The organism is Pseudactinotalea sp. HY160, assembly GCF_009372055.1.
Taxonomy (GTDB): domain Bacteria; phylum Actinomycetota; class Actinomycetes; order Actinomycetales; family Beutenbergiaceae; genus HY158.
In genome coordinates, this window is sequence record NZ_WHMT01000006.1 from 55,740 (window position 1) to 111,561 (window position 55,822).

The 55,822-nt window shown below is 71.7% G+C and carries 57 protein-coding genes and 1 tRNA gene (2 of these 58 only partly in view); 33 read left to right on the plus strand and 25 right to left on the minus strand.

Annotation, left to right across the window (positions count from 1 at the left end; all coding sequences use genetic code 11):
- The 3 genes in view from GCG21_RS07595 to GCG21_RS07605 are tightly spaced (at most 42 nt apart) and all read left to right on the plus strand, a layout consistent with a single transcriptional unit that may run on beyond the window.
- Positions 1-1,111, plus strand: partial view of a DHA2 family efflux MFS transporter permease subunit gene (locus GCG21_RS07595; RefSeq protein WP_228760139.1) — the 3' portion only. The gene continues 356 nt to the left of window position 1, outside the view; the window shows 1,111 of its 1,467 coding nt (coding positions 357-1,467); its start codon lies off the left edge, out of view; the stop codon is at positions 1,109-1,111.
- A gap of 42 nt (positions 1,112-1,153) precedes the next feature.
- Positions 1,154-1,441 carry a type II toxin-antitoxin system Phd/YefM family antitoxin gene (locus tag GCG21_RS07600; RefSeq protein ID WP_152818771.1) on the plus strand — a complete coding sequence of 96 codons (288 nt, stop codon included), beginning with the start codon at positions 1,154-1,156 and terminating at the stop codon, positions 1,439-1,441.
- Positions 1,438-1,860 (plus strand): PIN domain-containing protein, encoded by a 423-nt coding sequence (locus tag GCG21_RS07605; protein ID WP_152818773.1) that lies wholly within the window; start codon positions 1,438-1,440, stop codon positions 1,858-1,860. The genes GCG21_RS07600 and GCG21_RS07605 overlap by 4 nt, the downstream gene beginning before the upstream one ends.
- A 126-nt stretch (positions 1,861-1,986) precedes the next feature.
- On the opposite strand, the gene GCG21_RS07610 is transcribed toward GCG21_RS07605, so the two are convergent.
- On the minus strand, positions 1,987-2,880 hold the full coding sequence (locus tag GCG21_RS07610; protein ID WP_152818775.1) for an NAD(P)-dependent oxidoreductase: 894 nt from the start codon (positions 2,878-2,880) through the stop codon (positions 1,987-1,989).
- 144 nt (positions 2,881-3,024) lie between these two features.
- On the minus strand, positions 3,025-3,321 hold the full coding sequence (locus tag GCG21_RS07615; protein WP_152818777.1) for a hypothetical protein: 297 nt from the start codon (positions 3,319-3,321) through the stop codon (positions 3,025-3,027).
- 287 nt (positions 3,322-3,608) lie between these two features.
- On the opposite strand from GCG21_RS07615, the gene dnaE reads away from it, so the two are divergent.
- Positions 3,609-6,896: a DNA polymerase III subunit alpha gene (gene dnaE / locus GCG21_RS07620; protein ID WP_152818778.1), complete on the plus strand. Its 3,288-nt coding sequence runs from the start codon at positions 3,609-3,611 to the stop codon at positions 6,894-6,896.
- A 24-nt stretch (positions 6,897-6,920) separates the two neighbouring features.
- Here dnaE and GCG21_RS07625 read toward each other — a convergent pair whose 3' ends face one another.
- Both GCG21_RS07625 and GCG21_RS07630 read right to left on the minus strand, forming a co-directional pair.
- The gene (locus GCG21_RS07625; protein WP_152818779.1) at positions 6,921-8,255 is read right to left on the minus strand and encodes an AI-2E family transporter; all 1,335 of its coding nucleotides are present in this window, start codon (positions 8,253-8,255) and stop codon (positions 6,921-6,923) included.
- A 115-nt stretch (positions 8,256-8,370) separates the two neighbouring features.
- Positions 8,371-8,877, minus strand: a complete 507-nt coding sequence (locus GCG21_RS07630; protein WP_153877766.1) for a tRNA (cytidine(34)-2'-O)-methyltransferase — start codon at positions 8,875-8,877, stop codon at positions 8,371-8,373.
- Between the two features lie 103 nt (positions 8,878-8,980).
- On the opposite strand from GCG21_RS07630, the gene GCG21_RS07635 reads away from it, so the two are divergent.
- The 5 genes from GCG21_RS07635 (at position 8,981) to GCG21_RS07655 (ending at position 13,527) form a co-directional block, all read left to right on the plus strand.
- Complete coding sequence (locus GCG21_RS07635; protein ID WP_152818780.1) at positions 8,981-10,003, plus strand: magnesium and cobalt transport protein CorA; 1,023 nt, start codon at positions 8,981-8,983, stop codon at positions 10,001-10,003.
- Between the two features lie 93 nt (positions 10,004-10,096).
- Positions 10,097-10,891, plus strand: a complete 795-nt coding sequence (locus GCG21_RS07640) for an amino acid ABC transporter ATP-binding protein (RefSeq protein WP_152818781.1) — start codon at positions 10,097-10,099, stop codon at positions 10,889-10,891.
- A 69-nt stretch (positions 10,892-10,960) separates the two neighbouring features.
- A complete protein-coding gene (locus tag GCG21_RS07645) occupies positions 10,961-11,845 on the plus strand; it encodes a glutamate ABC transporter substrate-binding protein (RefSeq protein WP_152818782.1) in 885 nt (294 codons plus the stop codon).
- 96 nt (positions 11,846-11,941) lie between these two features.
- Complete coding sequence (locus GCG21_RS07650; RefSeq protein ID WP_153877768.1) at positions 11,942-12,616, plus strand: amino acid ABC transporter permease; 675 nt, start codon at positions 11,942-11,944, stop codon at positions 12,614-12,616.
- A complete protein-coding gene (locus GCG21_RS07655) occupies positions 12,613-13,527 on the plus strand; it encodes an amino acid ABC transporter permease (RefSeq protein WP_152818783.1) in 915 nt (304 codons plus the stop codon). The genes GCG21_RS07650 and GCG21_RS07655 overlap by 4 nt, the downstream gene beginning before the upstream one ends.
- 296 nt (positions 13,528-13,823) lie before the next feature.
- Here GCG21_RS07655 and GCG21_RS07660 read toward each other — a convergent pair whose 3' ends face one another.
- The 5 genes from GCG21_RS07660 to GCG21_RS07680 form a co-directional block, all read right to left on the minus strand.
- Entirely contained in the window at positions 13,824-14,273 is a 450-nt protein-coding gene (locus GCG21_RS07660) for a hypothetical protein (protein ID WP_152818784.1), read from the minus strand.
- Positions 14,270-14,752 (minus strand): pilus assembly protein, encoded by a 483-nt coding sequence (locus tag GCG21_RS07665; protein WP_152818785.1) that lies wholly within the window; start codon positions 14,750-14,752, stop codon positions 14,270-14,272. The genes GCG21_RS07660 and GCG21_RS07665 overlap by 4 nt, the downstream gene beginning before the upstream one ends.
- Entirely contained in the window at positions 14,749-15,159 is a 411-nt protein-coding gene (locus GCG21_RS07670) for a TadE/TadG family type IV pilus assembly protein (RefSeq protein ID WP_152818786.1), read from the minus strand. Before GCG21_RS07670 ends, GCG21_RS07665 begins: the two co-directional genes overlap by 4 nt.
- Positions 15,156-15,374 carry a hypothetical protein gene (locus GCG21_RS07675; RefSeq protein ID WP_152818787.1) on the minus strand — a complete coding sequence of 73 codons (219 nt, stop codon included), beginning with the start codon at positions 15,372-15,374 and terminating at the stop codon, positions 15,156-15,158. Before GCG21_RS07675 ends, GCG21_RS07670 begins: the two co-directional genes overlap by 4 nt.
- A 121-nt stretch (positions 15,375-15,495) precedes the next feature.
- Complete coding sequence (locus GCG21_RS07680) at positions 15,496-16,593, minus strand: YihY/virulence factor BrkB family protein (RefSeq protein WP_194164992.1); 1,098 nt, start codon at positions 16,591-16,593, stop codon at positions 15,496-15,498.
- Positions 16,594-16,720: 127 nt separating this feature from the next.
- On the opposite strand from GCG21_RS07680, the gene GCG21_RS07685 reads away from it, so the two are divergent.
- Positions 16,721-16,930, plus strand: a complete 210-nt coding sequence (locus GCG21_RS07685) for a hypothetical protein (protein ID WP_152818789.1) — start codon at positions 16,721-16,723, stop codon at positions 16,928-16,930.
- Positions 16,931-16,967: 37 nt separating this feature from the next.
- On the opposite strand, the gene GCG21_RS07690 is transcribed toward GCG21_RS07685, so the two are convergent.
- From GCG21_RS07690 to GCG21_RS07715, 6 genes are all read right to left on the minus strand, one after another.
- A complete protein-coding gene (locus GCG21_RS07690) occupies positions 16,968-17,897 on the minus strand; it encodes a type II secretion system F family protein (protein WP_152818790.1) in 930 nt (309 codons plus the stop codon).
- Positions 17,894-18,754 (minus strand): type II secretion system F family protein, encoded by an 861-nt coding sequence (locus tag GCG21_RS07695; RefSeq protein WP_152818791.1) that lies wholly within the window; start codon positions 18,752-18,754, stop codon positions 17,894-17,896. Before GCG21_RS07695 ends, GCG21_RS07690 begins: the two co-directional genes overlap by 4 nt.
- Complete coding sequence (locus tag GCG21_RS07700; RefSeq protein ID WP_152818793.1) at positions 18,742-19,989, minus strand: CpaF family protein; 1,248 nt, start codon at positions 19,987-19,989, stop codon at positions 18,742-18,744. Before GCG21_RS07700 ends, GCG21_RS07695 begins: the two co-directional genes overlap by 13 nt.
- Positions 19,990-20,067: 78 nt before the next feature.
- Positions 20,068-21,216 (minus strand): MalY/PatB family protein, encoded by a 1,149-nt coding sequence (locus GCG21_RS07705; RefSeq protein WP_152818795.1) that lies wholly within the window; start codon positions 21,214-21,216, stop codon positions 20,068-20,070.
- 231 nt (positions 21,217-21,447) lie between these two features.
- The gene (locus tag GCG21_RS07710; protein WP_194164993.1) at positions 21,448-22,707 is read right to left on the minus strand and encodes a M23 family metallopeptidase; all 1,260 of its coding nucleotides are present in this window, start codon (positions 22,705-22,707) and stop codon (positions 21,448-21,450) included.
- A 245-nt stretch (positions 22,708-22,952) separates the two neighbouring features.
- Positions 22,953-23,040 (minus strand) — tRNA-Leu (locus GCG21_RS07715).
- Between the two features lie 173 nt (positions 23,041-23,213).
- Here GCG21_RS07715 and GCG21_RS07720 point away from each other — a divergent pair.
- Positions 23,214-24,551 carry a M20/M25/M40 family metallo-hydrolase gene (locus tag GCG21_RS07720; protein WP_152818797.1) on the plus strand — a complete coding sequence of 446 codons (1,338 nt, stop codon included), beginning with the start codon at positions 23,214-23,216 and terminating at the stop codon, positions 24,549-24,551.
- 9 nt (positions 24,552-24,560) lie between these two features.
- On the opposite strand, the gene GCG21_RS07725 is transcribed toward GCG21_RS07720, so the two are convergent.
- Entirely contained in the window at positions 24,561-24,791 is a 231-nt protein-coding gene (locus tag GCG21_RS07725) for a DUF5703 family protein (RefSeq protein ID WP_152818798.1), read from the minus strand.
- A 55-nt stretch (positions 24,792-24,846) separates the two neighbouring features.
- On the opposite strand from GCG21_RS07725, the gene GCG21_RS07730 reads away from it, so the two are divergent.
- Complete coding sequence (locus GCG21_RS07730) at positions 24,847-25,182, plus strand: primosomal protein (protein WP_152818799.1); 336 nt, start codon at positions 24,847-24,849, stop codon at positions 25,180-25,182.
- Here GCG21_RS07730 and GCG21_RS07735 read toward each other — a convergent pair whose 3' ends face one another.
- A complete protein-coding gene (locus tag GCG21_RS07735; protein WP_152818800.1) occupies positions 25,183-26,103 on the minus strand; it encodes an aldo/keto reductase in 921 nt (306 codons plus the stop codon).
- 60 nt (positions 26,104-26,163) lie between these two features.
- Between GCG21_RS07735 and mshC the strand changes: the two genes are divergently transcribed.
- Positions 26,164-27,396, plus strand: a complete 1,233-nt coding sequence (gene mshC / locus GCG21_RS07740; protein ID WP_370517387.1) for a cysteine--1-D-myo-inosityl 2-amino-2-deoxy-alpha-D-glucopyranoside ligase — start codon at positions 26,164-26,166, stop codon at positions 27,394-27,396.
- 64 nt (positions 27,397-27,460) lie between these two features.
- On the opposite strand, the gene GCG21_RS07745 is transcribed toward mshC, so the two are convergent.
- The 3 genes from GCG21_RS07745 to GCG21_RS07755 form a co-directional block, all read right to left on the minus strand.
- Positions 27,461-28,282, minus strand: a complete 822-nt coding sequence (locus tag GCG21_RS07745) for a PAC2 family protein (protein ID WP_152818959.1) — start codon at positions 28,280-28,282, stop codon at positions 27,461-27,463.
- A gap of 273 nt (positions 28,283-28,555) precedes the next feature.
- Positions 28,556-31,534, minus strand: a complete 2,979-nt coding sequence (locus GCG21_RS07750) for a hypothetical protein (protein WP_152818801.1) — start codon at positions 31,532-31,534, stop codon at positions 28,556-28,558.
- A gap of 562 nt (positions 31,535-32,096) precedes the next feature.
- On the minus strand, positions 32,097-34,448 hold the full coding sequence (locus GCG21_RS07755) for a phosphoketolase (protein ID WP_152818802.1): 2,352 nt from the start codon (positions 34,446-34,448) through the stop codon (positions 32,097-32,099).
- A gap of 124 nt (positions 34,449-34,572) precedes the next feature.
- Here GCG21_RS07755 and GCG21_RS07760 point away from each other — a divergent pair, with 124 nt between their 5' ends.
- From GCG21_RS07760 to hisF, 11 genes are all read left to right on the plus strand, one after another.
- A complete protein-coding gene (locus GCG21_RS07760) occupies positions 34,573-35,289 on the plus strand; it encodes an HAD family phosphatase (protein ID WP_227993515.1) in 717 nt (238 codons plus the stop codon).
- On the plus strand, positions 35,286-36,428 hold the full coding sequence (locus GCG21_RS07765; RefSeq protein WP_152818803.1) for a site-2 protease family protein: 1,143 nt from the start codon (positions 35,286-35,288) through the stop codon (positions 36,426-36,428). Before GCG21_RS07760 ends, GCG21_RS07765 begins: the two co-directional genes overlap by 4 nt.
- A gap of 91 nt (positions 36,429-36,519) precedes the next feature.
- Positions 36,520-37,596: a tRNA (adenine-N1)-methyltransferase gene (locus GCG21_RS07770; protein ID WP_370517388.1), complete on the plus strand. Its 1,077-nt coding sequence runs from the start codon at positions 36,520-36,522 to the stop codon at positions 37,594-37,596.
- Positions 37,589-39,286, plus strand: coding sequence for a proteasome ATPase (gene arc, locus GCG21_RS07775; RefSeq protein ID WP_152818806.1), 1,698 nt, complete (start codon positions 37,589-37,591; stop codon positions 39,284-39,286). The genes GCG21_RS07770 and arc overlap by 8 nt, the downstream gene beginning before the upstream one ends.
- Positions 39,283-40,914: a depupylase/deamidase Dop gene (gene dop, locus GCG21_RS07780; protein ID WP_370517389.1), complete on the plus strand. Its 1,632-nt coding sequence runs from the start codon at positions 39,283-39,285 to the stop codon at positions 40,912-40,914. Before arc ends, dop begins: the two co-directional genes overlap by 4 nt.
- 35 nt (positions 40,915-40,949) lie before the next feature.
- Positions 40,950-41,129, plus strand: coding sequence for a ubiquitin-like protein Pup (locus GCG21_RS07785; RefSeq protein ID WP_370517390.1), 180 nt, complete (start codon positions 40,950-40,952; stop codon positions 41,127-41,129).
- Positions 41,126-41,953, plus strand: a complete 828-nt coding sequence (gene prcB / locus GCG21_RS07790; RefSeq protein ID WP_370517391.1) for a proteasome subunit beta — start codon at positions 41,126-41,128, stop codon at positions 41,951-41,953. The genes GCG21_RS07785 and prcB overlap by 4 nt, the downstream gene beginning before the upstream one ends.
- Complete coding sequence (prcA, locus tag GCG21_RS07795) at positions 41,950-42,669, plus strand: proteasome subunit alpha (RefSeq protein WP_152818808.1); 720 nt, start codon at positions 41,950-41,952, stop codon at positions 42,667-42,669. Before prcB ends, prcA begins: the two co-directional genes overlap by 4 nt.
- Positions 42,666-44,045, plus strand: coding sequence for a Pup--protein ligase (gene pafA, locus GCG21_RS07800; protein WP_152818810.1), 1,380 nt, complete (start codon positions 42,666-42,668; stop codon positions 44,043-44,045). Before prcA ends, pafA begins: the two co-directional genes overlap by 4 nt.
- The gene (locus tag GCG21_RS07805; protein ID WP_152818812.1) at positions 44,042-44,923 is read left to right on the plus strand and encodes an FKBP-type peptidyl-prolyl cis-trans isomerase; all 882 of its coding nucleotides are present in this window, start codon (positions 44,042-44,044) and stop codon (positions 44,921-44,923) included. Before pafA ends, GCG21_RS07805 begins: the two co-directional genes overlap by 4 nt.
- A gap of 1 nt (position 44,924) precedes the next feature.
- Positions 44,925-45,695 (plus strand): imidazole glycerol phosphate synthase subunit HisF, encoded by a 771-nt coding sequence (hisF, locus tag GCG21_RS07810; protein WP_152818814.1) that lies wholly within the window; start codon positions 44,925-44,927, stop codon positions 45,693-45,695.
- A gap of 11 nt (positions 45,696-45,706) precedes the next feature.
- Here the strand turns inward: hisF and GCG21_RS07815 are convergent, their stop codons facing one another.
- The 4 genes from GCG21_RS07815 to GCG21_RS07830 form a co-directional block, all read right to left on the minus strand.
- Positions 45,707-46,744: a hypothetical protein gene (locus GCG21_RS07815; protein ID WP_152818816.1), complete on the minus strand. Its 1,038-nt coding sequence runs from the start codon at positions 46,742-46,744 to the stop codon at positions 45,707-45,709.
- Complete coding sequence (locus tag GCG21_RS07820; protein WP_152818818.1) at positions 46,734-47,387, minus strand: ABC transporter ATP-binding protein; 654 nt, start codon at positions 47,385-47,387, stop codon at positions 46,734-46,736. The genes GCG21_RS07815 and GCG21_RS07820 overlap by 11 nt, the downstream gene beginning before the upstream one ends.
- Positions 47,378-48,475 carry a peptidoglycan-binding domain-containing protein gene (locus tag GCG21_RS07825; protein ID WP_194164994.1) on the minus strand — a complete coding sequence of 366 codons (1,098 nt, stop codon included), beginning with the start codon at positions 48,473-48,475 and terminating at the stop codon, positions 47,378-47,380. Before GCG21_RS07825 ends, GCG21_RS07820 begins: the two co-directional genes overlap by 10 nt.
- Before the next feature lie 78 nt (positions 48,476-48,553).
- Positions 48,554-49,066 (minus strand): hypothetical protein, encoded by a 513-nt coding sequence (locus GCG21_RS07830; RefSeq protein WP_152818822.1) that lies wholly within the window; start codon positions 49,064-49,066, stop codon positions 48,554-48,556.
- A gap of 275 nt (positions 49,067-49,341) precedes the next feature.
- On the opposite strand from GCG21_RS07830, the gene GCG21_RS07835 reads away from it, so the two are divergent.
- Positions 49,342-49,566 carry a hypothetical protein gene (locus tag GCG21_RS07835; RefSeq protein WP_152818824.1) on the plus strand — a complete coding sequence of 75 codons (225 nt, stop codon included), beginning with the start codon at positions 49,342-49,344 and terminating at the stop codon, positions 49,564-49,566.
- Between the two features lie 39 nt (positions 49,567-49,605).
- Here GCG21_RS07835 and GCG21_RS07840 read toward each other — a convergent pair whose 3' ends face one another.
- Complete coding sequence (locus GCG21_RS07840; RefSeq protein WP_194164995.1) at positions 49,606-50,211, minus strand: maleylpyruvate isomerase family mycothiol-dependent enzyme; 606 nt, start codon at positions 50,209-50,211, stop codon at positions 49,606-49,608.
- A 130-nt stretch (positions 50,212-50,341) separates the two neighbouring features.
- Here GCG21_RS07840 and hisI point away from each other — a divergent pair, with 130 nt between their 5' ends.
- From hisI to trpB, 8 genes are all read left to right on the plus strand, one after another.
- Complete coding sequence (gene hisI, locus GCG21_RS07845; RefSeq protein WP_370517392.1) at positions 50,342-50,695, plus strand: phosphoribosyl-AMP cyclohydrolase; 354 nt, start codon at positions 50,342-50,344, stop codon at positions 50,693-50,695.
- The gene (locus GCG21_RS07850; protein ID WP_152818828.1) at positions 50,692-52,224 is read left to right on the plus strand and encodes an anthranilate synthase component I; all 1,533 of its coding nucleotides are present in this window, start codon (positions 50,692-50,694) and stop codon (positions 52,222-52,224) included. Before hisI ends, GCG21_RS07850 begins: the two co-directional genes overlap by 4 nt.
- Positions 52,221-52,859, plus strand: coding sequence for a Trp biosynthesis-associated membrane protein (locus tag GCG21_RS07855; RefSeq protein WP_152818830.1), 639 nt, complete (start codon positions 52,221-52,223; stop codon positions 52,857-52,859). Before GCG21_RS07850 ends, GCG21_RS07855 begins: the two co-directional genes overlap by 4 nt.
- Positions 52,860-52,967: 108 nt before the next feature.
- Positions 52,968-53,282 carry an HGxxPAAW family protein gene (locus GCG21_RS07860; RefSeq protein ID WP_152818832.1) on the plus strand — a complete coding sequence of 105 codons (315 nt, stop codon included), beginning with the start codon at positions 52,968-52,970 and terminating at the stop codon, positions 53,280-53,282.
- 488 nt (positions 53,283-53,770) lie between these two features.
- A complete protein-coding gene (locus GCG21_RS07865; protein ID WP_152818834.1) occupies positions 53,771-53,983 on the plus strand; it encodes a hypothetical protein in 213 nt (70 codons plus the stop codon).
- Positions 53,970-54,380: a DUF2752 domain-containing protein gene (locus tag GCG21_RS07870; protein ID WP_152818836.1), complete on the plus strand. Its 411-nt coding sequence runs from the start codon at positions 53,970-53,972 to the stop codon at positions 54,378-54,380. The genes GCG21_RS07865 and GCG21_RS07870 overlap by 14 nt, the downstream gene beginning before the upstream one ends.
- Before the next feature lie 129 nt (positions 54,381-54,509).
- Entirely contained in the window at positions 54,510-55,322 is an 813-nt protein-coding gene (gene trpC, locus GCG21_RS07875; RefSeq protein WP_370517393.1) for an indole-3-glycerol phosphate synthase TrpC, read from the plus strand.
- A 13-nt stretch (positions 55,323-55,335) separates the two neighbouring features.
- Positions 55,336-55,822 carry the start of a tryptophan synthase subunit beta gene (trpB, locus tag GCG21_RS07880; protein WP_152818838.1) on the plus strand. 743 nt of this gene lie beyond the right edge of the window, so only the first 487 of its 1,230 coding nucleotides appear in the window; the start codon lies at positions 55,336-55,338; the stop codon falls past the right edge of the window.

Genomic DNA, 55,822 nt, shown 5'->3' on the forward strand with positions numbered 1-55,822 from the left:
GATGGTGCAGGCGTGCGGCACGGCAGTCATGATCCCGCTGGTCATGACGACGGTCATGCGCCTCGTGCCCCCCTCGCGGCGCGGCGCCACGATGGGCACGATCTCCATCGTCATCGGCGTGGCGCCCGCGATCGGCCCCACGGTCGGCGGGGCGATCCTCGCCGCCTTCGGGTGGCGGTGGATGTTCTGGCTCGTGCTCATCCTGGCCCTCGCCATGTTCACGGTCGGGATCGCCCGCCTGCACGTGCCGAACGAGACCCGCCGGGTTCCACTCGACCTCGTATCCGTCGCGCTCTCGGCGATCGGCTTCGCCGGGATCGTCTACGGACTCGCCTCCATCGGCCAGGGCGGCGGGGTGCTGCCGCCCTGGGCGTCGCTGGTCATCGGCGTCGCCGGCATCGCCCTGTTCGTGTGGCGGCAGGGGCGGCTCCAGCGTCAGGACCGCCCCCTGCTCGACCTGCGCACGCTCACGCGCCCCCGGTTCCGGCTCGCGCTCATCCTCTCGCTGTTCCTGTTCATGGCCCTCATCGGGGCCGGCGCGATCCTGCTGCCCATCTATCTGCAGAACGTGCTCGACCACGGGACCCTCGTCGCGGGGCTCGCGCTCCTGCCGGGCGGCCTGGCCATGGCTGCGGTCGCGCGGCCGGTCGGTGCCCTGTACGACCGCGTCGGTGCCCGGCCGCTGGTCATCCCCGGCGCGATCGGAATGACCGTGGCGCTGTGGATCCTCGCCCTGCTCGGGGGCGGCGCCCCGCTCGGGGCGGTCATCGCCGCCCACGTGCTCCTCATGCTCTCCCTCGGGCTCATGATGACCCCGCTCATGACCGACTCCCTCAGCGCCCTGCCCAGCGATCTCTATTCGCACGGGAGCGCCCTGCTCGCCACCCTCCAGCAGGTCGCGGGCGCACTGGGAAGCGCCGTGTTCGTCACCGTCGCGGCCCTCGGCAGCGCGAGCCCGGGCGGGATCCCCGACGCGACCGGCATCCGGGCCGGGTTCATGGTCGCGGGCGGCATCGGCCTCGTCGCCGTCGTCGTCGCCTGCCTGTTCAAGCGCCCCGACCCGGCGGAGGCCGCGGACGTGACGGACGCGCTCGCCGACTCCGGCGGCTGAGGATCGATTGTACATGCTTGTACAAGCACGTACAGTCAATGCATGGAGACGATCAGCGCGAGCGTCGCGCGTCAGACCCTCCCCGCCCAACTCGATCGCGTCGAGGGCGGTGAGCAGATCGCAATCACGCGCCACGGGCGCGTCGTCGCCGTGCTGGTGGATCCTGCAACGCTCGTGCCTCGGCGTGCTTCCCGGGCATGGGGTGAAGCCGACCGTATCCGTGCGCTCCTCGAGGAAGCCCGGGCTCGCCCAGTGAGGGGAGCCGCGATCAGTATCGAACGTGCCGACGGGCTGGTCGAGGCCGTCCGCCGCGGTCGAGCCGAACGGTGAGCGTCCTCACGGCATTCCACGCCGACGTCCTGATCTATGCCGCCGCCGCCGATCATCCGACCGGGGCGCGGGTGGCGGCGCTCTTCCCGACCGATGCGCCCTCGATCGTCGGGATCGGGTCGGTGCTACTCCTCACGGAGGTGCTGGCGAAGCCCATGCGCGATGATCCGAATTCGGACGAGACGGCGGCGCTGCTGAGCCTGCTCAGCCGGATCGAGCTCCTCCCGGTCGACGAGGCGGCGGCGCGGCTCGCCCTGACCCTGTCGATCACCTATCGCCTGCGCGCTGCGGATGCCGTGCACCTCGCGAGCGCCGTGGCCGCCGGTGCCGACCGGTTCCTCACCGATAATCGCAAGGACTTCCCCCGGGCGATCACCGAGATCGACGTCGTGTACCCAGATGATCTGCCGGCGCGTTGAGCGTGCGCCGGTCACACCGCTGGGTGTTCGACAACGTCTCGGTCGTACCCATGGATCGGTAGCACCTGCGCGACCTCCTCGAGGGCGGTGCGTTGCGCAGCTGCCCGCGTCGGGATCGGCCGAGCCTCACGCCCGCTCCAGGTAGGCCTGCACGCCGGAGGAGTCGAGATCGCCGAGCCCCGCGGCGACCATCGCGTCGTAGACCCCGGCCGCCGCGTCGAGCACCGGTGAGGGGATCCCCGACGCGCGGGCGACCTCGTGGGCGTAGCGCAGGTCCTTGATCATGAAGGAGGCGGGGCTCGCGGGGGAGTGGTCGTGGTCGACGAAGCGCTGCCCCTTGACCTCGAGCAGCCGTGAGCCCGCGTAGCCGCCGGCGAGGATGGGCACGAGTGCGGCCAGGTCGAGCCCGGCCCGCTCGGCGGCGACGAGCGCCTCGGCCAGCGCGGCCGTGGTCGCCGCGACGATGAGCTGATTGGCCGCCTTGGCCACCTGCCCGGATCCGAGCGGGCCCAGGTGCACGGCACTCCCGCACGGGGCGAGCGCCGCGGCCGCCGCCCGGGCCGGGTCGTGATCGCCCCCGACGAAGATGCTCAGGGAGCCCTCCCGCGCCCCCTCGACCCCGCCGCTGATCGGCGCGTCCACGAGGGAGACGCGCCCGCCGGTGCGTTCCGCGAGCCGCGCGCCCAGGTCTCGCACGCCCGCGGGCGAACTCGTCGAGCACGCGACGAGCACGAGCGGATGGTCCGTGCCCGCGAGCAGCCCGGTCTCGCCGTCGAGGACCTGTTCGAGTTCGGGCAGGTCCGGCAACACCGTGAGGACGACGTCGCTCGCCCGCGCGAGATCGGCCGGCGTGGGCGCCCACTCGGCCCCCGCCGCGAGCGCCTCCTCCGCCGACGCGTGCCGGCGCGCGTGCACGTGCAGCGCCCGCCCGGTGGCGGCCTGTGCCCGCGCGATATGGACGGCCATCGGGGACCCCATCGCCCCCGGGCCGATGAAACCGATCCGCTGATCCGTGCTCATGGGCTCACGGTACCGGGCGGGCGGAGAGCGGTCACCCCGAGTCGCGCCCGAATGTGGGGGTGTGCGGCGGTGGACGTTCTCGACGACCGAGAGGTCGCCGAGGCTGCGGGACTTGACCCTTGTGCTACCCACATTTCTCTCACGCTAACCCTCGGGACCGTCTGACGCCCTGGCCTCCCGCGTCTGGGCTGCAGTGAGCAGGTCCTCTTCGTCGCCGTGATCTCCGCTTTGCTCAGGCAATTGCATTGATATGAGGGCTGTTGCAACGAATGCCGCAAAGAAGGAGATCAGGAGTGTGGTCTCATCTTTGAGGAGGAATAACTGGCCCACGAGCCCGAGGTTGCCGACGAGTAGCCAGGTGGGCTGTCGTCCCCGTTTCCAGGTCGTGTAGACGAATCTTCCAATAACAATCCCGGATGCAGCTGCTGCTAAGATGTGCATGCTTACACGTCTCTTTCAATAGAGAGGGTGGTGCCGCCTCGGCGAGCAGGTCCTCCACGATTTGTCGATCGGCACATTCTCCGCTCTCCGCCCGGGTGGGGATCGTTGAAAATGATTACTGCTCCGACATGCAAAGTGGCAGTGACTGCACTGCGCGTGCCCCTCGGCATTGACGTTCTCCTCCCTGTGCCCCCTTGGGGCGATGGACTCTAGGTAAGCACACTCCTCTCGATCGTGGGCTCGGTTGGGGGGTCTCTGGCGTGGCGGGGTCGAGTATGCTAGAACGCATGTTCGACTACGCGGAGCTGCACGCCCACTCCGCCTACAGCTTCCTCGACGGGGCCAGCCTGCCCGAGGAGCTCGCGACCGAGGCGGCGGGCCGGGGCCTGCGCGCCCTGGCGCTGACCGACCACAACGGCCTGTACGGAGTGGTTCGTTTCGCCGAGGCCGCCCGCGCCCTCGGCCTGCCGAGCATCTTCGGGGCGGAGGTCACCCTCGACTCCGCGGCGGATGCGGGCGGCTCGCCCGAGCGCACCGGCACGCCCGATCCGGGCGGGAACCACCTCGTGCTGCTCGCCCGCGGCCCGGCCGGCTATCACCGCCTCTCCCGGGCCCTGGCGCTCGGGCACCTGGCCACCGGCGTCAAGGGCCGTGTGGACTACAGCCTCGAGGGCCTCGCCGAGACCGCCGCCGGCGAGTGGATCGTGCTCACCGGCTGCCGCAAGGGCGCCGTGCGCCGCGCCCTCGAACCCGCTTCGGGCCGCTGGGATCTCGACGCCGCCGTCCGTGAGACCCGGCTCCTCGCGGACACCTTCGGCCGCGGGAACGTCTACGTCGAGCTCACCCACCACGGCGCCCCCGGAGACGACCTGCGCTGCGCCGCACTCGCCGAGGTCGCCGCCCGGGCCGGGGTGGGCGCCGTGGCCACCGGGGCCGTGCACTGCGCCACCCCGGCCGATCAGCCCCTGGCCACCGCCCTGGCCGCCACCCGCGCCCGGCGCACCCTGGCCGAGATCGACGGCCGGCTCCCTGCCGCACCCGCCTTCCTCCGTTCCCCGGCCGAGATGGCCCGCCTGCACGCCCGCACCCCCGGCGCGCTCGCGGCCACGGTCGCCATCGCCGCCGAGACCGCCTTCGACCTGGCGCTCGTGGCACCCAACCTGCCCCCGTTCCCCGTGCCGGCCGGGCACACCGAGACCACCTGGCTGCGCCACCTCACCGACGCCGGTGCCCGGGAGCGCTACGGCCCGCCGGAGGCCGAACGGCAGGCGGGCGCCTACGCGATGCTCGAGCACGAGCTGACCACGATCGACCGGCTCGACTTCAGCGGCTACTTCCTCATCGTGCACGAGATCGTCGAGTTCGCCCGCGCGAACGGGATCCTGTGTCAGGGCCGCGGCAGCGCCGCGAACTCGGCCGTGTGCTTCGCGCTCGGCATCACCGCCGTCGACGCCGTGCAGCACCGGCTGCTCTTCGAACGCTTCCTCTCCCCGGGCCGCTCCGGACCGCCCGACATCGACATCGACATCGAGGCCGGCCGGCGCGAGGAGGTGATCCAGTTCGTCTACTCCCGCTACGGGCGTCACCACGCCGCCCAGGTCGCCAACGTCATCTCCTACCGGCCCCGCTCGGCGATCCGCGACGCCGCCCGGGCGCTCGGACACGACGCGGGCCGGACCGACGCCTGGGCCAAGGGCATCGAACGCTGGGGGAGCCTGCGGCCGGCGGGCGACCCGCCCGGGGCGAGCGGCGTCGTCCAGAAGCGGGAACGCCCCACCCGCGACGGCCCGTGGACCCCCTCACCGGAGGCGGAGGCGGCGGCCCGCAGCGGCGACGGCGGCGACACGGCCGGCATCCCCGCACCCGTGCTCGACCTGGCCGAGCGGTTTCTGCGCCTGCCCCGCCACCTGGGCATCCACTCCGGCGGCATGGTCATCTGCGAGGGCCCGGTCATCGACGTCGTGCCCGTGGAATGGGCGGCGAAGGAGGGCCGCACGGTCATCCAATGGGACAAGGACGACGCCGCCGACGCCGGCCTGGTCAAATTCGACCTGCTCGGGCTGGGCATGCTCACGGCGCTGCGGATCGCGTTCGACACGGTGCGCGAGCTCACCGGCACCGACCTCGACCTGCACAGCATCCCGCAGGAGGACGGCGCCGTGTACGACCTGCTGTGCGCCGCCGACACGGTCGGGGTGTTCCAGGTGGAGTCCCGCGCCCAGATGGCCACGCTGCCGCGGCTGCGCCCGCGCCGCTTCTACGACATCGTGGTCGAGGTCGCGCTCATCCGCCCCGGCCCGATCCAGGGCGCGAGCGTGCACCCCTATATCGAGCGGGCACGCGGGCGGGAACCGGTCACCTATCTGCACCCGCTGCTCGAGCCGGCGCTGGCCAAGACCCTCGGCGTGCCGCTGTTCCAGGAGCAGCTCATGCAGATCGCGATCGACGCGGCCGGGTTCACCCCCGCCGAGGCCGACCGGCTGCGCAAGGCGATGGGCTCCAAACGGTCCGCCGAGCGGATGGAGGCCCTGCGCGGCCGGCTCCTCGAGGGCATGGCGGAGCGCGGGATCTCCCGCGAGACCGGGGCGGAGATCTTCGAGAAGCTCAAGGGATTCGCCGACTTCGGCTTCCCGGAATCGCACGCGTTCTCCTTCGCCTACCTCGTGTACGCGAGCGCGTGGCTCAAGGTGCATCATCCGGAGGCGTTCTACGCCGCGCTGCTCGCCGCGCAGCCGATGGGGTTCTACTCCCCGGCCTCGCTCGTGGCCGACGCCCGCCGCCGCGGGGTGCGGGTGGAGCGGGCCCGGGTGGACGCCTCCGGGGTGCAGGCGCAGGTGCACTCCGACGCCGCCGGGCTGTTCGTGCAGCTCGGGCTCGCGCCGATCCGGGGCCTGGGGGAGAGGGCCGCGGCGGCGGTGGTCACCGCCCGGGAGCAGTCGCCGCCGGCCGGGCTCGGGGAGCTGGCGCGCCGGGTCGAGCTGAGCGCCGCCCAGCTCGAGGCCCTCGCCACCGCCGGGGCGCTGGAGTGCTTCGGGCTGAGCCGCCGCGAGGCGCTGTGGCAGGCGGGCGCGCTCGCGGGGGCGTATGGACGACGTAGCAAGGGTTTCGTACAACCGGTGCTGCCGTTCGAGGTGGGAACCCGGGCGCCGGCCCTGCCGCCGATGGACGAGGTGTCCACCGCCGTGGCGGACGTGTGGGCGAGCGGGCTCTCCCCGGACTCCTATCCCACCCAGTTCCTGCGGGTGGAACTGGAGCGCGCCGGGGTGCTCACGGCGGTGCAGTGCCAGCGGGTGACCGACCGTCGCCGGATCCGGGTCGCCGGGGTGGTCACGCACCGGCAGCGGCCCGCCACGGCCCGCGGGGTCACGTTCCTCTCCCTGGAGGACGAGACGGGCCTGGTCAACGTCGTCTGCCCGGTGGCGGTGTGGGACCGCTACCGGCGGGTGGCCCGCACGTCGGCCGCCCTGATCATCCGCGGGATGGTCGAGCGGGCCGACGGGGTGAGCAACGTGCTCGCCGAGACCCTGACGGACCTGCCGCTGCGGGTGCCCTCCCGCTCGCGGGACTTCCGGTGACGGCCGATGCGCGGCTGCGGCGCCTCAGTCGTGCTCGCGGCCGGCGACCTTGCGTTGTCGCATCGTCTCGCGGGCCCGGGTGAACTCCTCGTCCGGGACGGGCTGGTCCTTGTCGTGCAGCGCCGAGTACACCGCCCACACGACCGCCACGAGGGGGATGACGATGACCGCGCCGAGGATGCCGGCCACGAGGGTTCCGGCCGTGACGGCGACCGCCACGACGACCGGGTGCAGCGACACCTGCCGGCCCATGACCAGCGGCTGGAGCACATGGCCCTCGAACTGGCCGATGAGCGCGATCCCGATGGTCACGATGATGGCCGAGACCCAGCCGTTGGCGGCGAGGGCGACGATGGCGGCGATGATCATCGCCGCCGGGGCGCCGACGAGGGGGATGAACGCGCCGATGAAGACGAGCACCGCGAGCGGCAGCGCGAGCGGAACGCCGACGATCGAGAGCAGGATCGCGGCGAGGATGCCGTCGGACAGGGCGATGATCACGGTGCCGCGGGCGTAACCGGAGAAGGTGTACCAGCCGGCCTCCGCGCCGAGGATCCAGCCGGGGCGGACCCGGGCGGGCAGCTGGTTGATGAACCAGTGCCACATCTCCGCGCCGCGGGCGAGGAAGAAGATGGTGACGAAGGTCGAGAGCGCGAGGGTGGCGAACACCTCGACGATCGACCCGGCGCTCGAGGCGGCCGAGGAGATGACATTCGACTGGTTCTGCTCGAACCACTGCAACGCCTCCTGCCGCCACTGGTCGAGCTGGTCGGGGGAGGTCCACCGCTGCAGCTGATCGTGTGGGAGCCCGAACCGGGAGAGCAGATTCTGCAGGCTCGTGGTCAGGTCGCCGATGCCGGAGGAGAACTGCTGCACGAGCCCCTCCCACTGCCCCGTGACCGAGACGACGACGTAGGTGATGAGCCCGCCCACGACGACGAGGCCGGAGAGGATCGCCGCCGCGGTCGCCAGCCCGCGCGGCATCACCTTCGCGTAGGTGTTGACCACCGGGCGCAGCACGGAGGCGACGACGAGCGAGAGGAACACGGCGATGAAGACCAGCTGGATCTTCGCCATCGCGTACACGAAGAGCACGACGAGCGCGACGACGGCGAGGATCCGCCACGAGATGCCGGCGGCCCTGCGCAGCCAGCGCGGGACGCCGTCGTCGATCGCCTCCCGGCTCTGGTAGCCCACCGGCAGCCGGGCCGAGCGCACCCGGGAGCCCCGATAGGCCGGCCGGGCCGAGGCGAGGACCCGGGAGGTCGGCTCGGACGGGCCCGGAGGATCCGAGGGCGCCTGTGGCACCGAGGGCGCCCGGCGGATCCGGCCCCGACCGAAGGACGGCAGCAGTCTCATGGGGGAAGTCTGCTACGCCCACCGCCCGCGCGCACGACGTTGGGCCGTGTGTCGACGGGTGCCGGCGGGTGCCGGCGGGTGTCGACGGGTGCCGACGGGTGCCGGGGGCGAGTCCTCAGGTCCCGGTGGGGTGGCGGGGAAGCCACCCCGGCGGCGGGGCGGCGTAGTCGTGCTGGCGCCAGGCCTCGTAGGCGGCCACGGCGGCGGCGTTGGAGAGGTTGAGCGAGCGGATCTGGGGAAGCATCGGAATCCGCACCGGCGCGGTGAGGCGCGGGTCGTCGAGCACGTGCGCGGGCAGCCCGGTCGGCTCCGTGCCGAAGAGCAGCGTGTCCCCCGGCTCGTAGGCCACGTCGGCGAACGAGGTGGCGGCGTGGCCCGTGAAGGCGAAGATCCGGCCACTGCCGTGCCGGGTCACGAAGTCCAGCGCCGTCTCGAGGTCGCGGTGCACGTACACCCGGGACAGGTCGTGGTAGTCGAGTCCCGCGCGCCGCAGGTGCGCATCGGTGAGCACGAAGCCCAGCGGCTCCACCAGGTGCAGCGCCGCCCCCGTGGCCGCCACCATCCGGATCGCATTGCCCGTGTTCGGCGGGATCTTCGGCTCGTGGAACATCAGATGGAACACAACGGATCATTGTGCCGTATCGGTGCCGTATCGGTTCCATATCCGTGGCAGGCGATCCGGCGACCGCCCCCGGCGCGGCCCGGCGACGCGTCATGATGGTCCGATGACGATGATCACCAACGCCATCTACGTCGACGGCGTCCGGGCGGCCGAGCCCAGCTCGCTCGAGCGCACGTTCGAGGAGCTGCGCCGGCGGGGAGGGGTGGCGTGGATCGCGCTCTACCGGCCGGACGAGCAGGAGATGCGCCAGGTCGCGGACGAGTTCTCGCTCCACGACCTCGCGGTGGAGGACACGGTCCGGGCGCACCAGCGATCCAAGCTGGAGCGGTACGACCGGACCGACTTCATCGTGCTCCGCCCGGCGATGATCGCCGCCGGCCGGGTCGAGGTGGGGGAGTTGCACCTGTTCGTCGGCCCGAATTTCGTGGTGAGCGTGCGCCACGCCGAGTCCCCCGACCTGGCCGGCGTGCGGGCCCGCCTCGAGGCCGACCCGACCGAGCTCGGGCTCGGCCCGACCGCGATCCTGTACGCCATCCTCGACCAGCTCGTCGACGACTACGCCCCCGTCGTGGCGCACCTGCTCGAGGCGATCGACGACGTCGAGGACGCCCTCTTCTCCGGCGACCGGGACGTGCCCCGACGCATCTACCAGCACATCCGCGACATCATCGCGCTGCAGCGGGCCGTGCACCCGCTCGTCGAGATCCTCGAGCAGCTGACCGGTCACGACGCGATGCAGTCGGCCACGGAGATCGAGAACGACCAGCTGCGTGCCCACCTGCGCGACGTCTTCGACCACGTGCTGCGCATCGCCGGTCAACTCGACTCCTACCGCGACATCCTCGCCTCCGGGCTGCAGCTGCACACGGCCCTCGTGAGCCAGCAGCAGAACGAGGAGATGGCCCGGATGACCGAGACGGCGCTGCGGCAGGGCGAGCAGACCAAGAAGGTCTCCGCCTGGGCGGCGATCCTGTTCACGCCGACCGTCGTCGCCGGCATCTACGGCATGAACTTCACGAACATGCCCGAACTGGACTGGTTCCTCGGCTACCCGTACGCGCTGGCGATCATGGTCGCGGCCGCGACGACCCTCTACGTCGTCTTCAAGCGGCAACGCTGGCTCTGATCCGTCTCACGCCGGTCCCCTCCGGCTCCGATCGTGTCCGCAACGTTACCGCGCAGCGCTGCGCGGTAGCGGCTGCTGCGTTATGTTCGACCCATGCCAGACGCAGATGTGAGCCCCGTCACCCCCGCGGCCGGCGGCCCGACCCACCGGGGCGAGCCGCTCGTCGTCCTCGACCGCGTGAACAAGCACTTCGGTGAGTTGCACGTGCTCCAGAACATCAACCTGACCGTGCACCGGGGAGAGGTGGTCGTGGTCATCGGGCCCTCGGGGTCCGGCAAGTCCACGCTCTGCCGGGCGATCAACCGGCTCGAGCCGATCGACGACGGATCGATCACCCTCGACGGCCAGGAGCTGCCCGAGGAGGGCAGGGCGCTCGCCCGGCTGCGCGCCGACGTGGGGATGGTGTTCCAGTCGTTCAACCTGTTCGCGCACAAGACGATCCTCGAGAACGTCACGCTCGGCCCGATCAAGGTCAAGCGGATGAAGAGCGCCGCGGCGAAGAAGCTCGCGATGGAGCTGCTCGAGCGCGTCGGCGTGGCGAATCAGGCCGAGAAGCTGCCGGCGCAGCTCTCCGGGGGGCAGCAGCAGCGCGTGGCCATCGCCCGCGCCCTCGCGATGCGACCGAAGGTGCTCCTCTTCGACGAGCCGACCTCGGCACTCGACCCCGAGATGGTCAACGAGGTGCTCGACGTCATGGTCGCCCTCGCGAAGGAGGGCATGACCATGGTCGTCGTGACCCACGAGATGGGCTTCGCGCACCGGGCGGCCGACCGGGTCGTGTTCATGTCCGATGGGCAGATCGTCGAGGAGAACGAGCCCGACGAGTTCTTCGCCCATCCCACGAGCGACCGGGCGAAGGACTTCCTCGGCAAGATCCTCACCCACTGACACCGACCCGTTTCCACCGTGACGAACGCGGCGGCCCACCCGCCGCCCACCATCGAAGGAGAGAATCACATGAAGCGACGACTTCCCGTCCTGGCCGCGCTCGCCGCGACCGGAGCCCTCATGCTCGCCGCCTGCGGGAGCGCCACCCCCGGTGAGGGCGGGGGCGACACCGGCGGTGAGAACACCGCGACCTCGACCGGCGACTCCGGTGACGAGGGGGGCGGTGACGGCATCCGCATCGGTATCAAGTTCGACCAGCCGGGCCTCGGCTTCAAGGACGGCGACACCTACACCGGCTTCGACGTCGACGTGGCCACCTACATCGCCGACAAGCTCGGCTTCTCGCCCGACCAGATCGAATGGGTCGAATCGGTCTCCGCCCAGCGCGAGACGATGCTCCAGAACGGCCAGGTCGACATGATCGTGGCCACCTACTCGATCACCCCCGAACGCGACGAGGTCGTGGACTTCGCCGGGCCGTACTTCATCGCCGGCCAGGACCTGCTCGTGCGCGCCGACGACGACTCCATCCAGGGCCCGGAGGATCTCAACGGCAAGAACCTGTGCTCGGTCTCCGGGTCGACCTCGGCCAAGCGGATCAAGGACGACTTCGCGGACCAGGTCCAGCTGATCGAGCAGCCCGGCTACTCGGAGTGCATCCAGTTCCTCAAGGGCGGCCAGGTCGATGCCGTGACCACGGACGACATCATCCTCGCCGGATTGGCCGCGGCCGACGGCAGCGGCACCATGAAGGTCGTCGGCAACCCGTTCTCCGACGAGAACTACGGGGTCGGCCTGCCCGAGGGATCCGACAAGTGCGAGCCGATCACCGAGGCGATCACCGAGATGATCGACGACGGCAGCTGGGAGAAGTTCATCCAGAAGAACACCGAGGGTGCCAACTACACCCCGAGTGACAAGAACCCGCCCACGCCCAAGCCCTGCGGCTCCTGAGTCGAGGTGGCGGGGCCGGTCGAGTGACCGGCCCCGCCCGCTCCGGCCCGTCGACGACGGGCCCTGATCCCGGCGACCGACGAAGGTGAGGCCCGCGTGAGCGAATTCCTCGACGTGCTCTCCGAGTACGACATCCTGGGGGCGTACTGGCTCAACATCCAGATGGCGATCTATGCCGGCATCGGCTCGATCGTCATCGGTGCTGTGCTCGCCCTCATGCGGATCTCACCGATCCGCTCCCTCCAGTGGGCGGGCAGCACGTACGTCACCCTCGTGCGGAACACGCCGCTGACGATCATCGTCGTGTTCGCCGTGCTCGTGCTCTGGCCCCAGCTCGGGGTGGAGTTCTCGAAGGACTTCCCCACGAACTTCTTCTGGCTCGCGACCCTCGCGCTCACGGTCTACCACGCGGCGTTCATGTGCGAGTCGTTCCGTTCGGGCGTCAACACCGTGCCGGTGGGGCAGGCGGAGGCGGCCCGGGCGATCGGCCTCGGTTTCCTGCCCGCAGCCCGGCTCGTCATCCTCCCGCAGGCCTTCCGCGGCTCGATCGCCCCGGTCGGCAACACGGTCATCGCGCTGATCAAGAACACGACCGTCGCCTCCGCGGCGTCCGTGGAGGAGATCTCCATCATCATGGGCGACATGATCCGTGACCACGGCAATTACGTCATGCCGATCTTCCTCACGATCGCGGCCGGGTTCGTGGTCATCGTCATCCCGGTCGGCCTCCTCATGACCTATCTCTCCCAGCGTCTGGCGGTGACCCGATGACCTCCCAGTCCGTTCTGTTCGACGCCCCCGGGCCGAGGGCGCGCCGCCGGCAGGTCTACGGCAACATCGTCGGCGCGCTCGTCGTGTTGGGCATCGGCGCCTACGTGATCTGGCAGCTCGCCGACCACGGGCAGTTCGCGGGCGAGCTGTGGGAGCCGATCTTCACCGCCCGGGCCTGGAGGTTCTACTTCCTGCCGGGGCTGCAGAACACCGTGATCGCGGCCCTCTACTCGGTCGTGCTCGCGCTCGTGTTCGGGATGCTCTTCGGCGTCGGGCGGCTCGCCGCCAACCGCGCGCTGCGGTGGGCCTGCGGGATCATCGTCGAGTTCTTCCGGGCGGTGCCCGTGCTCATCATGATGATCGCGGCCTGGTTCCTGCTGTCGGGCTTCGACGTCATCCCGTCGGAGTCCGCGCCCATGTACGCGGTGATTATCGGTCTCACCCTGTACAACGGGGCGGTCATCGCCGAGCTCGTGCGTTCCGGGGTCTTCGGGCTGCCGAAGGGGCAGCGGGAGGCGGGCCTGGCGATCGGGATGACCCGGGGCCAGTCGATCCGCTCGATCGAGCTGCCGCAGGCGCTGCTGGCGATGCTGCCGGCCCTCGTGAGCCAGTTCATCATCATCCTCAAGGACTCGGCCCTCGGCTACATCATCACCTACTCCGAGTTGCTGCGCGCGGCGCGCCTGCTCGGCAGCGACGCCCCCTACCCGATCCTGCAGACGATGTTCGTGGCCGCCGTCATCTTCATCGTCCTCAACTACGTGCTCTCGCGCATCGCGGAGGCGATCGCCGGCCGAATCGGTCGGCGCACGAGCGGCAAGTCCCGGGCCGCCGGGGCCGCGGTCGAGGGCAACGTGACCGCGCCCGCGCTCGGTGTCGGCGGCCGCGAGGAGGAGGAGCCGGGGCGCTGATCGCGTCTGGACGGCGCCCGCTCGCCCCGGTCGTCGACGTGGACTCCCGCTCGGGTCGCCGGGGCTCGTCGGCGGGCTGCGCGGATCGCGCGGGGAACTTCTTGCGTCGTGGCGACCAGGGATGTTCCCCGCTTGCGCCGGTGCGCCGTGCGCTCCACCGGCTGGGGAACTTCTTGTGTCGTGGCGACCAGGGATGTTCCCCGCTTGCGCCGGGGCGGGGTGCGCTCCACCGGCTGGGGAACTTTTTGTGTCGTGGCGACCCGGGATGTTCCCCACGCCGCGTGCGGAGCGCCAGGTCAGTCGGCCCGGGCGAGGCTCACGGCCTCGATCGTGAATCCGTCGCTCCAGGGCACGAGCACCCAGGGGATGAGCGGGGGCCGGGCCCGGCTCGTCACGTGCACCCGGGCGGTGCGCCCGTCCGGGGTCGTCGCCGAGACGACGCGAAGGTGCTCGAAGCGCGACGTCGTCGTGGCCGGTGCGCCGGCGAGGTAGTCCGCGACCGAGGCCGCGACGCTCGCATCACTCAGGGTGACCTCGGATCCCGGATCGTCGAAGTAGAGGTCCTCGTCGAGGGCGTCGGCGGCGTCGGCCGCCATCGAATCGGCCAGGTCGAACAGCTGCTTCCGTTCGAGGTAGATCGATGCGATCGACCCGAGCACCATGACGAGCGCGAGCACCACGACCCCGAGTGCGATCGAGAGCAGCAACACCTGACCCTCGTCGGAACCGGCCCGCCGCATGCTCACGGTCGCTCCCGGAATCGGTCGATGCCCGTGGTCGCGCTCGCCTCGATCCGCACGGACGACCTCGTCGCGTCGGCGACCACGTCGGGCAGCAGCGGCAGATCCACCGTGGCCGCCACGGCGACGTGGACATACGCCCCCGGGCTCAGGCACGGGTCGTCCGAGCAGGTGACGGCCACGGCGGCCTGCGGATCGACGTCGATGCCCTGGTCGGCGAAGGCCAACTCGACGGCCTGATGCATGGTGACCAGGGCGTCGTCCATACTCTCGGCCGCGGCGATGATCCGCCCGGCCTCGCGCGCGGCCCCCTCCGCGGCGAATGCGGCGGCCTCCACCCGGGCGAGGGTGAGCACGAGGTAGACCGTGGGCACGAGCAGCAGGAGGGTCACCCCGAGGAACTCCACGACCGCGCTGCCCGAATCCCCGCCCGCGGCCACCCGCGCCAGTCGTGCCCGGAGTCGGTCGAGGGGCCGGCCGGTCATTCGGCCACCGCCCGGCCGGAGACGTCGACGACCGCGGGGCCGAGCAGGCCGAACAGCGGCAGCGGGGCCCGCACGTGGATCACGACGGCCTGCCGGGCCGGGCCCGTCGACGGGTGCAGCGGCGTGTACTCGGCCCGGACGTCGGCGGCATAGGCCGCCGGCAGGGTGCCGGTGATGAGCTCGCGCGCGCGGCGGGCGCCGTCGTCCAGGCCGCTGCCGTACCGGGCCGCGTATCGGGCACCCTCGGCGGCGCTGTCGATGAGCACCGTGCGCACGTGCAGCGCCAGCGCGAGTTGCACCACGCCTACGCACAGCGTGATCACCAGGACGCTCACGAGCACGAAGTCGACGATCGCCGAGCCGGAGTCACTCCGGCGGTGCTCCGGGGCGGCGCCGGCGGGACTCATGCCCCCAGGATGCGGTCGATCGCCGTGTTGAAGACGTTCGTCAACGCCTCGCCCGCGAGCGCCCAGATGAGGATGACGAGTCCCGCCGTCATGACGACGATCATCACCCAGCCCGGGATGTCGCCCCGGTCCTCGCGCACGAGCCGCTGCCACGGTGCGGGTCGTGGCGCCCGGTGACGGCTCCGGTCGCCGCGCCGGAATAGTCGACGGGTCATCGTTGACTCCTCATGTGACACTCCTCGAGTCTGCCTGAGGATCCACGCTACGCGGCCGGGAGTCGAAATGGTGCCGGTTCGGGGGCCTTGTGGATACGGCGGGCGGAGGGAGTGCGGGCGGCTACTCCGAGCCGGTCGAGCCGGTCGAGCCGGTCGAGCCGCTCGAGCCGGTCGAGCCGCTCGAGTCCGCGGAGTCCCGGCCGGCGAGGCGGAGCCGGCGCCCGGCGTCGATGTCGGCCTGCAGCCTCCGGTCGCCCTTGAGGATCTTGGCGTCGTCGCGCACCGGCAATTGAATGTCCCGCTCCGCGGCGATCCCGGCCGCCAACTCGCGGGAGCGCTCGAGCTCGGCGTCGAACTCCGCCCCGAAGACCAGGGCGAGGTTCGTGATCCACAGCCACAGCAGGAAGATGATGAGGCCGGCGAACGCGCCATAGGTCGTGGCGTAGGAGGCGAAGTTCGCGAGGTAGAGCCCGAAGCCGACCGAGGCGACGATCCACACGACGATCGCGACCGCGGCCCCGGCGCTGATCCAGCGAAACCTCGGCTGCTTCACGTTCGGGGTGGCGTAGTACAGCAGGGCCACGATGATGAGCACGATCACGAGCACGATCGGCCACTTCGCAAAGCTCCACACGGTCACGACGGTCGAACTCAACCCGATCGCCTCCCCGATCGCGGCGGCCACGCCGCCGGAGAGCACGAGCATGAGCGCGGCGGCGACGACGAGCACGAGCACCGCGAGCGTCACGAGGAGCATGACCGGGCGCAGCTTCCAGACCGGCCGTCCCTCACGGACCCCGTAGACCCGGTTCACGGCGCGGCTGAACGCGGTGACGTAGGCGGAGGACGACCACAGGGCCGTGACCAGGCCGAAGATCAGGGCCAGTCCGGCGCCCGGAGCGGTCGCGAGCGATCCGATCACCGGCGCGATCGTCTCCGAGGCGGAGGATCCGAGGACCCGCTCGAGCACCGGCATGACCGTCTCGAGGGTCTGCTGGCGTTGCCCGAGAATGCCCAGGAGGGAGAGCGCGGCGATGAGGCCGGGGAAGACCGCCAGCACCGAATAGTAGGTGAGCGCGGCGGCCAGGTCGGTTCCCTGGTCGGACAGGAACCCGCGGACGGCGCGACCGGTGGCGTAGCGCCAGCCGGCGGGCGGGATCTCGGCCGGCGATCCGGAGGCGGTGCTGCGCTCGGAACTCGGCGTCGGATCGGTGTTCACAGGGCCTCCAGGTGATCGACGCTCGACTGCCACGCTCCTCGGTTCCCAGCCTACGTGCCCTGGTGGCGGGGGGACACGGTGTGGCACGGTTGACGGGAGGGTCGGAACGACAGAACGGACGACGCTGATGAGAAGGTCATGGGCGGACCAGCCGCCACGCATCAAGGTCCTCGTGTGCGCGCTCGCCGGGATCCAGCTCGGACTGCTCGGTGCGGCCCACTGGGACCTGTCCCACCGCGACGCGGCGCAGATCCGCGGCTCCAAGGGGAGATGGCGCGCGATCACGTTGATCAACTTCGTCGGCCCGATCTGGTACTTCGCGAGAGGTCGGCGCTGACGCGCCCCAGCCGATCACCCGTCCTCCCACCCGGGCCTTACCCGAGCGAGAGCACACTCAAGCCCGGGAACAGCGCGAAGAGCACGGTGATCGGGAGGATGAGGAAGACGACCGGGATCATCATGGCGACCTCCTTGCGGCCGGCCGCCTCCATGAGTTCCCGGTGCCCGATCACCCGGGCGTCCACGGCCTGGGACTGGAGCACCTCGGCCAGCGGCGTCCCGCGTTCGATGGCGGTGGCCACCCCGTCGGTGAACCGGGCGATCGCCGGCAGGTCGGTGCGCCCGGCCATCCGTTCGAGCGCCTCCGCCACTCCCCGGCCGGAGCGCACGTCGGCCAGGGTCCGGTCGATCTCCGCCGCGAGCACCCCCGAGGTCGTGGCGGCGAGTCGTTCGAGCGCCGCCAGGGGAGACTCACCGGCGCTGATCGCCAACGCCAGCAGCTCGGCGACCGTGGGGAACTCGGCCGCCATCGCCCGCTCCCGGTCGCGCACGGCGCGGGTGAGCAGGTGGTCGCGCAGGAGCGCCCCGGTCAGGGCGCACAGGAGCACGAGCACCGTGAGCGGCACGAGCCGCACCCCGCGGGTGGCACCGACGAGCAGAGCGAGGGCCAGGCCGCCGGCGAGCCCGCCGACCGCCCACAGCACCTGCTCGATCCGGAAGGCCTCGACGTTCGGCTCCGCGCCGGTGCGCACGAGCCGGCGCTCGATCGAACCCGACCGTGATCCGAGCCGTTCCAGCAGCCGTCCGATGTCGGTCAGCACCGGTGCGATGACCCGCTCGACGTACGGGAACGGGGTGGCCCGGGCGGCGAGCAGCGCGGAGGTGGCCGGAGCCTCCCGCAGGTAGGGGCCGACCCGGTCGATGAGCCGCGGCCGGCGTGCACTCACCCGCCAGGCCACGAGCGCGGCGCCCAATCCGAACAGCAACCCCACGACCGCGCCGGTCGCGCTCAGGCTCTCGGTCATCGCAGCACCCGCGCGTCCTCCGGCAGCCGGCCGATGCGGACCATGAGTGCGTAGGCCACGACGGTCACCGCGGCGCCGATGACGAGGACGACGACCCCTGCCGCGGTGTCGAACGCGCGGGCCGTCTCCCCCCTCGTGGCGAGCAGCGCGAGCACGATCCAGGGTGCGACGGCGGCCACGCGCGCACCGTTGACGGTCCAGGACTGGCGGGCGGCGAGTTCGGCCCGGGTGCGCAGGTCGTCGCGCAGGAACTGCGAGAGCGTGCGCAGCAGCCGGCCCAACTCGGTGCCGCCGACCTCCCTCGTGAGGCGGAGCGCCTCGATGATCCGATCTGCCACCGGGTCGGCGAGCCTGTCCTTGAGCAGGTCGAGGGAGTCCGAGAACCGGCCGGTGGCGCGATAGTCGGCGGCGAAGACGGCGAAGTCGGGCCGGAGTTCGGCCGGGCCCCGGTCGGCGAGCGCCAGCATCGCCTCGGGCAGCGACATGCCGGCGCGGATCGCGGAGAGCAGGTCGTCGACGACGTCCGGCCACAGCTCCCGGACCTCCCGGATGCGGCGCCGGGCCCGGAACTGCACGTAGCCCGCGGGAGCCGCGGCCGCCATGAGGGCGAAGGAGCACGAGACCGCGACCGAGCCGCTCAGGGCGAGCCCGCCGAGATAGACGACGAGCGCGAGCCCGATCGAGACGGCGGCGAGCGCCGTGGGGGTGACCTGATGCATGCCCGCCTGCGTGAGCCGGTCGTGTGCCCGCGCCCGCCAGGAGGACGGAGCGGACTCCTTCGGTGGCGGCGGATCCCAGCAGGACCACCAGATGCACACGAGGCCCGCGCCGAGCAGCAGGCCGGTCACCGTGCCCATGAGCGCTCCGGGGCGGGCTGGAGGAGATCGGCCAGGTCGTAGCCGAGCCGGTGGAACCGCTCCTCGTGCGGGGGCATGCCGTCGCCGCGCGCGAGTCGGCCCTCCCGCAGTTCGAACAGCGTGGCCGTCTCGATCACGGAGCCCTCGACGCGACCGGTGACGGCGAGGATCTCGCGGGTGCGGCGATGCCCGTCCCGATCGAGGTCGAGGTGCACGATGAGATCGATCGCGCTCGCGACCGTCGGCACGACGAACCGGTCGGAGATGTTCTCTCCGGCCAGCAGCGGCAGGGTGCACATCTTCACCAGGGCCTCCCGCGCGGAGTTCGCGTGCACGGTGGCCATGCCCGGGATGCCGCTGTTGAGCGCGATGAGCAGGTCGAGCGCCTCCGCCTCACGCACCTCCCCGATGATCAGCCGGTTCGGCCGCATCCGCAGGGCCTCCTTGACGAGCCGGCGCAGCGGGATCTCGCCGGTGCCCTCGAGGTTCGGCTGGCGGCACTGCATCGCCACGACGTCCCTGCCCGCGGGCCGCAGCTCGAACACCTCCTCGCACGTGATCACGTGCTCCCCGCCGGGGATCGCGCCGGCGAGGCTGTTCAGCGCCGTCGTCTTTCCGGCCTGGGTGGCGCCGGAGACGAGGATGCTCAGTCCGGCCGTGACGGAGGCCTCGAGGAAGGTCGCGGCCGCCGGGGTGAGGGAGCCGAGGTCGACGAGGTCGCGGATGTGGTCGGCGCGGGCGATGTACTTGCGGATGTTCACCGCCCAGTGCCGGCGGGTGACGTCGGGGATGACCACGTGGAGCCGCTCCCCGCCGGGCAGCGAGGCGTCGACGAACGGGGTGCTCAGGTCGAGGCGGCGCCCGGTGGAGCGCAGCATCCGTTCGACCAGGTCGTGCACCTGCCGCTCGGTGAGCAGCGTGGTGGTCAGTTCGGCCTTGCCGTGTCGGGCCACGAAGACCAGGCCGGGTTCGTTGATCCAGATCTCCTCGATCTCCGGGTCGTCGAGGTAGCGCTGGAGCGGCCCGAAGCCCACGACCACGTCGTGCAGGGCCTTGGCGGCCTCGGTGAGGTCGGGCAGCTGCGGAACGATCCCGCGCAGCGAGCGGGTCTCGTAGTCGGCGAGTGCCTCGGCGATGAGCTCGCGGGTCCGGGTGTCGTCGCGTGCCGGGTCGAGTCCGCGGCGACGGATGAGTTCGCGGACCTCGACTTCGAGCAACTGTGCGGCAGTGGACATGGTGAGCCTCGAGGCACCAAGCTACGCGGAAACCGCGGGCGTGTCCGGGAGTTGGGGAGGCTGTGGACGACCCGGGCCCTACCGCGCCACGGCCGCCCCGATCGCCGCGATCGACTCCCGCATGATCGGGGCGGGGGTGGCGAAGTTGTAGCGCAGGAAGCCGGGCGCCCCGCAGGCCGCGCCCGAGGTGGCGGCCACGCCGGCGCGGCTGCGCAGGTAGTCGGCCGGTTCCGCGGGCAGGCCGGCCTCGCGCAGGTCGAGCCAGCCGAGGTAGGTGCCCTCCGGCGGGATGTACTCGGCGCCGGGCAGGTGCTCGGCCACGAGGCCGGCGAGCTCGCGCCGGTTCGCGTCGAGGTAGCCGATCGTCGCGTCGAGCCAGTCGAGCGCGCCGGTGTAGGCGGCCGTGTGGGCGATGACCCCGAGGGTCGAGGTCCCCTCCGCGGTTCGACCGGCCCGTGCCTGCCACACCGCCCGGTCGGCGTCGTTGGAGAGCACGAGTTGGGCCGCCTTGAGGCCCGGCAGGTTCCACGCCTTCGAGGCCGAGGTGGCCGTGATCGTGTGTCCGGCCGTGGTCTCGTTCAGGCTCGCGTACGGCACGTGCCGGTGCCCGTCGAACACCAGCGGGGCGTGGATCTCGTCGGAGAACACTCGCCCGCCCTTGGCCTCGACCACCTCGGAGATCGCGAGCAGCTCCGCCGGCTCTAGTACCCGCCCGATCGGGTTGTGCGGGTTGCACAGCACGAACAACTGGCCCGGCACCGTGAACGCCGCCGCCAGCGCGTCGAGATCGTAGACGTACCGGTCCCCGTCGCGGACCATCGCCACCTGCACCACCGACCGCGAGCAGTAGCCCGGGATCGTCAGGAACGGCATGTACGCGGGTGTGGGCACGATCACCGGGGAACCGGCCGGGGTGAACCGCTCGATGATCGCCGAGAGCGCGGTGAGCACGTCGGGCAGCGGTCGCACGTCGCCCGGGTTCACGGCCCAGCCGTACCGGTCGGCGGCGAAGCCGGCGAACGCCTGCGCCAGGTCCGCCGTGAGCCGCGGCGGCAGGTAGCCCACGAGCCCGCGGGCGACCGCGTCGTGCAGCGCGGCGGCGATCGGCTCGGCCAGGCCGAAGTCCATCTCCGCGATCCACGCCCCCACGGACTCCGGGAACGCCGACCACTTCATGCCCCCGACGGCTCGCAGCTGCTCGGCGGTGATGGCGTCGTAGGCGCCCATGGCGGAATCCTCTCGTTCGGCGTGATCCTTCGACGAACTGTATTGCCCGCCGCCCGCGGCGTACCGGCGGAGGCCGACTCGTCTCACGAACCGGCCCGGGGCGCCTCAGGAGGGGATGCGGCCCGCCGGCGCGCCGCGCAGGTCGGGATGGGCGAAGGCGAAGCCGGCCCGGGTGCGGCCCACCCGGCGACCTCGTAGCCGCGCTCGGTCAGGTCGCGGACGGCATGCCGGTCAGCGGAAGCAGACCGTCGGGGAGGAGATGCCGTAGCCGAGGGCCTCGAGGAAGGCGAGCGGGTCGGTGGTGTAGGCGCCGGTCGCCGGGTCGAAGTAGCCCGTGGTCCGCGGTGTGGCCTCCTCGCTCCGGTCCTCGGACGGGTCCTCGGATGGGTCGTCCGTGGGCTCCTCGGTGGCGTCGCCCGTCGGCTCGTCCGTGGGGGAGGGGGTGTCCGTCGGCCCGCTCGGCGAGGGCGAGGGCCGATCCGTCGGGGTCTCGCCCGTGGGCGTCTCGCTCGGGTCGGGGGTCTCGCCCGTGGGCGTCTCGCTGGGGTCGGGGGTCTCGCCCGTGGGGGTCTCGCTCGGGTCGGGGGTTTCGCTCGGGTCCGGGGTCTCGCCCGTGGGGGTCTCGCTCGGGTCGGGCGTCTCGGTCGGGTCCGGGCTCTCACCCGTGGGGGTCTCGCTCGGGTCGGTCGGCGACGGCGAGGACTCGCCGTCCGTGGCCGATTCGGACGGGTCGGGGAGGGTGGCGTCGGAGGGGCTCGCCTCGGGTGAGACGGAGGTCGCGGAGGGATCCGGGGCGGTGCCGGCGAGCATCCGCGGCGGCACCATGAGGCCGAGCCCCTTGGTCACGGGCGCCGTGGCGTGGATCTCGACGTGGACGTGGGGCCCGGTCGAGTTGCCGTTCGAGCCGACCTCGGCGATCACCTCGCCGGCGCGGACCTTCTGCCCGGCCTCGACGAAGACGCCGTCGGGGTACATGTGCACGTACCACGAGGAGAACTTCTTGCCGTCGACCTCGTGGTCGACGATCACCAGCTCGCTCGAACGGCCCGCCCGGCCGGGGCCGGTGTAGGAGACGATCCCGTCCGCGACGACGTGGATCGGGGTGCCGAACGGGGCTGCCATGTCGGTGCCCGCATGGAGCATGTAGCGCCCGCCGAACGGGTTGCTGCGCATGCCGTACTTGGAGGTGATGCGGTACGTGCCGGGCATGAGGGGGGAGGAGATGCACACCTCGCCCTCACCCACCTGGGCCTCGCCTTCGGGTGGGGCCGTGGCCGTCACGTTCCCGAAGAGACTCCCGAAGCCGAGGAGGGCTCCGGCCGTGGTCGGCGACACGATCTGCACCGGCACGCTGCTCGGCAGGAGCGGCTGGGTCAGCGCGGGGCTGCCGACGTCGACGAGCGCCGGGTCGACCGCGGAGTAGGCGGGCTCCGGTGGGCGCCCGGCCCCCGTGATGGTGATCGCCACGAGCACGGTCGCGGCAGCCAGCATCGCGCCGGTGTGGCGACGGTTGCTGCGTGTGGGGCGCGCGTTGCGGTGGAACCATCGCGACGGTGAGAGTGGCATGCGTGAACGGATCTTCCTCGTGGACGTTGGTCACCGAGTGTAACGCTCATCACTGTACCCGTCAGTTCGTGATGCCTCATACCCCTCCGCGGCACCACGCCCCCGCCAATGCAGAGGGCCGGATCGCTCCCGAGGGAGTGATCCGGCCCTGTGCCGTGCAATCGACCTGCTGGTGTCCGGAGGGGGACTTGAACCCCCACGCCCGATAAAGGGCACTAGCACCTCAAGCTAGCGCGTCTGCCATTCCGCCACCCGGACGGGTGGTGTTCTCCGGCAACTTCGATTGCCTTTGAACGCAGGTAAACGTACCACGGGGGCAGAGGGTGGAACCAATCCTGCCCCGCGGGCGCATGAGACGCCGATCACAGCGGCGCCCAACTAGGCTGAGCACACCGACGAGGCCGTGCACACCGACGAGAAGGGCCGACCGTATGTCCGCATCGACCACCCGCGCCGACCAGCTCCGCCGGGCCGAACTGGATGCGGTGCGCATGTGCCGCGAACTCATCCGGATCGACTCCACCAACCCCGGCGACAACACGGGCCCGGGGGAGCGTGCCGCCGCCGAGTACGTGATGGAGCAGCTGACCGACGTCGGCTACGACCCGGTCTACCTCGAATCCGACGACCGCCGCGGAAACGTGATTCTGCGGATCCCCGGCACGGACTCCGCCCGCGATGCCCTCGTGGTGCACGGCCACACCGACGTCGTGCCCGCGGACGCCTCCGAATGGAAGATGGATCCGTTCGGCGGCGAGGAGATGGACGGCATGATCTGGGGCCGCGGGGCCGTGGACATGAAGAACATGGACGCGATGATCCTCGCGGTCGTGCGCGACATGAAGCGCTCGGACTGGCGACCCCGCCGCGACCTCGTGGTCGCGTTCTTCGCCGATGAGGAGGCGGGCGGCACCTACGGGGCCCGCTGGCTCGTGGACCGCCACGCGGACCTGTTCGCCGGGGCGACCGAGGCGATCAGCGAGGTCGGGGGCTACTCGGTGGAGGTGGACGGCCGCCGCGTCTACCTCCTGCAGACGGCGGAGAAGGGCCTGGCATGGCTGCGCCTGCTGGCGCGGGGCACGGCGGGGCACGGCTCGCAGATCAACACCGACAACGCCGTGACCGAGCTCGCCGGCGCCATCGCGCGGATCGGCGCCCACCGCTTCGAGACGGCGCTCCACCCGACCGTGCGCGACCTCCTCGCCGGTGTCGCCGACCTGACCGGGCGCCCGTTCGACCCGGCGGATCCGGCCACGATCGACGACCTCGTGGCGGCCCTGGGCCCGGCCTCGAAGTTCGTGGGCGCGACCCTGCGCACGAACGCGAACCCGACCCGGCTCGACGCGGGCTACAAGGCCAACGTCATCCCCGGCGGTGCCAGCGCCGCGGTCGACCTGCGGTTCCTGCCCGGGGAGGAGGAGGCGGCGATGGCCACGATCGCCGAACTCGCCGGCGAGAACATCACAATCGAGGACATCCACCGCGATATCGCCCTCGAGGCGCCGTTCTCCGGTGGCCTCGTGGACCGGATGATCGGCTCCCTCGACGCGGAGGACCCCGGCGCGCTCGTGCTGCCGTACATGCTCTCCGGCGGAACCGACAACAAGTCCCTCGCCCGACTCGGCATCACCGGCTACGGCTTCGCGCCGCTGCGGCTCACTCCGGACCTCGACTTCGCCGGCATGTTCCACGGGGTCGACGAGCGGGTGCCGGTCGACGCGATCGAATTCGGGGTGCGGGTGCTGGCCCGCTTCCTCGCGGACGCCTGAGAGAGGTGTTCAGGAGCTGTAGGCGAGCTCGGGGTCGAAGGTCGACCGGACACGGATGATGCGCCGGCGCAGCCACACCTTGCGTTCCCCGCCCATGTAGATCCGGTGCCGGGCGAGCTCCCAGCGGCCGTATTCGGCCTGCTCCGTCAGGAGCGAACGCACCTCGCCGCGGCTGACCCCGCGCGGCAGGGTGACCACCCGGACCTCGTACTCGGCGGCTGACTGACGACTCACTGCCATGGGCCCACCATAATCGGTCGTGCGGTTTGCGCGCAGGAGCGATACCGTCTGTGTCATGCCCATCGACCCGCGCGCCGCGCTCGACCAACTCATCGCCGCCTTCGAGGATCACTACGCGATCGCCATGCAGGTCCACGACGCCGATGACGACGCGGTGCTCGACTCCGCCGACGAGCTCGGCGACGCCTTCGACATCTACGACGAGGCCCTCTTCGAGGCCACCGGCGTCGACACCCCGCTCGACAACATCGACGACGACGACTACGACGATGATGATGACGACGAGGACGACGACCTCGACGACGAGGGCGACGAGGACGACGAGGACCTCGACGACGAGATCGACGAGGACGACCTCCACGCCGAGGAGCGCGACGGCATCGACCTCTAGCTAGGAGACCTCGTCGAGCACCGCTCGGATCTGTGCCGGCAGCACGAGGTCGTCACCGCTGAGGAGCCCGGCGAGCTGGGCCGGCGTCCGCGCGCCCACGACGGCGCTCGCCACCTGCGGGGCGTCCCGCACCCATGCGAGGGCGACCTCCGCCGCCGTCCGCCCGAGCCCGTCGGCGGCCGCGGTCACGGCCTCGACGATCGAGCGCGCGTCCTGAGTCAGGTACGGCTCGACGAAGCCGCGCAGATGGGGCGAGGCGGCCCGCGAGTCCGCCGGGATCGAGTGGCGATACTTGCCGGTGAGCACGCCCCGCCCGAGCGGGGACCAGGCGAGGATCCCGCATCCGAGCCCCGCGCACGCCGGCACGAGTTCCGTCTCGACGTCCCGGGCGAGGAGGGAGTACTCGACCTGTGCCGCGGCCAGGCCCGGCTCGTCACCGAGCAGGGTGGCCGCCTGGGCCGTGCGCCATGCCGGGAAATTCGACAGGCCGACGTACCGCACCCGGCCGGAGGAGACGGCCATCCGCAGCGCGGAGAGGGTCTCGGCCAGGGGAGTGACCGGATCGGGGGCCTGCACGAACCACAGGTCGAGATAGTCGGTGCCGAGCCGCGTCAACGTGGCGTCGAGGGAGGCGAGCAGGTGCCCCCGGGAGGCGTCGACGCCGTCGGGGCGGACACCGGACTTGGAGGAGAGGACGATCTCGTCGCGGCTGACCGAGGTCGTGAGGATCTGCCCGATGACGGCCTCGGCGCGGCCGTCGCCGTAGCTGCCGGCGGTGTCCACGAGCGTGCCGCCGGCATCGAGCAGCGTGCGCAGTTGCTGATCCGCCTCGTGCTCATCCGTGTCGCGCCCCCAGGTGAGGGTCCCCAGACCGATCGCCGATACCCGCAATCCGCTCGAGCCCACGCGCCGCAGTTCCATGGCCGCAGGCTACCTCCGCCAAGGCAGGTTGATCGTTCAAGTGTTTGTTAGGCTCGGGATGTGCATTCATGGTCGCGTCCCGAGATTCCGTCCCTGCCCGGCGCCGGGGTCATCCCGACGATCACCGATACCGCGACGGGACGGGCGATTCGAGCCGTGAGCGGATCGCGCGAGAACCCGACGGCGAGCATGTACGTCTGCGGAATCACGCCCTATGACGCGACGCACCTGGGACACGCCGCTACGTACGTGGCCTACGACGTCCTCTATCGGGCCTGGCTCGACGCCGGCCTCGAGGCGACGTACATCCAGAACGTGACCGACGTGGACGACCCACTGCTCGAACGCGCCGAGGCGCTGGGGATCGATTGGCGTGAGCTCGCCGAGTCCCAGACCGATCTGTTCCGCGGCGACATGGACGCGCTTCGGGTGATTCCCCCCACGGAACTCGTCGGCGTGGTCGAATCGATGCCGCTCGTGGTCGACGGCGTCACCGCGATGGACGACTCCGCCGTCGCCTACCCGGTCGGGCGCGACTACTACGCGGACCTGAGCGTCGATGCGCACTACGGCGAGGAGAGCGGCTACGACCGCTCCACCCAGCTCGAACTCTTCGCCGAGCGCGGCGGGGATCCAGACGTTCCGGGCAAGCGCGATCCGCTCGACCCACTGCTCTGGCGCGGCCGGCGCGAGGGTGAACCGCACTGGGACGGCGGGGTGCTCGGCGAGGGCCGCCCCGGCTGGCACGTCGAGTGTGCCGTGATCGCGCGCAAGTACCTTCCCGTTCCGTTCACCGTGCAGGGCGGCGGGGAGGATCTGATCTTCCCGCACCACGAGATGTCCACCTCGCACCTGCGGATGCTCACCGGCGAGAGCGAGCCGGCCGGGCTGTTCATGCACACCGGCCTCATCGCCTATCAGGGCGAGAAGATGAGCAAGTCGCTCGGGAACCTCGTGTTCGTCTCCGAACTGCTGTCGGACGGCGTGCCCGCCCCGGTCATTCGGCTCCTGTTGGTCGGGCACCACTTCCGCGAGAACTGGGAGTACACGGCCGCCGACCTGGACGTGGCGCGGGACCGGTGGCAGGCCTGGCGGGAGGCGGCGGAGCGTCCCGGCGGCACGGGGGAGGCCGGGGGCGTCGTCCTCACGGCGATGCGGGCCGCGCTCGCGGACGACCTGGACACGCCCGCGGCCGTCGCGGCCGTGGACGAGTGGGCCCGTGCCGGCGGGGGCGACGGGCGACTCGTGCGCGATGCGGTGGACGCGTTGCTCGGGGTCTTGCTCGACGCCTGAGCGCTCGGCCGGCGCTCGCGCGGCGACTGATCGGCGGGTGCGGGGTGCTCGGCGGGGACCACGCCTAGCGGGCCTCCGGGCCCTCGCCGTCGCCGCGTCGACGCAGGAAGCGCTCGAATTCGCGCGCGATCGCCTCGCCGCTCGCCTCCGGCAGTTCGGCGGTGTCCTTCGCCTCCTCGAGCTGGCGCACGTACTCGGAGATCTCGGGGTCCTCGGCCGCCAGTTCGTCGACTCCCTGCTGCCATGCCCGGGCGTCCTCGTCGAGGTCGCCGGTGGCGATGCGCTCGCCCACGACGTCCTCGAGCAGCCCGAGCAGGGCCAGGGTGGCCTTGGGGGAGGGGGGCTGGGCCACGTAGTGCGGGACGGCCGCCCAGATCGAGAGCGCGTGCATCCCGCGCGCCTGCGCCAGCTGGGCGAGCACACCCACGATGCCGCTCGGCCCCTCGTACTCAGACGTCTCGATGTCGAGGAGCGCCTGCACCTTCGTGTCGTCGGAGGTGGCCTGCACCGGGATCGGGCGGCTGTGGGGTGCGTCCGCGAGCAGGGCTCCGAGGCAGACGATCGTGCCGACGTTCAGCTCTTCGGCCTTCGTGAGGAGTTCATCGCAGAAGGTGCGCCATTTGAGCGATGGTTCGACCCCCTGGGCGAACACGATGCTGCGACCCTCGGGGCTGAGCGCGACCGAGAGGGAGGTCACCGGCCAGCTGAGGCGGCGCTCCCCGTCGTCGTCGAGGCTCGTGACCGGGCGGTTCACCTGGAAATCGTGGTACTCCTCGGGGTCGATCGTGTCGACCTCCCGAGCATTCCACTCGGTCGCCAGCCAATGCACGGCGGCGGTCGCGGCGCCGCCGGCGTCGTTCCAGCCTTCGAAGGCCGCGATGAGCATCGCCGGCGCGGATTCGGATTGGGGTAGCGGACTCACACAGCCAGCCTAGTCGGACCATTCCGTGGGCGGCGCAGCGGGTGGCCGTGCGGTCGATCGGTGCCTGCTCGGGGCTGAGCCTCGTCGCGTGGGTGGGCTCCGGCCTGGTGCGGGGTCGGAGGGATGGCCCGGGCGTCGTGGCCGTTCAGTCGACGAGACTGGGCGGGTCCTCAGACGATGGGCGTTCGGACCGGTCGGCCCCGCGACAAGCCGGCCGCCTCGGATGGGCCGGCTGCTTCAGAAGGGTGGTTCGTCGGGGTAGCGGCGGGCGTCGTCTTCCTCGGCGGCGCGGTGGGCTGCGCGGGTGGTGTCGGCGCGGTCGCTCAGGCGGGTGTCTCGGCTGTGGACGATGGCGAGGGTGTCGGGGGTGGCCTGGGACCAGTGGGCCCGGTTGGCGCGTTCGCGCTGCGGGGAGAGCGGCGCGGGCGCGGCGGGCGAGGTCGTCTCGGGCGGGGCCACCACGCCCGGGGCACGGGTTGTGTCCGCGGCATGAGCTGCGCCGGATGCACGGGCTGTCACGATCGGGCCGGACGCGCTGGTGCCGCGGACGGTGGTGCCGAGGGCGGTGTTCTCGGGGGTGCCGGTCTTCGTGCTGGTGGCCGGCTGGATCGCTCCCGTGCCGCCGCTGGTGCCGCCGCTCGTGGCGGCGTTCTCGGTGTTTTCGTGCGTGTCGCGGTGCTCGCCCGTGCCACAGCTCCCGGCGGGTTCGGTGTGCTGAGCGGTCTCGATGCTCTCGGCGGTCTCGATGGGGCCGATGGGGCCGGTGGGGCCGGTGGTGGCCTGGGTGTCGAGGGTGCCCCAGGGGGTGCGTAGGAGGCGGATGCCGTGGGGGCCGGTCCACAGGTAGGTGCCGGCGTCGAGCTTGGCGTAGGACCAGGCCGCGTGACGCCCGCGCGAGGCGGAATCGGTGTGGGCGTGGGTCTTGAGGCGGTGATGCGCCCTGCACAGCGGGGCGAGGTTGCACGGGCAGGTCGCGCCCCCGGTCACGACCACGCCGCCGCCCTCGCCGCTCCCGCTGCCGGCGGCGCTCCCGCCGGCGTCGTGCCCGCCGTGTCCGTCGCGCCCGTCGTGTGCGGCGTGTCTGTCGTGCCTGGTGCGTGTGGTGGTGTGCCAGGCGTCGATGTGGTCGAGGTCGCAGGCGCGGGCGGTGCGGGTGCACCAGGGGAAGGCGCATCGGTCGGTGGTCAGGATGGCCTGGGTGCGCATCCGTTCGGTCGGGGTGTAGGAATCGGTCGCGAGGGGCTCGTCCAGATCGAGGACCGGGCGCACGATGATCTCGGGCACGAAACACGACCCGGACCCACCCGCGCCGGGCAGACCGGTCCCGAGCAGACCGGTCCCAGGCAGACCGGTCCCAGGCAGACCGGTCCCAGGCAGACCGGTTCCGGGCAGCACGGTCTCGGCCAGACCGGTGCCGGGCAGTACGGTTCCGGGCCGTCCCGGGGATGCGGGCGCAGCTGTCCCGTTGAGGCACGGCCCCTCGGGCACACCCGTCCCCTGAGGGCCGGGCGCGGGTGTGCCCGGTGCCGCGGGCGCGTGTGCGGGCGGCAGGGTGGTGGGGCGGTGGAAGAGGGAGCCGAGTTCGGCGGCGGTGATGACCGCGCCGCGGGGTAGGCCGCGGGCCTCGACCCGGACCGGGACCCGGCGCAACCGTTCACGATCGAACCCGCCACCCACGGCCCGCCCGCCGGCACCCGACACACCACGATCACCACGATCACCGGAATCGGAACGATCACCCGGATCGCCGGGATCGCCCCGATCGCCGGGTGGTCGTGGTGGGCTGGTGGTCAGGAGTCCGGCGGGCCAGAGGTCGGCGGCCTGGAGGTGCAGGTACATCAGGATCCGGCCCCGTGGCACGCCCGCACCACCCGTCCCCGGCGCGCCCTGATGACCCGCCGCGCTTGCCGAGCCCTGATGACCGGCCGCGCCCTGATGACCCGGGGTGCTGGATGGTTCGAAGGTTCCGGACTGCTCGGCGACCCCGGACTGCTCGGCGGCCCCGGCCTGCTCGGCCTGCTCGGCGGTGCCATCGGACGGTGGGCAGATACGACCGAACGTGCCCGGCTCGCCCGGGCGGCCGGACTCGCCCGGGCGGACGGACTCGCCCGGGCGGACGGGGGCACCCGGGCGGACGGGGTCGCCCGGTCGGGCGGGCGTCGCGTGCGGGTCGGGCGGGGCTGGTTGGTCGGTGCCGGTGGGGGTGCAGCCGGGCAGGGGTGTGTGGCCGTAGCGGGCGCGGGCGAGGTCGCCCAGGGCGTAGGCGCGTAGGTCTCCGGCGGGCAGGTCCCAGCCCTGGGCCTGGATCATGCCGGCGAGGTGATCGATCACGTCCTGCAGGATCCGGCCATCGGCCGCGGGTAGGACCGCGTGCATGCGCGAGTCCCCGGTGGCGGTCTCGGCGTGGGTGAAGGTGACATCCCGGGCCGGGCCCTGATCGGCGGCTTGTTCGGCGGCCTCGTACTCGGTGGGCATGTGCCGGATGAGGGCCTCCTTGATCAGCCCATCGAGCTGGGAACGTCCGAAGTTCAACGGCACGAGTGAGAGCTGGGAGTCGACGAACCCGCAGGCCTCGACCGACAGGAACAGGGTCGCCGCCGCGATCTGACGGGCCCGCCAGACCCGCACCCGCCCGGCCAGGGCCCGGGCGAACAGCAGCGGGAGCCGGGTACGTAACTGTTCGGCCTCGAGCAGGAGACGCTGGGCGGCGTCCAGGCCCATCCCGGCCCCGGCCGCGAACGTGGAGATCGAGTACTCCTCCACCGTCCACAACCCCCGCTGCCCCGATCCCACACCCGGAACCAGATCCGCGGCCGTCAACGGATGCGACGCCGGATCCGTAGCACGATCCAGCACGCTCGTCACGCCGTCGGGACCATCGCTGCTGCTCCGGCTGCCGCTCCTCCGGGTGTTCGTGTTGTTGTTGGCGGCGGCGGTGTGGATCGCGGTGATCTCGCGCTGGCGGGCGTCGTGATCGATCTGGTCCCATTCGGCCTTCTGGGCCAGGGTGGCCTCCACGACCAGCGGGGGCAGATGGGCCAGGGTGTCCTCCCCCTCGTCCTCGGCCGCGATCACATACGGATGATGCTCGACCCACATCGCCGCCAACGCGAGCCGCTCGATCATCACCTCGTCCATGACCTCCCGGCCCCGACGCAGCCGGGCGAGCATGGCCGAATCATCGACCACCTCCCGCTCGAACCGCTGAAGTTCCATAGAAAACATCGTCCCAGCACCCACCGACATTCCCCCGAGACACCATCGGTGACTCGGTGACTCGGGGACTTAGCGAATCGGCGACTCGGCAACGGGTTGCGTCCGGTGGGGGTCGCGGGCCGGAGTTCGTGACCCTCGGCCGCACGGCTGCGGGACGCGGCTGGCCGGGACGAGGCCGGCGACGGGCCAGTGCATGCCGGCTCGTTCGGAGGGTCGTTCGACGATGGTGTCGCAGCCGGACTCGACCGGGCCGGAGCCGAGGGGAGACGCATGGCGGGAACCCGCACCTGCGCGACCGGCCCGAGCGGGCACGACCGGCGGACGCGAGCGCGCACGGAATCGGTGCCGGCACGATGCCGAGAGCAGGAGGTAGGAGAGCCGAACCCGCAAATCCGCGGGTACACCGAGGGACGCGCTGCATTCCGCGACGGAGGAGACCGACGAAACCCGCGGGCCGTCGTCCCCACGCGAGCGCCGTCGGACCGAACCACACGCGGACGGATCGTGCGCGACTCGACTCCGGTCGACGGAGCCGAGTCGAGTCGAGCAGCACCGGCGGGACTCACGCGGGCCAGGTCCACTCCCTGATCTCGGGAGGATCCTCGCCGTGGGCGCGCGTGTACGCCCGGGCCGTCGTGCGCGCGTCGGCCATCTCCTGGCGCAGCTCGGCCGCGCGAGTGCCGAGCCCCGGCACTCGGTCGATCACGTCCATCACCAGGTGGAACCGGTCGAGCTCGTTGAGCATGACCATGTCGAACGGGGTGGTCGTGGTGCCCTCCTCCTTGTAGCCGCGCACGTGGATCCGGGAGTGGTTCGTGCGCCGGTAGGTGAGCCGGTGGATGAGCCACGGATACCCGTGATAGGCGAACACCACGTGCTTGTCCGTGGTGAACAGCGAGTCGAATTCCCGGCCGGGGAGCCCGTGCGGATGCTCCCGCTCGTCCTGGAGGCGCATGAGGTCGACCACGTTGATCACGCGGACCCGCAGCTCCGGGAGACGGGTGCGCAGCAGGTCGGCGGCCGCGAGGGTCTCGAGCGTCGGCACGTCTCCCGCGCACGCGAGGACGACGTCGGGGTCGCCGGCATCGTTGCTCGCCCACGGCCAGATCCCGATTCCCCGGGTGCAGTGCGCGACCGCCTCCTCGATCGTGAGCCACTGGGGCTGCGGCTGCTTGCCCGCGACCACCACGTTGACGTAGTCGCGGCTGCGGAGGCAGTGATCGTAGGTGCTGAGCAGCGTGTTCGCATCCGGTGGGAGATACACCCGGATCACGTCCGCCTTCTTGTTCACCACGTGATCGATGAAACCCGGGTCCTGGTGGCTGAAGCCGTTGTGATCCTGGCGCCACACGTGCGAGGAGAGGAGGTAGTTGAGCGAGGGGATCGGCATCCGCCACGGCAGGGTGCGGGTGACCTTGAGCCACTTGGCGTGCTGATTGAACATGGAGTCGACGATGTGCACGAACGCCTCGTAGCTGTTGAACAGGCCGTGTCGGCCCGTGAGCAGGTAACCCTCGAGCCAGCCCTGGCACAGATGCTCCGAGAGCACCTCCAGCACCCGCCCGGTCGGGGTCAGGTCGGCATCGCCGGGCAGGCGGTCCCCGATCCACGCCTTCCCGCCGGCCTCGATCGTGGCATCGAGCCGGTTCGAGGCCGTCTCGTCCGCGCCGACGATGCGGAAGTTGTCCGGGTTGCGCCGCACGACCTCGGCGAGCCAGCCGCCCAGCACCCGCGTGGCCTCGGCGACCGCCCCGCCCGGGGCGGGTACGGCGACGGCGTACTCCCGGAAGTCCGGGAGGTGGAGGTCGCGGGTGAGATGGCCGCCGTTCGTGTGGGGATTGGCGCTCATGCGCCGCGTGCCGGTGGGATTGAGGCGGCGGGGCAACTCGGCGAGGCGCCCGTCGGCGTCGAACAACCCCTCGGGCCGGTAGCTGCGCATCCACTCCTCGAGCCGGCGGCGATGCGCGGCGTTCTCGCGCACCCCACTGAGCGGCACCTGGTGTGCTCGATGGGTGTTCTCGATCGGGGTGCCGTCGACCTCCCGCGGCCCGGTCCAGCCTTTCGGCGTGGCGAACACGAGGACCGGCCACGCCGGCCGGATCGTCTCCCCGCCGGCGCGGGCCGCGTGTTGGATACGGGCGATCTCGTCGAGCACCTGGTCCAGCACCTGCGCGAACCGCGTGTGGACGGCGCGCGGGTCCTCCCCGTCGAAGCCGCCCGAGAACCAGTACGGCCGGTAGCCGTAGCCGGTGAGCAGCGCGGTCAGCTCCTCCGGTGAGATGCGGGCCAGCACCGCCGGATTGGCGATCTTGTAGCCGTTGAGGTGCAGGATCGGTAGCACGGCGCCGTCGGTGACCGGGTCGAGGAACTTGTTGGAGTGCCAGGAGGCGGCGAGCGGCCCGGTCTCCGCCTCGCCGTCGCCGATGACCGCGGCCACGATCAGGCCGGGGTTGTCGAAGGCCGCTCCGTAGGCGTGGGCGAGGGAGTAGCCCAGTTCCCCGCCCTCGTGGATGGAGCCGGGCGTCTCGGGCGCGACGTGGCTGGGGATCCCCCCGGGGAAGGAGAACTGTCGGAAGAGCGCGCGCATCCCCTCGGCGTCGTCCCCGACCGCCGAGTAGATCTCGCTGTAGGTTCCCTCGAGCCACGCGGCCGACACGAGCGACGGGCCGCCGTGGCCCGGACCGGAGACATAGAACATGTCGAGGTCCCGTTCGATGATCGCCCGGTTCAGGTGCGCGTACAGGAAGTTCTGCCCGGGGGAGGTGCCCCAGTGCCCGAGGAGTCGGGGTTTGATGTGCTCGGCTCGCAACGGCTCCCGCAGGAGCGGGTTGTCGAGCAGGTAGATCTGCCCGACCGAGAGATAGTTCGCGGCCCGCCACCAGGCATCGACCGCAGCCACCTGTGTCTGATCCATCCGTCCACCATCGCGCGCCGGGCCCGGCCGGACCAGGGGGAGGGGGCTGGAAAAACGGCCCGTCCGCGGGATACGACTAGGCTGGCGGGGCGTACATGGGCCGAGACGAACGTGGGAGAACCGGTTGCCTCAACTTGACAGCAGCGTCCGGGCGGAGGAATCCGCCGTCGCCGAGCAGCGACTGCCGGCGGCCGTCCTGTGGGACATGGACGGCACGCTCATCGACACCGAACCGCAGTGGATCGGCGCCGAGATGGCGCTCTCCCGCGCCCACGGGGGCACATGGGACGAGGGCCTTGCCATGGAGCTCATCGGCAAGGCGCTCACCGACAGCGCCGCCCTGCTGCGCGAGCGCGCCGGGATTCCGCTCGGAGACGAGGAGCTCGTCGAGGCCCTCATCGGGCAGGTCGTCGAGAAGGTCCGCGCGGGCGAGGCCGCCTGGCGGCCCGGAGCAGTCGAGCTGCTCGCGGCCCTGCGGGCGGCCGGCGTCCCCTGCGTGCTCGTGACGATGTCCTATGCCCGGCTCGCGGACGTGGTCGTCGACATGCTTCCCCCGGGCAGCTTCGCGGCGCGCATCACCGGCGACATGGTCACCCGCGGCAAGCCGCACCCGGAGCCGTACCTGACCGCGGCCGAACGCATCGGGGTCGACATCGCCGACTGCGTGGCGATCGAGGACTCCGTCCCCGGCGTCGCATCGGCGCTCGCCTCGGGCGCCCGGGTCCTCGGGGTGCCGGCGCACGTGCCCCTGCAGGCCGAGCCGGGCGTGCGGATCATCGAGACCCTCGCCCGCGTGGCGCCCACCGATCTCCTCCCGCTCACGGATCCCGACGCCGCATGAGAACCCCGGCCGCACCTCGGCCGTCCTCCTCCCGCCGTTCGACCACCCCGGGCCTGCGCGTCGGCTCCGTCGCGGGGGCTCCGATCGTGCTCACCCGTGGGTGGGCGCTCATCGCCGTCGTGCTCGTGGTGCTCTTCACCCCGATCGTGCAGAGCCGGCTCGGGATCACGGGCCTGCTGCCGGCCGGGGCGATCGCGCTCGCGATCCCGCTGCTGCTCGCGCTGAGCGTGCTCGCCCACGAACTCGCGCACGGGCTCACCGCCCGCCGCGCCGGCTACGACGTCGACGAGTTCGTCATCTCCCTGTGGGGCGGACACACCTCCTTCGCTCGCGACATCGATCGCCCGGGCGCGTCGGCGCTCGTCGCCGTCGTCGGTCCGCTCGCCAACGCGGCGATCGCGGTGGCGTGCTGGTGGGCGGTCATGGTCACGCCCGGGCACGCCATCGGCTTCTTCCTGCTCACCACGATCGCGATCACGAACGCCGTGGTGGCCGTGTTCAACCTCGTGCCCGCGCTCCCGCTCGACGGCGGCCGCCTCCTCGAGGCACTCATCTGGAAGATCACCGGGGACCGCTACCTCGGGATGCGGATCAGCGGCCGCTGCGGGCAGGTCGCGGCCGTGCTCATCGCCGTGGGAGTCCTCGGCTGGCCCCTGCTCTCGGGGCGGCGCCCCGAGCTGACCACCGCGATCTGGGGCATCCTCATCGCGGGCGTCATCTGGCAGGGCGCCGCGGCGAGCGTTCGCGTGGCCCGGGCGCGGGCCCGGGCGGCCGACTTCGACGTGCACCACTTCCTCCGCCCCGCCCGGCTGCTCCCCGAGGCGGCGAGCGTGGCCGACGTCCAGGCCCTGCCCACCCTCGTCCTCGACGCCTCCGGCCGCCCCCTCGGCGTCGTCGACGGCGCCGCGCTCGCCGCCGTACCCGGGCCCGTCCGCGCCGGCACACCCGTGACCGCCGTGCTCGACGCGAGCGCGCCGGTGGCCGTCATGACCGAGACGGCGGGCCCCGCCGCGCTCGGCCAGTTGGCGCAGATCCTCCAGCATCGCAGCGGCAACGTGACCGTCGTCATGAGGGACGGCGCCGCCACAGCCATCGTCGACGTCACCGCCGTCATCCATCGCCTCGAGACCGGCGGCTGAGCCGCCCTCGACAGGCCGCGGACGACGTCTGCGGCGCCGGCGGGATCAAGGCGTCCGGCCGGTGCGAGCGGCTCAATTAGACTGGCCGGTCGTGAGCATCGAACCCACCGGCGCCGACGTGCGCCGAGGCCCCTTCCGCACGGGCGACAAGGTCCAGTTGACCGACCCCAAGGGGCGGCTGTCCACGATCACGCTCGAGGAGGCCGGGGCCTTCCACACCCATCGCGGCTGGTTCTCCCACGACGCCCTCATCGGCGCGCCCGAGGGCACCGTGGTCGCCTCGAGCGGCGGGATCGAATACCTCGCGCTGCGCCCGCTCCTGAGCGACTACGTGCTGTCCATGCCGCGCGGGGCCACGGTCATCTATCCCAAGGACGCCGGCCAGATCGTCACCGAGGCCGACATCTACCCGGGCGCCCGGGTCGTCGAGGCCGGCGTCGGCTCCGGCGGGCTCACCCTCTCGCTCCTGCGTGCCGTCGGCGACGCGGGCAGCGTGCTGAGCATCGAGCGCCGGGAGGACTTCGCGGCGATCGCGCGGGGGAACGTCGAGAACTTCTTCGGCGGCCCCCACCCCGCCTGGCGCCTCGAAGCGGGGGACTTCGCCGACGTGCTGCCGCGGGTCGCGGCCCCCGGCAGCATCGACCGGATCGTGCTCGACATGCTCGCCCCGTGGGAGAACATCGACGCCGCGGCCGGGGCCCTCGCCCCGGGCGGACTGCTCGTGGCCTACGTCGCCACGACCACCCAGCTCTCGCGCCTCGCCGAGGACATCAAGGACGACGGCCGCTGGACCGAGCCGATCGCGTGGGAGACCATGGTCCGCGGCTGGCATCTCGAGGGACTGGCCGTCCGGCCCGACCACCGCATGGTCGCCCACACCGGCTTCCTCATCTCCACCCGCCGCCTCGCCCCGGGAACGGTGGCCCCGACCCGACGCCGCCGCCCGGCCCCCGGCGCCTACTCCGAGCCGCCGGTCGAGGTCGACCCGGCGCGCCTCGCCGAGGACCTGGGCGAGCGGGAGGTCTCCGCGAAGAAGATCCGCCGGGTGCGCCGCGCCCACGAGGCCGATCGCGCAGCGCGGGACGGTCGCGCCGCCCGCCACGTGGACCCGGCCTCCCCGGACGCGGATTCTGTGCCTATCGTGGAGGAGGAGGTGCCCGATGAGTGACGTTCCCGGTCGGATCGGTTCCGGCGCGCGCACGATCGACGAGGTGCGCAAGGAGGCCGTGGATCTGGCGGCCAAGAACGAGCGGCTCGTGGCCGCCCTCACCTCGGCGCGCACGCAGCTGGTCGAGCTGCGTGGCCAACTCGAGGAGATGAGCAGGCCCCCGGCCTCGTATGCCACGTTCCTCGCCCGACACGAGGACCGCACGGTCGACGTCTTCTCCTCCGGGCGGAAGCTGCGCCTGGGGGTGGTCGCTGCGATCGACATCGACGCGCTGCACCCCGGCCAGGAGCTGCAGCTCAACGACGCCATGACCGTCGTGGCGGCCGGCGAGTACGAGCGAGCCGGCGAGTTGGTCACCGTGAAGGAGACCTACGGCGCCGATCGAGTGCTCGTGGTCGGGCGTGCGGACGACGAGCGCGTCCTTCGCCTGTCCGGTCCCCTGCTCGCCGAGCCGGTCCGGGTGGGCGACACCCTGAGCGCGGACCCGCGCACGGGCTTCGCCTTCGAGAAGATCGCCCGCACCGACGTCGAGGAGCTCACGCTCGAGGAGGTGCCCGACGTCGACTACGGCGACATCGGCGGCCTGACCACCCAGATCGAGCAGATCCGCGACGCGGTCGAACTGCCGTTCCTCCATCCCGACCTCTACCGCGAGCACGGACTCAAGCCCCCGAAGGGCCTTCTGCTCTACGGTCCGCCCGGCTGCGGCAAGACCCTCATCGCCAAGGCGGTGGCCACCTCGCTGGCCGCCACCGCGCTCGCGCGCACGGACGGCGCCCCGGCGGGGCGCCGGGACGAGCACGGCGGTTCCCAGGTTGCGCAGACTGCGCAGAAGTCCTACTTCATCAACGTCAAGGGCCCCGAGCTGCTCAACAAGTTCGTGGGCGAGACGGAACGCCACATCCGGCTCATCTTCGGCAGAGCCCGCGAGAAGGCCTCCCAGGGCATCCCCGTGGTCGTGTTCTTCGACGAGATGGAGTCGTTGTTCCGCACCCGCGGCACCGGCGTCTCCTCGGACGTCGAGACGACGATCGTGCCGCAGCTCCTCGCCGAGATCGACGGTGTCGAACGGCTCGACAACGTCATCGTCATCGGGGCCTCGAACCGGGAGGACATGATCGACCCGGCGATCCTGCGGCCGGGCCGCCTCGACGTCAAGGTGAAGATCGAGCGCCCCGACGCCGAGTCCGCGCGCGACATCTTCGCCAAGTACCTCACCGCGGACCTGCCCATCCACCCCGACGACCTCGCCGAGCACGACGGCGGCCACGCGCGCGCGCTCGCCGCGATGATCGATGCGGTCGTCGAGCGGATGTACTCCCGCGAGGAGGAGAACGAGTTCCTCGAGGTCACCTACGCCAGCGGCGACAAGGAGATCCTCTACTTCAAGGACTTCGCCTCCGGCGCGATGATCGCCAATATCGTGGACCGGGCGAAGAAGGGCGCCATCAAGGACCTGCTCGCCACCGGCACCCGCGGCATCCGCCTCGACCACCTGCTCGCGGGCGCCCTGGCCGAGTTCCGCGAGAACGAGGACCTTCCGAACACCACGAACCCGGACGACTGGGCCCGGGTGTCCGGCAAGAAGGGCGAACGCATCGTGTTCATCCGCACGATCGTCCAGCACAAGGGCGCCCCGGAGGCGCACCGGCGGATCGAACAGGTGGGAACCACGGGGCAGTACCTGTGACCGTCCGCCGGATCATGGGGATCGAGACCGAATACGGCGTCGTCGGCGTGGGCGATCCGTGGGCGAATCCCATGCTCATGAGCGCCCAGCTCGTCACGGCCTACGCGGCCGCGGTCGGGCTGGGGCGGGCGCGCTGGGACTTCCACGACGAGGATCCCCTGAACGACGCGCGCGGCTTCCGCCTCGACCGGGCGGCGGCGCACCCCAGCCAGCTCACGGACGGTGACGCCGGTGACGCCGGCGACGCAGCCGACCCGCCGCAGGTGTGGGGCACGGTGACCCAGCGCCGCCGCGCGGACGAGGCGGGTCGGGGCGAACTCACCTCGAACGTCATCCTCCCGAACGGCGCCCGCTACTACGTCGACCACGCCCATCCCGAGTATTCGGGCCCGGAGGTCACCGGCCCGGGCGATCTCGTGCGGTGGGACCGCGCGGGCGACGAGATCCTGCTGCGCTCCTCGCGGCTGCTGGCCCAGTACCCCGGCCTGCCGCCCGTGGCGCTGTACAAGAACAACACCGACGGCAAGGGCGCCTCCTACGGCACCCACGAGAACTACCTCGTCGACCGGGACGTGCCGTTCGCCGACATCGTCTCGGTACTCACCCCGTTCCTGCTCAGCAGGCCGATCTTCTGCGGCGCCGGCCGGGTCGGCCTCGGTCAGCGCGGCGAGCGGGCGGGCTTCCAGCTGAGTCAACGCGCCGACTTCATCGAGGCCGAGGTCGGACTCGAGACGACGCTGCGGCGCCCGATCATCAACACCCGCGACGAGCCGCACGCCGACCCGGACCGCTATCGGCGCCTGCACGTGATCGTCGGCGATGCGAACCTCGTGCAGCCCTCGACCCTCCTCAAGGCGGGCACGATCTCGCTCGTGCTGTGGCTCCTCGAGACCGGCGGCGTGCCGCCGGAGCTGTGGAACCTGCACCTGGCCGACCCCGTCGGTGCCGCGAGCACGATCAGCCACGACCTGACCCTGACCGCGGCCGTTCCCACGACCGACGGCCGGGAGCTCACCGCCCTCGAGATCCAGCGGATCTATCTGGGCGCCGTCCGCGACCGGCTCGCCGCCGAGGCGGCCCGGCCCGGGGCCCCGGCCACCGACCCCGAGACCGCCGAGGTGATGCGCCGCTGGGCCGACGTGCTCGACCGGCTCGAGGTCGACGTGCTCAGCTGTGCCCGGGACGTCGAATGGGTGGCGAAGTATCGGCTGCTCGAGGGGATGCGCACCCGGGACGGACTCGACTGGGACAGTCCTCGGCTCGCCGCCCTCGACCTGCAATGGTCGGACCTGCGGCCCGAGAAGGGGATCTACCACACCCTCGAGCGGGCCGGCGCGGTCGAGGTGCTCGTGACCGCGGAGGAGGCCGCCGCCGCGATCTCGGCCGCCCCCGAGGACACCCGCGCCTACTTCCGGGGCGAGTGCATCCGCCGCTACGGCGACGAGATCGACTCCGCCAACTGGGACGCGGTCGTGTTCGACCTCCCGGGCGAGGAGAATCTGCACCGGATCCCGATGCCCGAACCCCACCGCGGCACCCGCGCTCACGTGCACGACCTGCTCACCGCGAGCCCGACCGCGACCGACCTCGTGGCCGCGCTGCGGGAGGCGTCCGACCCGGGGGCGTGAGCGTCTAGGATCAGAGGGAGAACTAAGGAGGAATCGTGGCCCAGAGATTCGAGAAGCCGCGTCCGCCCGAGGACGACGCGCCGGTCCCGCCGCCGCCCACGGCGGCCCAGGCGCGCGATGTCGAGGTCGATTCCCTGCTGTCGGAGATCGACGACGTGCTGGAGACCAACGCGGAGTCCTTCGTCCGCGGATTCGTACAGAAGGGCGGCCAGTGAGTCCGCTGCCACCGGATCGGCTGCCGGCGAGCTTCCTCACCCCCGGCAGCTCCTCCTTCGTGGACTTCCTCGGCGCCCACGCCCCCGAGCTGCTGCCGCACGCCGCCGACGCCCGCGCCGCGGCCCCGGCGACCGCGCACGCGACGACGATCGTCGCGCTCACCTACGCCGGCGGCATGGTCATGGCCGGTGACCGGCGCGCCACGATGGGCACGACGATCGCACACCGGCAGATCGAGAAGGTGTTCCCCGCCGACGAGTTCTCGGCGATCGGGATCGCCGGCACGGCCGGGCTGGCGATCGACCTCGTGCGCCTCTTCCAGCTCGAGCTCGAGCACTACGAGAAGATCGAGGGCTCGCTTCTGTCCCTCGAGGGCAAGGCGAATCGGCTCGCGACCATGGTCCGCGCGAACCTTCCGCTCGCGCTCCAGGGCCTCGCGGCCGTGCCGCTCTTCGGCGGCTACGACGAGGGCCGCGGCATCGGGCGCATCTTCTCCTACGACGTGGTCGGCGGGCGGTACGAGGAGCAGGACCACCACAGCGTGGGCTCCGGCTCGGTGTATGCGCGCGGCTCCCTGAAGAAGCAGTGGCGCCACGGCATGGGCGCCGCCGAGGCGATCGAGGTGGCCCTGCACGCGCTCGTCGACGCGGCCGACGAGGACTCCGCCACCGGCGGCCCGGACGCGGCCCGCGGCATCTACCCGATGGTCGCCACCGTGAGCGCCGAGGGGTACCGGCCCGTGACGCAGGCCGACCTGGCCGCCTCCACCGACCGGATCGAGCGCGCCCGGGCCGCCCGGCCCGAGCGCGGGGGAGCCTCATGACTCAGCCGTTCTACGTCTCGCCCGAACAACTGATGAAGGACCGGGCGGACTTCGCCCGGAAGGGGATCGCCCGGGGCCGCTCCGTCGTCGTCGTCGGCTACGACGGCGGGATCGCCTTCGCCACTGAGAACCCCTCCCGGGCGCTGCACAAGATCAGCGAGATCTACGACCGGATCGGCTTCGCCGCCGTGGGCAAGTACAACGAGTTCGAGAACCTGCGGGTGGCGGGAGTGCGCTACGCCGACCTGCGGGGCTATTCCTACGATCGAGCCGACGTCACCGCCCGGGGCCTGGCCAACGCCTACGCCCAGACGCTCGGATCGGTCTTCACCACGGAGGCGAAGCCGCTCGAGGTGGAGATCGCCGTCGCCGAGGTGGGCCCGGCCCAGTCCGAGGATCAGATCTACCGGCTCTCCTACGACGGTTCGGTCGCCGACGAGAACGGGTACCTGGTCATGGGCGGGGACGCCCAGCGGCTCGGCGTCCGGCTCGGTGAGGGCTGGCGCCCCGGTCTCACGCTCGCCGAGGCGCTGCGCCTCGCGCTCGCGACGCTGGGCGCAGGCCCGGGCGCGAGCGGGGCCGAGGAGGAGCCGCGCCGGCTCGCCGCCGAGGTCGTCGAGGCGGCGGTGCTCGACCGGTCCCGGCTGCGCCGGTCGTTCCGACGGCTCCGGCCCGAGGAGATCACCGGCCTGATCGCGGAGCCCGAGGGCGCATGAGCCGACGCATCTTCGGGCTGGAGACCGAGTTCGGGGTCACCTGCTCGACCACGTCCGGGCGCGCGCCGACCCCCGAGGAGATCGCCCGCTACCTCTTCCGCAAGGTCGTCGCGTGGGGGCGTTCCTCGAACGTCTTCCTCGGCAACGGCTCCCGCCTCTACCTCGACGTCGGCTCCCACCCCGAATACGCCACCGCCGAATGCGACGACATCCACCAGCTGCTCGTGCACGACAAGGCCGGTGAGGTGCTCATGAGCACGCTCGTGGACGACGCCCAGGAGCGCCTCGAGGCCGACGGCATCGACGGGCGCATCCACCTGTTCAAGAACAACCTCGACTCGGTCGACAACTCCTACGGCTGCCACGAGAACTACCTGCTGCGCCGCCGCGCCGACTTCGCCCGCACGACCGACCAGCTCGTGCCGTTCCTCATCACCCGCCAGATCCTCACCGGCGCCGGGCACGTGCGGATCACCCCCTCCGGCTCCCGGTACGTGTTCTCCCAGCGATCCGATCACATGTGGGAGGCCACGAGCTCGGCCACGACCCGGTCCCGGCCGATCATCAACACCCGTGACGAACCGCACGCCGACGCCGACAAGTACCGGCGCCTGCACGTCATCAGCGGGGACTCCTCGATGTCGCACGCCTCGACCATGCTCAAGGTCGGCATGACCGACCTCGTGCTCCGGCTCCTCGAGGCCGGGACGATCCTGCCCGATCTCATCCTTGCGGAACCCGTGCGCTCGATCCGGGCCATCTCCCACGATCTGACCGCGACGGCGCAGCTGCCGCTGGCCGGCGGGGGCACCGCGAGCGCGCTCGATGCGCAGCGGGCCTACCTCGACCGGGTCCGGGCCCACCTCGGCGAGCACGGCTCGAGCTCCCACGACGACTGGGTGGTCGACCTGTGGCAGCGCGGCCTCGACGCCCTCGCCGGCGGCGACCTGAGCGCCGTCGAGACCGAACTCGACTGGGTGATCAAGAAGCGGCTCATCGACCGGTACGTCGAGGCGGGCGACCTCGCCCTGACCGACCCGCGCGTGCGCCGTCTCGACCTCGCCTACCACGACATCTCCCCGCGCACCGGGATCTTCCACCGGCTCATGGAGCGCGGGCTGGCCACACGGCTCGCGAGCGAGCAGGAGATCGAGGCCGCCACGACGACGCCCCCGCAGACCACCCGGGCGAAGCTGCGGGGGGACTTCGTGACCGCCGCCACCGCGAACCGCCGCGACTACACGGTCGACTGGGTCCACCTCAAGGTGAACGATCAGTCCGGGCGCACCGTGCTGTGCAAGGATCCCTTCATCCACTCCGATGAGCGCGTCGACCGGCTCATCGAGCTCGTCACCGACCCGGGGGGCGGCCGATGAGCCGAGTCCGGGCCGTGGCCGGGCTGCTGGCCATGGCCTCGCTCCTGTTCGGGCTCCTCGGCTGCACGGAGGACGTGCCCGAGGGGCCACTCGACCGGGTCGAGGTGACGGGCGACTTCGGGCGCCGCCCGCAGCTCATCGCCCCCGTCCCGCTCGTCGTCCAGCACAGCGCCACGGAGACGATCATCGAGGGCGACGGCAGGGAACTGGCCGACGGTGACCCGGTGCTGCTCGCCTACCTCGCCGTCGACGCCCAGACCGGCGAGACGATCGACGACTCCTACGCCCGAGAACCGCGCGTGCTGCTGCTCTCGAAGAGCGAGGCGGGGCCGCTGTACTCCTCCCTCCTCGGGGCCCGGGAGGGCACCCGGCTGCTGCGCGCGGACCCGCCCACGGCCTCGACGTCGCATCCGACCCTCGTCGTCTACGACATCCTGCACACCCGCGCCTGGGGCGAGGAGCTGCCCCCGCCCGACGGGGCCGACGACCTGCCCACGGTCACCCTCGGCGAGCGGGGCGAACCCGAGGTGACGATCCCCGACGCCGCACCGCCCTCGCAGCTCGAGGTCGTGCCCCTCATCCGCGGCACGGGCCCGCAGGTGCGCATCGGCGGGACGATCACGGTGCAGTACACGTCCGTGGCCTGGGACACGGGCGAGGTGCTCGAGACGACCTGGGGCAACGGCAACGCGCCGCAGACCCTCCCGTTCGAGGGCCTCATCCCCGCCTGGCAGGGGGGCCTGACCGACGCCACCGCCGGCTCCCAGTACATGATCATCGCCCCACCCGAGGACGCCTTCGGTACCGATACCGTCGTCTTCGTCATCGACGTGCTCGCCGCGTCGACCGCCCCCGACCCCGCCCCTGAGGGAGACTGACATGACCCTGGCCGTCCGCGTGATCCCGTGCCTCGACGTCGACGCCGGCCGCGTCGTCAAAGGCGTGAACTTCGAGAACCTGCGCGATGCCGGCGACCCGGTCGAACTCGCCCAGCGTTATCACGACGCGGGGGCCGACGAGCTGACGTTCCTCGACGTGAGTGCGACCGTCGACGGGCGGGCGACGACGACCGAGATCGTCTCGGCGGCCGCGTCGCGGCTGTCGGTGCCGCTGACCGTCGGCGGGGGAGTGCGCACCACCGACGACGTCGACCGGCTGCTGCGGGCCGGGGCCGACAAGGTCGGCGTCAACACCGCCGCGATCGCCCGCCCCGAACTCATCTCCGAGATCGCCGCGCGGTTCGGCTCGCAGGTGCTCGTGCTCTCGGTCGATGCCCGGCGGACCCGCGACGGCGCCCGGACGGCGTCCGGCTACGAGGTCACCACCCACGGGGGGCGGCGCGGCACGGGCATCGACGCGGTCGACTGGGCCGCGCGCGCCGCCGCGGCCGGGGTGGGGGAGATCCTGCTCAACTCGATCGACGCCGACGGAACGAACGCCGGCTTCGACCTCGAGATGATCCGCGCCGTGCGGGCCGCCGCCGACGTGCCGCTCATCGCCTCCGGCGGCGCCGGCACGGCCGAGCACTTCGTCGAGGCCGTCCAGGCGGGCGCGGACGCCGTGCTCGCCGCGTCCGTCTTCCACTTCGGCACCGTGACTATCGCCGAGGTCAAGGCCGCCCTCGCGGGCGCCGGCATCCCGGTGCGCTGAACTCGGCCCAGTCAGCGGTCCTTGGCGAGGTCGCTGGGGCGGCGGACCGCGAGGTCGAGGGAACTGGCTACGGCGCTGAGAGCCCACGTGCCCGCGAGGGCGAGTCCCCACAGGATCGGGATGGTCGGATCGAGATGATGCGGGGCCAGCGCCAGGGATGCTGCGGTGGCGGACAGAGCGGCGGTGCCGGCGATGAGGAGGGACTCGAGGGTCAGCAGGGTCATGACCGAGACGGGGGAGGTGCCGGACATGCGGTAGACGGCGAACTCACTGGCGCGCAGTCGGGTCGTGACAACGGTGGCGATCGCGCCGAACAGGCCGAGCAGTAGGGGGAGCCAGCGGCTGGGGCGCTGCAGGTAGTCGGCGACTGGGTCGTTGGTGGCGGTGAGCAGTTCGGTACCCGAGATCGAGTTCTCCGTGACCTTCAGCTGGGCGGCGACGGCGGGCAGGGCGGTGCCGGCGTCGGAGAATTCGTCGAGGACGACGACGCATCGTTCGGTGGTGACGTCGCTGGGGCGCGGCGGCAGCGTGATGCTGGAACCCGTGCCGAGGCCGCCGGGATGGGGATCGGCGTGCACGGCGGTGGCCAGATCCTGGCCCGTCCGGACGATGAATGGGCGCGCGGCCCGCTCGGAGAGGGCGCGGCCGACGAGCAGGTCGGCTTCGGCGAGTTCGGGGAACAGGGTCATGCTGGCCCGTTGCGTCGGCAGGCGGCTGCCGACCGGCAGCACCTCGAGTTCTCCGGCGTGCTCGAGCATCCCGGCGTGGCGGATTCCGTGCTGCCCGGCGAGCATCTCGCAGGAGGCACGGGTGATGCGGGCGGGGGCGTCGTTGTCCAGCGCCGAGAGCACCAGCACGTTGCGTCCCTCGGCGGCAAGGTCGTGGATCTCCAGGCGCATGATCTGCGTCTCGAGGGCGATGTAGGCGCTGGATCCCGCACCGGCCAGGACCGCGAGCGCAAGGATCGCGAGCATGCGCGAGCCGGCGCCGAAGACATTCCGGATTGCTTCGCGGGCGAGCAGGCCCAGGTGCCATCGGTCACGCTGCATCGAGCGCCTCATCGCGCATGTGAACCGTGACCTCGGCAGCGGCGACGAGTACCGGATCGTGGGTAGCCACGACGATCGTTGCCCGCGCGGTCAGCCCGTCGAGGATCTGGGCGATCAGGTCGGTATTGGCGGCGTCGAGGTTGGCCGATGGCTCGTCGGCCAGGATCACCTCCTTATTCGAGGCCAGGGCCCGGGCCAGCGCAACGCGCTGCAGCTCCCCGCCGGACAGGCGGCGAGCCTGCTGGTGCAACAGCGCTCCGAGCCCGACGACCTCGAGCGCCTCGACGGCGCGTTCGTGGGCCTCGCCCAGCGGCGCGCCGGAGGCCAGTGGAGCGATCGCTACGTTGTCCAGCACGCTGCGCCGGCCCAGCGCATTCGAGCCCTGCGGCACCCACGCGACCCGCCCAGGGTCCGGCGGAGACGACGGGCAGGTCGGGCTATTGCGGAGCTCGACGCGACCGGTGCCGAGCGACTGGTAGCCCGAGATGGCCGCCAGCAAGGTCGACTTGCCGCTGCCGGAGGGGCCCACCAGCGCGGTGACCCGTGCTGCGGGGAAGTGTGCGTCAAGGCCCGCGAACGCCGTGGTGGTCCCGAAGCGGACCGTTGCGTCGGCGACGTCGATCTGCACGGCGTTCATCGGCATTCGGCGAGCACCTCGCCAGGAAGGGTCAGCGGGTCCCGCGCGATGCGCGCGTCGATCAGCGAGGGGTCGACGTAGAATGCGCCCAGTGTTCCCACGGCGGGCTCCAGGGCCCGAATCCGTTCGGGGGCCCAGCCGCCGTCCTCCTGCCGCTGGAATAGACACTGCGTCCCCGAACCGTTGACGTGCACGGAGGTGCCGGGCACGACCGCGCGTACCTGTGGCTCGGCGCGGCTGAGCAGCCCGCCGTCGTACTGCTCCGGCTCACCGGGCACCTCGCTTTCCGTGACCTGCGCCTCGCCACCGGCGACCGCTTCGCGCAGGCCCGCGTGGATCGTCGCCAGTTCCGCCGCGGTGGGCTCGAGGCCCGAGACCGCGATCTGCAGGTCACCGAAGGTCAGTGTGAGCGGCGCATCCTGCAGCTCAGTGAGGGATGTGCTCATGCTGGTCGGGATGAACCTGATCCGCATCGGAACCGGCGCGGTCTCCAGGATCGTCTCGCCGGCGGCAACCATGCTGCCCACGGTCAGCTGCGGCTCCCCGAGCTCGGCCGCGGATCGCGGCAGGTAGGCGACGTAGCCCGGGCGGAACACCCCGTCGACGCGCACCCCGAGTTCCTCCTGCAGCTGCACAACCGCGGCACGCGTGCCGCGGTCGAATGTGGAGCCTGCGAGGTCCCCGTCCAACAGTCCGGCGTCCACCAGAAATCGGGCGAGGACCTCGACGTCCTCGCCCGCATCGCCCTCGCGTAGGTCGCGATGGAGCGGGGCGGTGCCGGGCTGTGCCAGTATCGGGACCCCGTCGACGGCGAACAGCTCCTGGCCCGGGCGGACCGGACCGTCGATCTCGGCGAGCGAGGTGAGCAGGCCCGATACCGGGGACCGGATCGGTCCGGCCTGCTCGATCTCGATCGAGACGGTCACCGACGTGCGGTCGTCGGTGGACTGGCTTCCCACGGTCACCACCGACGGCAACGGTGGCGCGATGCTCGCCTCTTCCCGCATGCCGACCGCCGGCACGGCCACGGCCACCGCCACGACGGGGACCGCCCACAGCGCCACCAACGGCACCAACCGCAGCCACGGGCTCACCCCAGAACCTGGCGTGGCGCCGTCACGGACCCGCACCATCTGCTACCTCACCCCTCACCGCTTGTCATCGACAACGCCCTACTGGAGGCACTCAGGCGGTTCGATGCCCGCCTCCCGCAGCTGCTCGAGAATCTCGTTCATATTCTCCGCCGGCTCGATGCCACGTTCCTGCAAGCACTCCCGAAAAGCCGGAGAGGGATCACGGGCCTCCTGGACCAGGTCCGAGTTTTGCCAGAGTATGTCCACGTATCGGAACTCCGCCTGGTAGCACTCGGAGTCTGCGCCATCCTCCACCGCTGCATTCGGCACCCGGGCCTCGTAGACAGGATGGTTGAACTGTACGTTCTCCAATTCGAATCCGGCCGCGCTCAAGCACTCCCTGTACCGAGCGAACGCCGCATGGTACTCATCTGCCGTTGCCACGCGGTCGCTGATCTCCTCAGCCTGTGCCGCCGACACGTTTGACGTGTCGGCGTCCTTCAACCAACCAGCAGGAACAGCTGTGGACTGCTCAGTGCCTGAGTTGGAGCATCCGCCGAGCAGCACCACCGCGATAACGAGGGCCCAGGGCCCCAGCCTCACCATCGTCACTGACCGCCTATCGGTATGAGGTGAAAAGGAGGTTTCCGACGGACGTCGAGTGTTGAGACTTGACGCCATTCTTGATGTACAGCACCGCGCTTCCGTCCCCCCACGTGATGTGAGTCCATTTCGTCCAGCTGGCGCCGCCCACGTGAGTATAGTTAGCGCGCACCCCCAGGGTTCCGCAGTGGCTGAAACCGAGTCCCGCCAGGTAGGTGATCTGGCCAGTGGACTCCGTGGCACCCATCGCACCTGAATCATCACTGCAATAGACCGGCCCCACCGTGGCCGCGGAGGCCGGCGCGGCCACCACCAATGCCGCGGTCAGCGCCACCACCCCCAATGTTGGCTTAATTCTTCCCCGTGCCACTGCTGCCGCTCCCGTTCGGTCATCATCGTCTGATCTCAAAAAGGTATCCGGCGTTCCGGAATTTGTCAAGAATCCGACGGGGCGCGCGGGAATCGCATCCGAAAAGCCGGATTGCTTAAAATTTGCTGCGAACTTCTGATGCTTCGCTTATCGGATCTAAGTCGCCGTTTCGGTGGGGTCAGTGCAGCTGGTGGCGGAGGGCCTCGATGGCTCGGGGCGGGCCAACCCATCTCACGTGGGCGGCCCGGAGCCGCCCGGCCAGGGCCAGGGCCAGATCCGCTGCCGTGCCGCGGATCGTCACCGGCGCGGGGCCGGTGCGCACCACCCGCGAGATCCCCGCCGGGGTCGCGAGCACCACGCCCACGGGGCAGCCCCGCAACATCCGCATGCTGAAGACGCGCAGCTGCGCGAGCACCGCCGCGGTCATCTCGGCCGGGAACTCCCGCGCCACCGCACCGGCGCCTGCGGCCTCCCCGCGGCGCAGGTCTTCGTGATGGATGACGTACTCGGCGAGGTTCGCCGCATCCGAGCGGTCGAGCAGCGCGAGCGGTGAGCGGGCCGGTACGGGTGCCGCGAACTCGGCCACCACGTCGAGATAGGCCGCCGGGTCGGCAGCGCGCTCGGCCACGGAAGACAGCTGCCCCATCGCCCAGGGCCGGTGCCGCCGCAGATATAGGTGCGCCGCGAGATGGCGGGCCTGCCAGCCCTCGCATAGGGTGGGCGTCTGGGGATCGGTGGCGAGCAGAGCCCGCACCAATGCGTCGCGTTCGATACCTGACCACATGGCTCCACCCTGACACGCCGCACCAGGAAGGACCCGCCTCACCCGGACTCGAACCGTTCCGATCTCAGTCTCGACGGTCATGACCGGCTCGGCGCAGCTCACCCGACCCTGATCGTGGGAGGATGCTCGGGTGCCGCTCGATCCCGAAATCTCCCAGCGCCTGCGCCGTGACGCCGCAGGCCTCGTCTGCGCCGTGATCCAGGACGATGAGACCGATGCGGTGCTCATGGTCGGCTGGATGGACGACGAGGCCCTCCACCGCACCCTGACCGAGGGCCGCGTGACGTTCTGGTCGCGCTCCCGCGGCGAGTACTGGCGCAAGGGCGACACCTCCGGGCACGTGCAGTGGGTGCGCTCGGCCGCCCTCGACTGCGACGGCGACGCCGTGCTCGTGCGCGTGATCCAGGTCGGTGCCGCCTGCCACACCGGCACGCGCACGTGCTTCGAGGCCGGCGGCGACCTCGGGGCGGTGGTCGGCGAATGAGCACGCTCGAATGGGGCCACACCTGGCCGAGCCGGGAGGAGTTCGTCACCTTCGCCGGCGACCGTCGCGTCATTCCCGTCGTGCGCCGCCTGCTTGCGGACGACGTCACCCCGGTCGGCCTGTACCGGCGCCTTTCCGCCGGTCGCCCCGGCACGTTCATCCTCGAATCGGCCGAGACCGACGGTGCGTGGAACCGGTGGTCGTTCGTGGGCGTGAGCACGCGGGCGACCCTGACCGCCCGGGACGGGCAGGCCGCCTGGAGCGGGGAGCCGCCCGTCTCCGTGCCGCAGTCGGGCCCGATCCTCGACGTGCTGCGCGGCACGCTCGCGGCCCTGCACACCGAACGCTTCGAGGGGCTGCCGCCGCTCACGGGCGGCCTCGTGGGCGCGATGGGCTGGGATCTCACCCGGGAGTGGGAGCCGACCCTGCCGCGGGAGGCCCCGGACGAGCAGGGCCTGCCGGACCTCGCGCTCCTGCTCGTGGCCGACATGGTCGCGGTCGACCACCACGACGGCTCGATCTGGCTCATCGCGAACGCGATCAACACCAACGACACCTCCGGCGGCGTCGAGGAGGCCTACGACGACGCGGTCCGTCGCCTGGACTCGCTCGCCGCCCGGGTGGGACGGCCCGCCGAGGCGAGCGTCGCCGTCCTCGATCCCGCCGCGCACGAACCACAGGTGCGCTACCGCAGCACGCAGGCCGAGTTCGAGGAGAGCGTGCGGTCCGCGAAGCGCGCGATCACCGAGGGCGAGGTGTTCCAGGTCGTGTTCAGTCAGCGGCTCGACCTCGACTGCGAGGCCGACCCGCTCGACGTGTACCGGGCGCTGCGCACGATCAACCCGAGCCCGTACATGTACCTCGTGCACCTCGCCGAACCCGACGGCCGGGAGTTCCACGTCGTCGGATCCTCCCCGGAGACCCTCGTCAAGGTGGACTCCGGCCGGGTCACGAGCTTCCCGATCGCCGGGTCCCGCCCGCGCGGGGCCACCCCGGCCGAGGATCAGGAGCTCGGAGTCGAGCTGCTCGCCGACCCGAAGGAACGCTCCGAGCACCTCATGCTCGTCGATCTCGCCCGCAACGACCTCGGCAAGGTGTGCCGCCCGGGCAGCGTGGCCGTCGAGGAGTTCATGGCGATCCGCCGGTTCTCCCACATCATGCACATCACCTCGACCGTGAGCGGGCGGCTGCGCGCCGATGCGACCGCGCTCGACGCGTTCACGGCCGCCTTCCCGGCCGGCACGCTCTCGGGCGCGCCCAAGCCGCGGGCCATCGAGCTCATCGACTCCCACGAGCCCGCCCGGCGGGGGCTCTACGGCGGCACGGTCGGATATTTCGACTTCGCGGGCGAGATGGACATGGCCATCGCGATCCGCACCGCGGTGATCGCCGGCGGCGTGGCCACCGTGCAGGCCGGTGCCGGCCTCGTGGCCGATTCGGATCCGCACACGGAGTACGTGGAGACCCGCAACAAGGCCGCCGCCGTGGTCCACGCGATCGCCACCGCCGCCCGGATCCGGCCGGTATGAGAGCCTCGCTCACCCGCGGCCGGGCCGTCCTGCTCGTCGGGCTGCTCGGGATCGTGCTCGTGGGCACCTCGCTGCCCACGTGGGCCCGCGGCGAGGGCCGCGGCACGGACGGGCCGGTGCCGATCGTGCTCGCCGGCACCGATGCGGCACCCGCCGTGCCGAGCGCCGGGCTCGTGGTCATCGTGGCGGCGCTCGTGCTCGGGCTCTCGGGCCGGGCCACGCGGATCGCGGCGCTCGCCGGGGCCGGGCTCGCCGCGCTCCTCGCCGGCTGGTCCGGCATCGCGTTCCTGGGCGATCCCGAGCCGCCGCTCGTCTCCGCCGCCGGCGAGGCGACCCGGGTGCGCGATCTCGTGGGCGCGGTCTCGGTCACCGCCTGGCCGGTCGTGACCGTCGTGGCGGCCGCGGTCGTGGCGCTCGTCGTGCTCGTGCTGCCGTGGCAGTTCGGGCGGTGGGCGGCCGTGGGGCGGCGATACCAGCGCGGACCGGTGGACCCTGCGGCCTCTGCGGACACTGTGGGGCTGTCGGGGCAGGCCGGACCCGCCGACGACGGCAGCACCGCCCGCCGCGTGCGGGCGATGGACGATTGGGACGCGATCGGCCGTGGCGAAGACCCGTCGGCCGATCCCGACCGGTAGGATGAGCGCGTGGCGGGAAGGCAGCGACACCGCCCGTGGGCCCGCGGCCCAGCAGCTACACGAAACACGCCCAAGCACCCGATTGACCTGTCGAAGGACGAAGGACCGATGACTCAGGATGTGACCCGCCGCGAACCGGTGCAGCCCCTCATGGACCCGCCGCCCGTGGCGCCGTACGCCAATCACGGCCGCACCGTCGCCGGCTGGGCGCTGTTCTGGATCGTGGCCGCCGGGGCGATCGTGATCGCGATCGGTGCCGTCTCCGATCACTGGGGCGTCATCTTCGGCGGCGCCGTGGTCATCGCCGTGGGCCTCATCGTGAGCCTCGTGCTCCGCGGGCTCGGGCACGGCCAGCCGAAGACCAGTCGGCCCGTGCCCTCGCTCACGGATCCGCTCACCGGCCCGGTCCCCGACGTGCGCTGAGCCACCCGCACTATCCGCCGGCGAGCCCTGCGGACAACCCGCCGGTGAGCCCGTGAATGACCCGACGGTCAGCTGCCGGTGATCTGCCCAGAAGTGGATTCATGACCGCCTATCCGCCCTCGGAGCCCGACCGCGGCTCCGACCCCTATGCCGGAATGCACTCCGGCGGGCACCCGCCCCAGTACGCTCAGCACGTTCAGCACCCGCCAGACCCTGAGCGCGGGCCGTGGCAGGCCGGGCCGCCCCCGGGGCAGGTCCCGCCGCCACCTCAGTACGCTCAGCACCCTCAGTACGGTCAGCACCCTCAGTACGGTCAGCACCCTCAGTACGGTCAGCACCCTCAGTACGGTCAGCACCCTCAGTACGGTCAGCACCCTCAGTACGGTCAGGCCGGACCGTGGCAGGCGGGCCCGTTCGGCCTCGCTCCAGCGGTCACGACCGACAACGGCAAGGGAACGGGCGCCCTCGTCTGCTCGATCGTCGCCCTCGTGCTGTGCTGTATCCCGATCGTCAGCTCGGTGCTGGCGATCGCCGCGATCGTGCTCGGCGCGCAGGGGCGCGGCGCCGCGGCCCGCGGCACCGCGAGCAATTCCGGCGTGGCGACCGGAGGGCTCGTCATCGGGATCATCGCCCTGGTCCTCGGGCTGGCGGCCGCCGGACTCGCGCTGCTCGGGCTGGTTCAGGGCGATGGCGCGGCCTGAGCGCCGGGACCGGCGCACCCCGAGCGTGCTGCTGGCGGTGGCCGCCGCGGCCACCGCCCTCGTGGCGGTGCGCGACCCGCACGGCGGCGGTTACGGGCTCTGCCCGGTGCTCGCCCTGACCGGCTGGTTCTGCCCGACGTGCGGCGGGCTGCGGGCGGTCCACGACCTGACCGCCGGCGACCTGGCGGGCGCCTGGGCGATGAATCCCCTGGTCACCCTCGCGGTGCCGGTGGCGGCGCTCGCCCTCGTCGCCTGGACGATCCGGGCCTGGACCGGCCGTCGGGCCCGGCAACTGCCGACCTGGCTCGTGATCACGGCCGGTGCCGTGGCCGTCCTCTTCGCCCTCCTCCGCAACCTCCCCGCCCTCGCGCCGGTGCTGGCACCCCACCTGCGCTGACGGGTGCCGGCCGGCGGCACGTCGGCCGGCACGTGGCCGGATCCGGGTGCTGGATCGAGCAGGTCCCGCGTCCAACTACGATGGGTGGCAGCCGAGTCAGTGGACGGGCGGAACGAGGAGGGCACCGGAGTGACTGTTCTGGATCAGATCGTGGCGGATACCCGGATCGACGTGGCCGAGCGCGAGGCGAAGCTCAGCCTCGGCGAACTCAAGGAACTCGCGCACGGGCGCGACTCCGCGATCGACGCCGTCTCCGCTCTCAAGCGCGAGGACGTCGTGACCGTCATCGCCGAGGTCAAGCGGTCGAGCCCGTCCAAGGGGGCGCTGGCCGACATCGCCGATCCCGCCGGGCTGGCCGAGGACTACGAGGCCGGGGGCGCCGCGGCGATCTCGGTGCTCACCGAGTCGCGCCGCTTCGGCGGATCGCTCGCCGACTTCGACGCCGTGCGGGCCCGGGTGAGCGTGCCCCTGCTGCGCAAGGACTTCATCGTCACGCCCTATCAGGTGTGGGAGGCGCGCGCCCACGGCGCCGACCTCGTGCTCCTCATCGTCGCGGCCCTCGACCAGCCCGCCCTCGCGGGCCTCGTGGACCGGGTGCACTCCCTCGGCATGACCGCACTCGTGGAGGCGCACACGGCCGAGGAGGCCGGCCGCGCCGTGGACGCGGGCGCCCGCATCATCGGGGTCAACGCCCGCGACCTGCGCACCCTCGAGGTGCACCGCGACGTGTTCGCCGACGTCGCCCCGCAGATCCCCGCCGGGATCGTCAGGGTGGCCGAATCGGGGGTCCGCGGACCCCACGACGTGCTCGAGTACGCCCGCTGGGGGGCCGATGCCGTGCTCGTCGGCGAGGCCCTCGTGACCCAGGGCGAACCCCGGACGGCCGTGGCCGACATGGTCGCGGCCGGAGCCCACCCGGCGTTGCGCTCGGCGCGCCCGTGATCCAAGGAGAAGGATGAGCGATCTGCAACACCTGGCCGGGCCCTACTTCGGTGAGTTCGGGGGCCGGTTCGTGCCCGAGGCGCTCATCGCGGCCCTCGACGACCTGACCGCCGGTTGGCGCGCGATGAAGGCCGACCCGGCCTTCCGGGAGGAGCTGTCCGCCCTCCTGCGCGACTACGTCGGCCGGCCCTCCCCGATCACCGAGGTGCCCCGGTTCGCCCAGCACGCCGGCGGGGTGCGGGTCTTCCTCAAGCGGGAGGACCTCAACCACACCGGGTCCCACAAGATCAACAACGTGCTCGGCCAGGCGCTCCTCACCCGCCGGGTGGGCAAGCGCCGCGTGATCGCCGAGACGGGCGCCGGCCAGCACGGTGTCGCCACCGCGACCGCGGCCGCCCTGTTCGGGCTCGACTGCACGATCTACATGGGCGCGGTCGACGTCGAGCGGCAGGCCCTCAACGTGGCGCGGATGCGCCTCCTCGGCGCCGAGGTCGTCGCCG

Coding starts and splice junctions, on each gene's coding strand:
- GCG21_RS07600 (WP_152818771.1), top strand. CDS start 1,154: ATGGAGACGATCAGCGCGAGCGTCGCGCGTCAGACCCTCCCCGCCCAA.
- GCG21_RS07610 (WP_152818775.1), bottom strand. CDS start 2,880: ATGAGCACGGATCAGCGGATCGGTTTCATCGGCCCGGGGGCGATGGGG.
- GCG21_RS07615 (WP_152818777.1), bottom strand. CDS start 3,321: ATGCACATCTTAGCAGCAGCTGCATCCGGGATTGTTATTGGAAGATTC.
- dnaE (WP_152818778.1), top strand. CDS start 3,609: ATGTTCGACTACGCGGAGCTGCACGCCCACTCCGCCTACAGCTTCCTC.
- GCG21_RS07625 (WP_152818779.1), bottom strand. CDS start 8,255: ATGAGACTGCTGCCGTCCTTCGGTCGGGGCCGGATCCGCCGGGCGCCC.
- GCG21_RS07635 (WP_152818780.1), top strand. CDS start 8,981: ATGACGATGATCACCAACGCCATCTACGTCGACGGCGTCCGGGCGGCC.
- GCG21_RS07640 (WP_152818781.1), top strand. CDS start 10,097: ATGCCAGACGCAGATGTGAGCCCCGTCACCCCCGCGGCCGGCGGCCCG.
- GCG21_RS07645 (WP_152818782.1), top strand. CDS start 10,961: ATGAAGCGACGACTTCCCGTCCTGGCCGCGCTCGCCGCGACCGGAGCC.
- GCG21_RS07655 (WP_152818783.1), top strand. CDS start 12,613: ATGACCTCCCAGTCCGTTCTGTTCGACGCCCCCGGGCCGAGGGCGCGC.
- GCG21_RS07665 (WP_152818785.1), bottom strand. CDS start 14,752: ATGACCGGCCGGCCCCTCGACCGACTCCGGGCACGACTGGCGCGGGTG.
- GCG21_RS07670 (WP_152818786.1), bottom strand. CDS start 15,159: ATGAGTCCCGCCGGCGCCGCCCCGGAGCACCGCCGGAGTGACTCCGGC.
- GCG21_RS07675 (WP_152818787.1), bottom strand. CDS start 15,374: ATGACCCGTCGACTATTCCGGCGCGGCGACCGGAGCCGTCACCGGGCG.
- GCG21_RS07685 (WP_152818789.1), top strand. CDS start 16,721: ATGAGAAGGTCATGGGCGGACCAGCCGCCACGCATCAAGGTCCTCGTG.
- GCG21_RS07690 (WP_152818790.1), bottom strand. CDS start 17,897: ATGACCGAGAGCCTGAGCGCGACCGGCGCGGTCGTGGGGTTGCTGTTC.
- GCG21_RS07695 (WP_152818791.1), bottom strand. CDS start 18,754: ATGGGCACGGTGACCGGCCTGCTGCTCGGCGCGGGCCTCGTGTGCATC.
- GCG21_RS07700 (WP_152818793.1), bottom strand. CDS start 19,989: ATGTCCACTGCCGCACAGTTGCTCGAAGTCGAGGTCCGCGAACTCATC.
- GCG21_RS07705 (WP_152818795.1), bottom strand. CDS start 21,216: ATGGGCGCCTACGACGCCATCACCGCCGAGCAGCTGCGAGCCGTCGGG.
- GCG21_RS07710 (WP_194164993.1), bottom strand. CDS start 22,707: ATGCTGGCTGCCGCGACCGTGCTCGTGGCGATCACCATCACGGGGGCC.
- GCG21_RS07720 (WP_152818797.1), top strand. CDS start 23,214: ATGTCCGCATCGACCACCCGCGCCGACCAGCTCCGCCGGGCCGAACTG.
- GCG21_RS07725 (WP_152818798.1), bottom strand. CDS start 24,791: ATGGCAGTGAGTCGTCAGTCAGCCGCCGAGTACGAGGTCCGGGTGGTC.
- GCG21_RS07730 (WP_152818799.1), top strand. CDS start 24,847: ATGCCCATCGACCCGCGCGCCGCGCTCGACCAACTCATCGCCGCCTTC.
- GCG21_RS07735 (WP_152818800.1), bottom strand. CDS start 26,103: ATGGAACTGCGGCGCGTGGGCTCGAGCGGATTGCGGGTATCGGCGATC.
- GCG21_RS07745 (WP_152818959.1), bottom strand. CDS start 28,282: ATGCTCATCGCGGCCTTCGAAGGCTGGAACGACGCCGGCGGCGCCGCG.
- GCG21_RS07750 (WP_152818801.1), bottom strand. CDS start 31,534: ATGGAACTTCAGCGGTTCGAGCGGGAGGTGGTCGATGATTCGGCCATG.
- GCG21_RS07755 (WP_152818802.1), bottom strand. CDS start 34,448: ATGGATCAGACACAGGTGGCTGCGGTCGATGCCTGGTGGCGGGCCGCG.
- GCG21_RS07765 (WP_152818803.1), top strand. CDS start 35,286: ATGAGAACCCCGGCCGCACCTCGGCCGTCCTCCTCCCGCCGTTCGACC.
- arc (WP_152818806.1), top strand. CDS start 37,589: ATGAGTGACGTTCCCGGTCGGATCGGTTCCGGCGCGCGCACGATCGAC.
- prcA (WP_152818808.1), top strand. CDS start 41,950: ATGACTCAGCCGTTCTACGTCTCGCCCGAACAACTGATGAAGGACCGG.
- pafA (WP_152818810.1), top strand. CDS start 42,666: ATGAGCCGACGCATCTTCGGGCTGGAGACCGAGTTCGGGGTCACCTGC.
- GCG21_RS07805 (WP_152818812.1), top strand. CDS start 44,042: ATGAGCCGAGTCCGGGCCGTGGCCGGGCTGCTGGCCATGGCCTCGCTC.
- hisF (WP_152818814.1), top strand. CDS start 44,925: ATGACCCTGGCCGTCCGCGTGATCCCGTGCCTCGACGTCGACGCCGGC.
- GCG21_RS07815 (WP_152818816.1), bottom strand. CDS start 46,744: ATGCAGCGTGACCGATGGCACCTGGGCCTGCTCGCCCGCGAAGCAATC.
- GCG21_RS07820 (WP_152818818.1), bottom strand. CDS start 47,387: ATGCCGATGAACGCCGTGCAGATCGACGTCGCCGACGCAACGGTCCGC.
- GCG21_RS07840 (WP_194164995.1), bottom strand. CDS start 50,211: ATGTGGTCAGGTATCGAACGCGACGCATTGGTGCGGGCTCTGCTCGCC.
- GCG21_RS07850 (WP_152818828.1), top strand. CDS start 50,692: ATGAGCACGCTCGAATGGGGCCACACCTGGCCGAGCCGGGAGGAGTTC.
- GCG21_RS07855 (WP_152818830.1), top strand. CDS start 52,221: ATGAGAGCCTCGCTCACCCGCGGCCGGGCCGTCCTGCTCGTCGGGCTG.
- GCG21_RS07860 (WP_152818832.1), top strand. CDS start 52,968: ATGACTCAGGATGTGACCCGCCGCGAACCGGTGCAGCCCCTCATGGAC.
- GCG21_RS07870 (WP_152818836.1), top strand. CDS start 53,970: ATGGCGCGGCCTGAGCGCCGGGACCGGCGCACCCCGAGCGTGCTGCTG.